The following is a 56,945-nucleotide window of genomic DNA, read 5'->3' as shown; positions in this document are numbered from 1 at the left end:
CATATCAACATACAAATATTATTCCGGATGTTTTAACCACTGCAAAAGGTTTAGGTAATGGTTTTCCAGTGGGTGCTGTAATGACTCAAGGTAAAGCTGTAGGTTTGTTAGGGCCTGGAAGCCATGGTTCGACTTATGGCGGTACGGTATTGGGCTCTCGTGTGGTTTATACCGTAATTGATACGATTCAGAAGGAAAATGCAATAGAGAATGCAGCAGTAGTGGGTAACTATATTGTTGACCAATTACGTGCCCAATTATCTGGTAAGAACGTACAAGTACGTGGTTTCGGTATGATGATTGGGATTCAACTACCTAAAGATTGTGCTGAGCTTGTTGCGATTGCTCGTGATGAATACAAGCTTATTATTAACGTTACTGCAGGTTCTGTGGTTCGTTTATTACCTCCAATTAATATGACACAAGCTCAAGCCGATATTTTGCTAGAGCGTTTAGTCGCTTTAATTACGAATTATCTTTAAGTATTAAAGGTAATAAAAATGGGCGTTAATCGCCCATTTTTATTTTTTTATTTAGCCCGAAATATATTGTTTTAATTGTTCAATCAAAACTTTTTGGTCTTCCATAGCGGCTTTAACTAAGTCACCAATTGAAATAAAACCAACCAATTTTCCATTATCCAATACAGGTAAGTGACGTAAGTGACGATCGGTCATGAGCTGTAAACATTCTTCAACTGTATTATTTAAACCTACCGTAATTACTTTTGCCGTCATAATTTCGGCAACGGTAGTGCTATAAGACGAACGCTCCATAAGTGTTACTTTTCGTGTGTAATCACGTTCAGATAATATTCCGACAACTTTTTCACCTTCGGCTACGACTAAAGCACCAATACCTTTTTCAGCCATAATCGTAATTGCTTCGAGGACAGTTGCTTCGGGTGAAATTGTAAAAATCGCTTGTTCAGATTTGTTCTTAATTACTTGTGCAACGATAGTCATTTCTTCTGTCCTGTTGTTTTATCATTTTGATTTAAATTAGCTCGATTTTTAAAAAATGCAAAGACTAACGAGTCATTCAAATATAAGTTTTATGCTTAAGCGCTCAAAAAGTACTCTAAATTTGGTAGCTTAAAACTTTAAGCTACCTGCCATTTCGGATGATTAAAAAAGAAATGATGCATTTGTTGAGTGGATAACTTCAACTTACGATGAGATGAGTTAAATAAAGCAGGGGTTACTTTCAACCGTGTTAAAGTAGGTAATAAAGATTCATGGAAGTCTTTAGGGGTAATTTTTCTTGGCTTGTAATTAGGCCAATGAGTTTTGGCATATCGATGTGCTTGAACTCCATTTAACCAAAACGGGAAAATAAAATCTTCCTGATCTGATTTTATAGCCCAGCCTTCATCAAATAGTCCCCAAAGAACCCCACAGTACATCATGGTTCTTAAAATATAAATCTTGATCATCAAGTCTTTAGAAACCGGTTGTAGATTAGTTAAACTGTTCATTTTAAATTTAAAGGTTTTCAACTTGTCTTGCTTATTATAAGAAAACCACATGACATTTCAGTTTAAACAGGTGTCAAATCGTAAACAAATATTGATGGCTCGAAATATCTATATAGATCAATGCCCAAAAAAGGTAATACTGGAGCCGCGACTGAAGTGGCCAAGTAAGTCCGTAGATAAATAGATAACTTTGGTTTTTTACAGGCATAAAAAAATGCCACCTGAGCAAGACAAAGCGGCTAAAGCTTTGGCGAAGCGCAAGATGAACATAGTTATGGTTAATTTATATTGAACTTTTTACAGGTATAAAAAAACGCCACCTAAGTGACGTTTATTTATGCTTGCATCGTGGCCAACTTCTGCCAATATTGTGCTTTCATGGAGTCACGTTCTACACGGAAACCTTGATAATATAGTTCTGCTAAGAACAGAGCAGCTTTACCGTGACCAGCACGAGCAACTTCTTCTAACTGTGCAACCGCATCTTGGAAATTCATTTGAGAGTGAATTGTGTTAACCGCAGTTGCGTATACATGTTCTAAATCATGATGAGAGATACGTTGAATCATATAAAACTCCTTATTTTAATTATGATTACTTTTTCTAAAGGCCACTGCCTTTGAACTAATGTAACTTAGAATTGTTAAACTAATATTACAAATTAATGGATTTGTCAACTATTGATCGGCATCAGTTAGTTCACTATTAGGATACATGATTAAACATTATTCACAAATAATTTTGAGTAAAATCAATATGAGAATAAAAGACAAGGAGAATAACTATGACAAATACTATCGATGGCTTTGTTTTTGATACTCCTCCTAAAGAGGAGCAAATCATAGAGCTTGCCCATTACCATCGTAAATTATTAGATGAAGCAATTTTCCATCAAGAAATTCATTTAGGGGACTATTGTCTAGCACAACGTAAACGTGTTTTTGACTATGCTCGTCAATTAGCCCCTGACCAAAAAGCTCGATTCTATAATGTATATGATGGTGAGCTTAGAAAAATTGCAGATGAAGATGAATTGCACCCGGCTGATGCAGAAGAAGGTTTAAGCATTTTTGCTATGTTACTGGTTTTAGTAATTATTGCAGCAATCTTATACTTCTCTGTAATTCGCTCTTTAATAAGCTAAAGTTTGTCATCCAGTAAGGATAAAGAATAGAGCCTTACTGGATTTTGACCTTGTGCTGAAGTGCATTGAACCCTACACTACATAAATTAGAGGTAGGTCATGCTCACATTCAAAGAAAATTTTCTTAAATTAAAGTCTGAGTTCAAGGCAGACCAATGTTTTAATCTGGTTGTGATTATTATCATTGGCTGTATTTTTATGCTGTCTTATTTAGCATTACTTCGTCCTGTCAACTCAGAACAGTATCAACGTATTGTGCAACTTTCACGGCAGGCGACATATCCTAGAACTCAAGATATGGCTGAGTTGATTATGGCTCAATCAAAAATTCATAGAGCAGAGTATTTAAAGCTAATGCATGCTTATCAGTTTGAACATGATCACATCAAGGAATATCCTGCGTTAGCACAAGAAGATACTCAATAAATACTGTCTTTATTTCAACAAGGTTTTGCTCGCTATTGGAGCAGGCAAAAACTTGAATTTATGCTAAACTTTCTGTTTTTTAACACGCTGCTTTTCAAGGAATCGGCATGCAACAACAATCGAATATGCAAAATAAATTCTTGATAGATGCTGAGATCGGGGATGACGATGTCACATTGCCTAATTTACCTGCTATCGATGTTCCTATCGTTGAGTCACCTGTTAAGCAAGAAGTAAAAGCTGAAGAAATTGTTGAAGCTACACCTTCAACTGAACCAGAGCAACCAAAGTCTGGTTTCTTTGGCCGAATGAAAGAAGGTTTGACTAAAACTCGTCGTAATTTTACCGATGGTATGGTCAATATCTTAATTGGTGGTAAAGAAATTGATGATGAGTTGCTTGAAGAAGTTGAAGAGCAATTATTAGTTGCAGATATTGGTGTTGAGGCAACAAAAACGATTATTACCAACTTAACTGAACGTACTACACGTGGCGATTTGATTTACTCACATTCGCTTTATAAAGCTTTACAAGAAGAGTTGGTTGCTTTACTTGCTCCACGTGTGAAGCCTTTACATATTGACCCAAATAAATCGCCTTATGTGATTTTAATGGTGGGTGTAAATGGCGTTGGAAAAACAACGACTATTGGTAAATTAGCTAAGCGTTTGCAAGGCGAAGGCAAGAAAGTAATGCTGGCAGCAGGTGATACATTCCGTGCAGCTGCTACTGAACAATTACAAATTTGGGGTGAGCGTAACGATATTTCCGTTGTTGCTCAAGGTCATGGCGCAGACAGCGCTTCGGTTATTTTTGATGCTTTTGAAAGTGCGCGAGCTAAAGGTATTGATGTATTGATTGCAGACACCGCAGGCCGCTTACATAACAAAAGTAACTTGATGGAAGAGCTTAAGAAAGTTAAGCGTGTTATGCAAAAAATTGATGCAACGGCACCGCATGAAATTATGTTAGTAGTAGATGCAGGTACAGGGCAAAATGCAATTAACCAAGTACAAGAATTTGATCAGGCAGTTGGTTTAACTGGTATTACTATTACTAAGTTGGACGGCACTGCAAAAGGTGGTGTGCTGTTTAATATTGCTAGCCGTACTCATGTACCAATTCGTTTTATTGGCGTGGGTGAAAAAATTGATGATTTAAGACCGTTCTCGGCGAAATCATTTGTTGCAGCATTATTTGAAACAGAAAAATAATTTGCAGCTTATCTATAAAAACCTCACGAAATAGTGAGGTTTTTTTATATTTATATCTTTTTTTATTGTTGCGAAAATAAAACGAACTGTCATATTTTTAATGCTGATTATAAGAAATGAGTTTCATAGACTATATTCATTCCCAAACAACGGCCAATGGTCAATCAAATAGGTAGGAAATAACAAAATGTCTACTTTCTTAGATAAAATTAAAAACCGTCGTACTATTTATGCAATTGGTAAAAATGTTGCATTAGATCGCACAAAAATTGAAGAAACAATTCGTGAAGCGGTTAAACATAGTCCATCAGCATTCAACTCGCAATCTTCACGTGTAGTAACCCTTTATGGTGAATCACATGCTAAATTTTGGAACTTAGTTCGTGAAGCGTTACGTAAAATTGTTCCTGCAGATGCGTTCGCTGGTACAAATGCAAAAATTGATAGCTTTGTTGCTGGTGTCGGTACAGTACTATTTTATGAAGATCAAGCTGTTGTTAAAAGCTTACAAGAGCAATTTGAATTATATGCAGATAACTTCCCAGTTTGGTCTGAACATTCAAGTGCAATTGCTCAGTTTGCGACTTGGACTGCACTTTCAGAACTTGGTTTAGGTGCGTCTTTACAACACTATAACCCAGTTGTTGACGCCGATGCTGCTGAAGCATTTGATGTACCTGCAACTTGGAAATTACGTGCTCAGTTAGTATTTGGTTCTGTTGAAGCACCAGCTGGTGAGAAAGCATTCATTAGCGATGAAGATCGTTTCAAAACATTTAACTAATTTTAGTTAATGAAAAGAGTACCACTTAGGTACTCTTTTTTTATTTGTTTAAAATTAACGATCAAAATAGATATTTATTATAATTCAACAATATATTTTAAAAGTTTTAAGTGCAGCTTCGTCAAAAGAACAAGTGTCATAAAATCGTCATAATCATATTGCATATTGCTCATGTTTTTAGAAACTATTAAATATTATAGAGACGTGAACAGATGACTTTAAGATTAAGTGTTGCTGCGATTGGTTTATTACTCAGCGGTTCAGTATTTTCAGCAGTTACAATTACAGCACCAGAGGAAATTGTAATCCTTGCGGTAAATGGTCAAGAAGTCAATTCAGGATTATTTCGTTCTTCTAAGAATAACTACAAAGTTGATGCCGGTACAACGAACCTAAGTGTGCGTTATCAAGAATACTTTGAACATCTAAATGGTGAACACGATATTGTTAAGTCTGGAGTCGTTACAATTCAAACACCATCATTAAAAGATGGTCAAACCTATAAGCTTGCAATGGTAGGTGCTCCAAAAGAATTTGAACAAGCAAAAAAATATGCTGAGCAACCAACAGTCGCTGTATATAATTCAAATAATGAACTAGTTGTTCAACAGACTGGTGCAAATAATGAAGCAAAACCTTGGTTTGCGACAGGCTTGTTAGGTAAGGTTACTGACTTCACGACTAAATCATCTAAGCAACAACCTGATGCCATATATGCAGCTGCAAAACCGACCACAGCTCAAGTTGCTGCACCTATTGCCGTAACAGTACCTTCAGCAGGTGTGGCACAAACGAATGATCAGCGTTTGGTCGAAATTTGGCAAAAATCTTCTAAAGCTGAGCGTCAAAAATTTATGGCTTGGTTAGCTGAACAATCAAATTAATCAATTGCTATTCAAAATAAAGCCGATTTAATATCGGCTTTATTTTTTAGAATATTTTAAATAGCCTAAGTATATTTATGATAAATTTAAATTTCCGTTTAGCTAAAGTGAGTGATATTCCCTCACTTGTAGATTTGATTAATCAGGCCTATAGAGCGCAACAAAGTAGAAGCTGGACAACTGAAGTTGAATTTGTAAAAGGCCAACGTATTAGTCAAGAGCAATTGAAACAGCAATTAGAATTACCTAACTCAGTATTATTGGTTGCAGAAATAAATTCTTCACAAATTGCTGCATGCATAGGCCTTACATTTCAAAACAACGCGGTTGAGATAGGAACATTCTGTACCGATCCTAATTTACAGAATATGAAAGTAGGTCGTTCGGTTCTGGAGTACGCTGAACAGTTTGCTTTGCACAAAGTACCGGAATTGGACAGTGCCATCATGTATGTTTTGAATGTGCGTTCAGAGCTAATTAGTTATTATGAGAGACGCGGATATACAAAAACAGGCAATCAAGAACCATATCCACTTGAAGCAGATGTTGGAGTTCCACTTGTACCTATTAAGCTGATTGAAATGAAAAAGGACCTCAAATGAGGTCCTTTTTGTTTAGGTTAGAAACCAGATGTAATAGCCTAAAAGCATGAGAGGCCAAGCTATCCATGGACTAAACAACCATTTCCATAACCAGAAGTGGGGTACAAAACCAACACCATAAATGAAGCCTCCAGAAATCCCCACCATGACCAGCATAAGCTGGCTATGATTGTAGTGTCCGTTTGCATCTAACATTAGTGAAGGATGAACCAGTAAAATTGCAGCAAGTGGCAATGCCAACAGAAATGAAATGGCCATTGCAAATGCTTGAGCTTTTCGTTGATTAGATGCTGTCATTGCGTTTGCCATGATTTATTCCTCATCTAAATTTTGATGGTGTTCGATATAAAGAGCGCTCAATACACCTGCAAAACATGCCATCAAAATCCCAAGAATCCATGCGAAATACCACATTTGCTTCTCCTTATTAGTACAAGCTGTGCGAGTTTGACTCGATATGTTTGTTGGTAATCACGCCCCACATTTTGTAATACGACCAAGTTGTATAGAGCAAAATGATTGGAACAAAAATACATGCAGCAACAGTCATAACACCTAAAGTACGGTGACTAGATACAGCATCCCACATTGTTAAGCTAGAGTTCGGGTTAATACTCGATGGCAATAAAAATGGGAAGAGAGCAAACCCAGCAGTTAAGATTGCACCTACAATCATTAAGCTTGTACCGGCAAAGCTTAAACCTGCTTTTGCTTTTGATGCTGTAAAGAAGGCAATAATTGCCCCTAAAATTGCGACAACTGGAGCAACCTTAGTGATTGGATAGCTAGTGTAGTTGTTCATCCAGCCTGGGTTGTTATTTGTGACGACTTGTTTAGCTAAAGGATTAAGAGCAGCATTTGGATTAATTGCTGCAGCATAGCTATAACCAGGAACTTGACCGAAGTACAACCATGCTCCAATCACAAGGAAACAAACTAAGAATACTGCTGCCATAATTTGGGTGGCTTTAGCGGAACGTTGTCTCAAAGCGCCGTCTGTGCGGAGCATAAGCCAAGCACCACCATGCGCACATAACATAGATAAACTGACAATACCGCAAACTAAGGCGAACGGATTAAGAAGAGCAAAGAAGCTACCTGAGTATTCAGAGCGTAATGTGCTATCTAAACTAAACGGAATACCTAAGAATAAATTACCGAATGCCACACCAAAAACAAGAGCTGGAACAGCACCACCGATACAAAGTCCCCAGTCCCATGAGCTACGCCATTGTGTATTTTCAAGTTTAGAACGATAGTCAAAACCTACAGGACGTAAAAATAGGGCAAATAGTACCAGTAATAAGGCCCAGTACATTCCTGAGAATGCAACTGCGTAAACCATTGGCCATGCTGCAAACAATGCGCCACCTGCGGTAATAAACCAGACCTGATTACCATCCCAGTGCGGTGCAATAGTATTGATAGCAGCACGACGTTCGTTATCAGTTTTACCAACAAAAGGCATGAGTGCCATTGAGCCCATATCAAAGCCATCGGTTAAAGCAAACCCGATGAGTAAGACTCCAACTAATACCCACCATATGATTTTTAGGAGTTCGTATTCAATCATGATAAAGCCTCCCCATTAACAGATGCTTTAGGTTCTTGCTTTTCAAAATGGTATTTACCAGTGTGAAGGGAACTTGGTCCTAAGCGAGCAAATTTAATCATTAAGTACATTTCAATAATTAAAAGGACGGTATAGAACGCTGCTAACGCGAGGATTGAGCCCCATACATCACCTGTATTTAAACTCGAAGTTGATAAGTGTGTCGGTAAAATCTCACCGATAGACCAAGGTTGACGGCCTCCTTCAGCGACATACCAGCCTGTTTGAGCTGCAATCCACGGAAGAGGTAATGCAAACAATGCGTATTTGAGTAACCAAGGTTTATTTTCAGCATTTCTTTTTGCTACAGCCCAAGTGGCTAAAATGAAAAGAAGCAACATTAAGAAACCAGATGCAACCATTGCACGGAAAGAGAAGAACAATGCAGTCACATTTGGAACAGTATCTTTGACAGCGGCTTGAATATTTTGTTCGCTTGCGTCTACGACATTTGGTGCATATTTTTTAAGAAGTAGGCCATAACCTAAATCTTTTTGGTTTTTCTCAAATGAAGCCAATAATTCTGGTGAGCGATCACCAGCACGTAGTTTTTCAAGTTCAGCATAAGCAAGCATACCGTTACGAATACGAACTTCATGCTGCTGCATGAGATCTTTAAGACCAGTAACTTCTTTAGTTGTTGAGCGAGTTGCAATTAAACCTAATGCATAAGGAATCTTAACTGCATAGTCTGTTCGCATTTCTTCATGGTTGGGGATACCAAATAATGTAAATGGCGCAGGCGCAGGGTGAGTATCCCATTCAGCTTCAATTGCAGCGAGTTTAGTTTTTTGCACATCACCTAGTTCATAACCAGATTCATCACCGAGCAAAATTACTGAAAGTGTAGAAGCAAGTCCGAAAATCGCGGCAATTGCAAATGAACGGCGAGCAAAAGGAAGATCACGTTTTTTAAGCAAGTAATAGCTTGAAATGGCGAGTACGAAAATCGCACCAGTTACATATCCGGCAGAAACAGTATGTACAAATTTTACTTGCGCAACTGGATTGAAAATAAGTGCACCGAAATCAACAAGCTCCATACGCATGGTTTCAAAGTTAAATGCTGCACCGACAGGGTTTTGCATCCAACCATTCGCAACCAAAATCCAAAGCGCTGACATATTAGAGCCAAGAGCAACTAACCAAGTTACACCTAAATGTTGTACTTTGCTCAGACGGTCCCATCCGAAAAAGAATAAACCGATAAATGTCGACTCAAGGAAGAATGCCATTAAGCCTTCAATTGCCAGTGGTGCACCAAAAATATCACCTACATAGTGTGAGTAATATGCCCAGTTTGTCCCGAATTGGAACTCCATGGTTAAGCCTGTAGTTACACCTAAAGCAAAGTTAATACCAAATAATTTTCCCCAAAACTTAGTCATATCTTTGTAAATTTCTTTACCAGATATCACGTAAGTTGTTTCCATAATGGCCAGAATAAACGCAAGGCCTAGGGTCAAAGGTACGAAAAGAAAGTGATACATTGCGGTCATCGCAAATTGGAACCGCGAAAGATCAACCACGCTTTCAGAAATCATCAACGTGTCTCCTTAATGTGGGAAGTGTTATCGCCTGCAATATGCTCAGCGACTTGATTGTCGAAATTTTTGGGGATAGTGGGAGCATCAAACCAAATATGTTTGATTGTTAAGAGAAGCACGACTTTAATTATTAGAATAATCGTAATTTCTCTAACTAATTTGGCATTAATATCTAGATTTTTAAGGCTCATAAAATAAACCTCGATACATATTAATTTCATTATTAATCAAAATATATTAAAAATAAACAATAAATATATTTTAAATAAAAACTTAATTATCTTTTTTATATAAAACAATAACTTGTATATTTAAATAATTTTAAATAAAATATCTAACTAAAATAGTATGGATTGATTATTAAATCCAACTAAAACACTTGTAAATAAGTATATTAAGTTGATTAAAATAGTATGATTAAATTTAATTCTGATTAAAATGGTTGGATATAATAAAGGTGATTTTATTTCAAACTAAAATAGTTGGATTAATTTTAATTAAAAAAATAATAGGATAGAGAGAAGTAATAAAGCCTGTAAAAAGCGATGAAAGGCTACAGAAATTAAAAATAATTAATCAGGAGCGAAAAGATCGTTTGAGAGAGAAATTTTCTTGGCAACGTAATGGCTTTTATGAACTTTAATAAGAATCACTTGAGAATATAGTTCTAACTCACCAAATTCTGGCTCAACTTGTACATAGTGTAATTGACCGAACTCATCACGGACACGCGCTTGAGCTGAAAAACCGGGTCTGGCACTACCACTGGAAATAGTCGCTAATCGCCCTAACAGATTGTAATTAGTATGGGTAAGCTTTGGTTTAATCACTTGGTCAAGACAGTGGATCATAAACACAGTAAAAAAGATTGCGATGACCAGTGCAGGAATAATTAAGTAAAATGGGGTGATAAAGTAATGCTGTATTGCAAAGAAAGAGAGTTGTAAGAAATAACCTGCAAAGCTGAAATTAATAAGTAAAAAAACGAAAATTAGAGCTTTAGAAAACTTAACATTCAGTAATGGCGAGTTAGTAAGCCAATCTGGTGCAATTTTTTTTAGTAGTTGGCTTGGACGTAACCCAATATACATACCAATGGTTTCTACCACGCTGAGCAATATCAAAGCCACAACACTTAAATGAAATGGCATAAGATAATAATTAAAGAAGAAATCAGCCATGGTAGAAACTCTAATGTTGATGATCTCAGTCTACGATATAAATACCGCCATCTGAATGTACTTTAATCTCAACTTTATTTAAAAAATCACCTAAACAAGGACCTGAAATACATTCGCCTGTTTCCACATTGAATAAAGCACCGTGAGTAGAGCATTGAATATATTCTTTGTCTTGGTCTAAAAATTGATTTTCTAAATATTCAAGTTCGGTTTGTAAATGTGGGCATAAATTCTGATAGGCATAGAATGAGCCATCACGCTGTGTAATGAAAATAGTCGTTCCTTGTAAAGTGTCAAAAGCTTTAGCTTCACGCTCAGGAACTTCTTCCGTCATACAGATCCTTTCCATTTCAAGCACATTCCTTCTGAAAATTTTCGAGAAGTTTAGCATAGTCATTAATGGCTAAACGAGGACCAAATTGAGACACAACTTCACTCGAAATTAAGATGGCTAACTGTGCAGCAGCAGTTAAGTCTTCTTGATGGTTTAATGCATAAAGGAATGCACCCGCAAAAGCATCACCAGCACCATTTGTATCTACAGCTTCGACATGACGGCCTGGAACATGGAAATGTTGAGTTGGGTTGGCAACTAGAGCACCTTTTGCACTTTGCGTAATCACAACAGTATGGTTTTTAAAACGCAATTGAGTGAGAGCATCTTCAACTGTAGCGGTATTGGTATACATTAAAGCTTCTTGCTCATTACAGAACAATAAATCTACACCATCATCCATAAGTTCTTCTAAGCCTTCACGGGCATATTGAACCATTGCTGGGTCTGATAAAGATAAAGCGATTTTAACACCGTTAGCTTTTGCAATTTCTCGAGCTTGTTTTACTGCTTTACGAGCTGTTTCACTTGTAGAAAGATAACCTTCAATATAAAGCCATTTTGCTGTTTTAAGTGGCTCAAAATCGATTTGATCTTGAGAGAGTTCAGCCGTAATACCTAAATAGGTATGCATGGTACGCTCAGAGTCTGGGCTAATAAGTACCATACAGGTACCTGTTACACCTTCACTGATTGACTTTGGCGTGGTTTGGATGCCTGCATCATTTAGACCTTGTAGGTAAATTTCACCTAATTGATCATGACCAACACGACAGCCATAAAAAGCGCTACCACCTAATGCACTAAAGGCTACAGTTGTGTTCGCAGCAGAGCCGCCACTTGCTTGGCCTTTATAATCTTGAGTTTGCTTTAAATTTTCATATAAAGCAGATTGTGTTTCACCATCAGACAACTGCATTGTGCCTTTTTGTAAGCCTTGCTGACTAAGAAAATCATCAGACACTTTAAATTCTTGGTCGATTAATGCATTACCAATTGCAAAAAGATCTACAGTTGCCATATGTGTTGTCACAGAATAAAAAATCAGATCGATAAGTTTACACCATTGCTCACATTTGCTGTAGTTTGTTGAATAAAATTCAGGTAATTCAGCGGCTAGCAGAGTTTTATTGTTTGCCTAAGCAATTGAAATATTCTTTTTAATAAATATTATCAATTAATAATGATTCTTGATAATATTTACAAACGTATAGTATTTCATTGAAACTTCGCCTGAAATTATTCATAGCGAACTTACATGAAACGTTCTATTTTATTTATTTCGTCAGTTGGGGTTATAACAGGCCAAGTATATGCTGCAGAAGCAGACTCACAGGCGGTAACCAACCTTCCAACAATTTCAGTAAAAGCTGAGAAGGAAATCAGTTTAAAACAAGAAGTGGGACAAGCATCAAGTGCAACTAAAGGACTTATGCAATTAAAAGATGTTCCTCAAATTGTAAATGTTGTACCGAAACAAATTTTAAGAGAGCAGACAGTGACATCTATGCAAGGTGCCTTGCAAAACGTTGCTGGTTTGAGCTTTAGTGTCGGTGATGGACAACGTGATCAGGTCATGATTCGTGGTTTCTCAGCAATCACAGATAATTATGTAGATGGTATTCGCGACGATGCATTGTATTTTCGTGATATGTCGAATGTTGAGCGAGTTGAAGTATTAAAAGGACCTGCCTCTGTACTTTATGGGCGTGGTTCAGCGGGTGGTTTGGTCAATAAAATTAATAAAAAACCAATGGATCAATCTTTGCGTGAAGTGAGCCTGATTGGTAGTACTACAGGTCAACGCCGTGCAGAAGTCGATGTGAATGAAAAAGTAGCAGAGAATGTTAAGGTTCGTTTAACTGGTGCAGTTGAAGACTCAGATGGTTATCGTGATCAGGCCTTTTTAAAACGTCAGGCGGTGGCTCCATCAGTACAGTGGGATATTAGCGATAAAACTAAACTTTTACTTCAGGCTGACTATTTGCATGATGATCGTTTAGCTGATCAAGGCTTCCCGACAGATCCAATTACAGGTAAACCTGTTAAGACAAATCCTAAAACTTTTTATGGTGCATTAAACGGTAAAGAAGTCGGGGATGTTGACACTGAAATCTCAAGTCAAACTATAAGTTTGGATCATGAGTTTAATGATCAACTCAAATATCATGGTGCAGTTCGCCACTATAACTACTCATTAGACCGTCAATATAGTGTTGATACGCATCCTGCTGATAAATCAAAAATTACTTTGACTCAAAATAAACGCTTGCGTAATGAAGATGGTGTGTATGTTCAGCAAGAGTTGAGCGCTTTATTTAATACAGGTTTCTTAAAGCACAATACCTTAATTGGTGCTGAATATAGTAAGCAGCATAAAGATGAGATACTTTGGCAAGGTGCTAAAACAACCACTGATTTATATGATCCTAAATTAGAGTACTGGGCACCTATTAATACCGGAACAACAGTTGCGCGTAATAACAATAGCAATACCTTTGAAAACTACGGCGTGTATCTGCAAGACTTAATGACAGTGACAGACCAGCTTAAAGTTTTAGTTGGTTTACGTTATGACAATCTATCTCAAGATCGCAATGATAAAGTGAAGTCTCAAATATTAAATAGAACTGATAACACCTATTCTCCACGAATCGGATTGGTTTATCAGCCAGTAAACAATCTTTCACTTTATACTTCTTATAACCGTTCTTTCCAACCTTTAGCTGATTCATTTGTTTTATATACAAATAGTGCTGATTTAAGTCCCACAAAAACTGAAAATTATGAGGTGGGTGCGAAGTGGGATGTAAATGATCAATTGAATGTGACATTGGCTTTGTTTGAAATGAGCCAAACTAATATTCAAAACCAAGATCCGGCTAATCCAAATCAAGCACTGTTAGCGGGTGAGCAAAAAACTAAAGGTGTTGAACTTTCATTAGCAGGTCAGTTGACTGATCAGTTGTCAGTGCTAGCTGGCTATTCTTATATGGATGGTAAGATTGAAAAGTCGACTATTGGATTTACGGGGAATCACTCAGCGCTTACACCAAACAACACTGCTAACCTGTGGTTAAAATATCAAATTAATGATCATTGGTATGCGGCTGTAGGTGGTCGTGGTGAATCATCGCGCTTTAGTGCACCAGATAACAAAAATGTTTTACCGGGTTATGCAGTTGTGAATGCGGCCTTAGGTTATCAAAGTGAACGTTATGATGTGAACTTGAACTTAAATAACTTGTTTGATCGCGATTATTTTGTTTCAGGTCATAGTGGAGCAAATGATTCAAACATGATGGGTGACCCATTAAATGCACAAGTTGCTCTTCGCTATCGTTTTTAATTAAAAAAATATCAAAAAAGCTCATCGAAATGATGAGCTTTTTTATTTGTTGTATAGGATATAGATAGTATTAAAAGGTTTTGTTCTGCTAGGATACAACTAAGCTGGCTATGTGCTTGATATCAAAGCTATGCCCATGAAAACTAATACTCAACAAAAACATAGTATTTTACTTGGCTTTTGTTCGCCAATCTCAAGCCGACTCAGGCTATAATGAGACTTATTCACTTATCCGATATGTTAGGAGATCACATGACTGTAGATGTCACTGAAACCATTTCTCAAACTGTTCACCCTGCGTTTCAGTTGCTACGTCAGCACCATGTTGAAGCATTAGATATTTTAGTGTCTGAATATAAGCATAAAGTCACAGGTGCGGTGCATTATCACTTGGCAACTGATTATGATGAAAATGTATTCCTTGTTGCGTTCAGAACACAACCGATGGACTCTAAAGGAACTGCACATATTTTAGAGCATACCGCTTTATGTGGTTCTGAAAAGTTTCCTGTACGTGACCCATTCTTTTTAATGATTCGCCGTTCATTAAATACATTTATGAACGCGTTTACAGCAGCAGATTGGACAGCATATCCATTTGCAACACAAAATAAGAAAGATTTCCAAAACTTACTCTCTGTTTATCTAGATGCTGCTTTTTCAGCAAATTTAAATCCTCTTGATTTTGCTCAAGAAGGTATTCGTATTGAACTTGAAAATGATCAGCCTGTATATAAAGGCGTAGTGTTCAATGAAATGAAAGGTGCGATGAGTGCGCCGTCTGACCAACTTTATCATCAGTTGGCTCATCATTTATTTCCTGAAACTACATATCACTACAACTCAGGTGGTGATCCAAAAGATATTCCTGACTTAACGTATGAACAGTTAGTCGAATTTTATAAAACTCATTACCATCCAAGTAATGCAGTATTTATGACCTTCGGTAACCAAACGGCGTATGAGTTACAAGAGCAATTTGAAAAACTAGCTCTACATAAGTTTGCTGCGGGCACAACTTTATATTCAAAACCAGAAAAACGTTTAACAGCACCTGTAGAAGTTACAGAAAACTATGCTGTTGATGGCGATGATTTAAAAGATAAAACTTACCATGTATTGTCTTGGTTATTACCACAAGCGAGTGATATCAAACTACGTCTAGGTATGCGTTTGGTCGAAGGTGTTTTACTTGAAAACTCAGCGTCGCCACTACGTCATTATTTAGAAACTTGTGGTTATGCTCAGTCGACTGGTCCATTAATGGGCGTAGATGACAGTAACTTTGAAATGACATTCTATTGTGGCGTTCAAGGTTCAAACCCAGAGTTTGCTGAAAGCTTCAAAGATGGTGTTTTAAATATTTTACGTGAAGTAGCTGCAAAACCAATTGATTCGGCTTTGGTTGATGCGATTTTGCATCAAATCGAGTTGCATCAACGTGAAATTAATGGTGATGGTACGCCGTATGGTTTAAGCCTAATTTTAAATGGTTTAAGTGGCGTTATTCACCATAATGACCCAATTCAGATTTGGGATGTTGACAGTGCGATTGCTCAAGTCAAAGAAGAACTTCAAGACCCAATGTGGTTATCTAACCTGATTCAAACGCATTTGTTAGATAACCCGCACCGCGTACAAATGACTTTAGTACCGGATGCAACCAAGTCAGTAAAAGAGCAAGAAGCTGAAAAAGCACGTTTAGCTGCGATTGGTGAAAAGCTCACTGAAGAAGACAAAGCAGAGATCATTGCTAAAACCAAAGCATTACAAGAACGTCAAGATACGCCAGACAATCTTGAGCTATTACCAAAAGTAGGTCTAGAAGACGTTCCGGCTGACTTGCATATTGTACAAGGTCAATTGCGTGAAATTATCTGTAATCGAATGGATACGCCGTTGAATTTGTATCATGCTGGAACGAATGGTATTTACTATCAACAAGTACTTATTCAGATTCCTGATGATGTGGTTAAATCACCATACTTCAATTTGCTCTCTATTTTAATGGGAGAGGTTGGTGCAGGTGAGTACGATTATCTTGAGCTCCAAAACTTACAAACAGCTGTAAGTGGTGGTTTGGGAATGGGTGCTTCGTTACGCAGTAAAGTTGACGATAAAGACAAAATTAGTGCTTGGTTAACTTTAACGACTAAATCTTTAACTCAGAAGTTCGATGCAATTCATTTATTAAAACTAGCATTTGAACAACTTCGTTTTGATGAAAAAGAGCGAATTATTGAGTTATTGCAACAACGTAAGACACGTTGGCAGTCTCGTTTGTCGGGCGCGGGCCATAGTTATGCGATGCAAATTGCTTCTCGTAACATGAGCGCATTAGCTCAACGCGACTATCAAAACACTGGCTTAGGTGCATTAAATTGGTTAGGTGAGCTTGTTACTAAAATTACCCAAGACGATGGCGCTTATGATGCACTTATTGCTGAATTGAAGCATATCCATACCAAATTATTGCAAGCACCTAAACAGTTCTTGTTGGTATGTGAAGAGCACCAGTCAGAGCGTTTAGTCGAAGAAATTCAAAATGTTTGGGATAAGCTAAACGTTGATACAGCAGCAACTGAGTTAACTCAAGTTGAGCAAGAAAACGATAATGAACATGAAGCTTGGTTAATTCAAACCAATGTTCAGTTCTGTGCTTCTGCATATCAAGCTGTGGACGTATCTCATCCAGATGCAGCGCCTTTAATGGTGTTAGCAGCCTACTTGCGTAATGGTTTCTTGCACAGCGCTATTCGTGAAAAAGGTGGTGCTTATGGTGGTGGTGCTAGTTATGATGGAAATGCATGTTCATTCCGTTTCTTTAGTTACCGTGACCCACGTTTAGCTGAGACGTTTAAAGACTTTGAAGCGAGCGTGCAATGGTTGTTAAATACAGAGCAACAACCTCATCAGCTTGAAGAAGCAATTCTTGGTTTGGTGGCGAGTATGGACAAACCTGGTTCACCAGCTGGTGAAGCAATTACAGCATGTTATGCACTGTTACATGCAAGAACTCCAACTTTCCGTCGTACATTACGTGAAAGATTATTGCATGTGACTTTAGAAGACTTACAACGTGTTGCGCGTCAATATTTAATTGAACAAACACCTGTAAAAGCTGTGGTTGCACCTTTTGCAAAACGTGATGAATTGCAACAATTGGGCTTTACGATTAAACAAGTTAATTAAAATAAAAATTGGAGATGAACATGGCGTTCAGACAATTTGAACGCACATCATTACAGCTAAGTATGGGAACCCTGCTTAGCTGTTTATGTGCGTCGGTGGCATATGCTGACACCTTAGCCCCTGTAAAACCTGCGACCGTAGATGCATGTGTTGCCCTCGCTTCAAATGCTGATCGCCTAGCTTGTTATGACTCTGTATTTAAGCCCTCGGCTTTACCGGCTGTTCAAGCTGCAGCAGTACCAGAGCCTGTTAAGAAAATTGATAAACCTGCTGTTCAGCCTGAAACATTTAAAGAGAAGGTTGTAGATACGGTTAGTAATATTAAAGTAATAGGGAAGGCTCCGAAAATTGAACCTACTACTTCTTTATTAGACCAACGTTGGGAGTTATCTGAAAAAAGTAAACTTGGTGTTTGGAACATTCGAGCTTATCAGCCTGTCTATTTGCTGCCTGTATTTTGGACCAGCGATAAAAATGAATTTCCAAGTAGCCCAAATCCCAATAACACCGTTAAAGAAGCTCAAGATTTGAAATCTACGGAAACTAAATTTCAAATTTCTTTAAAAACGAAAGCTTGGGAAAATATTTTCGGTAACAATGGTGATTTATGGGTGGGTTATACTCAATCATCACGTTGGCAGACATTTAACTCTGAAGAATCTCGTCCTTTCCGTGAAACGAATTATGAGCCTGAAGCAAGCTTAATGTTTAGAACAAACTATGAGTTGCTTGGTTTAGATGGTCGTTTATTAGGTGTAACTTTAAATCACCAATCAAATGGTCGTTCAGATCCGTTATCTCGTAGCTGGAACCGTGTCATCTTTAATGTGGGCTTAGAGCGCGGTAATTTTGCCGTAATGCTTCGTCCTTGGGTACGTATTAACGAAGCAAGTAAAGATGATAATAACCCTGATATTGAAGATTATATTGGTCGAGGTGATTTAACCGCTTTTTATAAGTGGAAAGACAATGACTTCTCGCTAATGCTACGTCACTCTTTAAAAGGTGGTGATGACTCTCATGGTGCGGTTCAGTTTGACTGGGCATTTCCAATCAGTGGTAAGTTGCGTGGTCACTTCCAGCTATTTAATGGATATGGTGAAAGCTTAATTGACTATAACCACCGTGCAACTTATGCAGGTTTGGGTGTTTCACTCATGAACTGGTACTAAGTTAAAACCTATAAAAAAGCCGCTTTTTACAGCGGCTTTTTTTATTAACCAATTTGAATGTTGGCCTGAGGATGTTTGAGGCGACTCTTTTTAGGTGTGGCGATCAAATATGCCAGAGTTAAAGGTCCAAGTCTTCCTGCAAACATAAGTAGGCTTAAGATAAATAGGCTACCATTGTGTAAATCTGGTGTAATACCACGAGAGAGTCCAACTGTGCATGCTGCCGATACTACTTCAAATAATAAGTTCATAAAGTCGGCTTTCGGTTCTAACAGCAAAAGTATAAAGAACCCAATAAATATGAGGATGCTGGTAATCGCGGTAACAGCTAAGGCCTTATAAGTGGTTTCGTGGGAAACAGAATGATTGAAAACCCTGATTTCATCGGTACGTCTTAAAAAGGACAGTACACTTAAAACCAATATGACAAAAGTACCTACTTTTATACCGCCAGCAGTACTTAATGAACCACCACCAATGAACATCAGTAGCATCATAAGCAAAGAGCTGCTATTGGTCATTGCTCCTGTATCAATGGTGTTAAACCCGGAAGATCGCGGAACAGTCGCTTGAAACCACGCATGTAAAGCTTGATCACCTACGCTTAGCATGCCTAATGTATGAGGGTTTTGTGCTTCCATAGCCCAAATTAAAATAAAAGCGACTAAATTAATAATGGCAATAGTCGTTAAAATCAGTTTGCTGTTTGGGCTAAGTTTTTTCCATTTTTTATTTTGTTTAATGTCCATGAGAACTAAAAAACCAAGTCCACCTATTGTATAAAGTAAACTCACCGTAAGACAGATCACATAGTTGTTTTGAAATCCCATTAAACTGTTATTAAACAATGAAAAACCGGCATTATTAAACGAAGAGATACTATAAAACATTGCATAATACAAACCACGAGCGAAGCCAAAAGCAGGCGTAAATGCGCACGTGAGAATGACTATTCCAATCAGTTCAAATAGGAGAGTGTAGGTCACAACTCCTTTAGCCACAAAAGTCACTTTTGATAAACTGGTTTGGCCAAGGCTGTCTTGGGCCATCATTTGCTGTTTAAGACCAATTTTAGGCGAAAGGCTTAGTGCGGCCAAAATGGCAAAAGTCATGAAGCCTAAACCACCGGACTGAATTAGTAATAAAATAATGACTTGCCCAAAAAGCGTAAAAGATTCATGAATATTTAAAACAGATAATCCAGTAATGGTAACTGCTGAGGTTGCCGTAAACAGTGCATCCATCCAGCTGACATGACCGTTATTGGCAATTGGAAGTTTAAGCAATAATGTGCCAAAGACAATAAAGCCTAGAAAGCCCAGTGCTAAAAGTGAAGGTGGACTTAGATTTAGTGTTTTATGTGGTTTAGGCTTAAGAGACATATTTTTGGTTCGTTTTTATAGGAAACAATTAGAGAGTTTTTTAAGTTGCTGTAAATGACCTTCCAAAATAAGAATATCATGCGTTTGTAAGGTAAAAGTCTCTTCAGTTTCAAATAAAATCTGCTGCTTTCGTTTTACAATTAATGTTTTAACTTGTGGCGCTTGCTGCATAATCCCATACAAATTAATGCCATTTAATTTCTCTGGAATATCAATTTTCACAATATAGTGATCATCATCTAAAGACATATAACGACTTACCATTGGGTAATTGAGTGCTTGTGCAACACGTACACCCATATCTTCTTCAGGATGAATGATTTTGTTGATATTAAGGTGAGACAAAATTGTGTGATGGGCCTTTGTCTTTGCTTTTACCCAAATTTTATCAATACCAAGATTTTTTAAATTCAGCACGCATAAAATACTGGCCTCAATATCTTCACCAATTGCAACAACAACCGCATCACAATTTTGAATGTTTAATTCATCTAGTACATGTTCATCTGTAGCATCAGCAATGACAGCATGAGTTAAAACGTCGGCAAGATTTTCAACATTCTTTTTGACTGTATCAATGCCAATAACATCATGATTTAATTTTGTGAGTTCTTGAGCAACTGTTGCTCCAAAACTTCCCAAGCCGATGACCGCGAACTGTGCCATAAATAACCTTTTATACTTAATTAGGGCTTTATTTTTAATGATATTTTCTTTGAGATAAAGAGAAGCAATGTAAATATAGAAAATATTGGGCTTAAATCATAAAAAAGCCGACAAATATGTCAGCTTTTTTATCAAAATCAGAGATTATTTTAAGAAACGCTTATAGCCCACATTGTCAGTAATTTCTGCATATGGATAACTAATTTGCTCTAGGGTTTCAATTAAGCCATCTGGATTTTGTTTGGCATCTGTGGCTTGTAAGCCAACCAATACACGACCTTCAGCAGCACCGTGGTTACGGTAATGGAATAAGGTAATATTGTGGGTTGGACCTAAACGAGTTAAGAAGGTGAGTAATGCGCCCGGACGTTCAGGGAATTCAACACGGAACAATCTTTCATCATCCAGATTGGCATGACCACCAATTAAGTAACGGATATGCAATTTAGCAACTTCATCATCAGATAAATCATCGACAACATAATTTTGCTGTTTAAGCTGCTCTAAAATTTCATGGCGTTCAGCATCACCACCTTTTAAGCTAATACCCACAAAAACTTGTGCTTCTTCTGTGTTATTTGCGCGGTAGTTAAACTCGGTAATATTGCGGCCTTGTAGGGCACGGCAGAAACCTAAGAATGCACCTTTTTCTTCAGAAAGTGTAACCGCGTAAATTGCTTCACGTTGTTCACCGAGTTCAGTACGCTCTGCAATGTAACGTAAGCGGTCAAAGTTCATGTTGGCACCACAAACAATCGACACCATGTTTTTACCGCTAATTTTATGCTCAGCTACATATTTTTTAATACCAGCTAACGCCATTGCACCTGATGGTTCAACAATGCTACGGTTTTCATCAAAAGTATCTTTAATTGCAGCACAGATTTCATCTGTATTTACAGTCACAATGTCTGGGTCAACAATTGGACCTGAGTTATCAGATTTGCGAAGACGAATAATATCAAACGGCAAAGCACCAATTTGTGCAACAGCAGTACCGTCTGCAAATAAGCCTACATGTGGCAAGATTACGCGTTCATTTGCTTCTAGTGCTGCTTTTAAGCAAGCAGACTCTTCATATTCAACGCCAATAATTTTCACATGGGGTGCAACTTCACCTAGGTAAGCTGCTACACCTGAAATTAGGCCACCGCCACCTACAGCAACAAACACATATTCTACATCACGCCATTGACGTAAGATTTCATTTGCAATTGTGCCTTGACCAGCAATAACAAGTTCATCGTCATAGGGTGGAATGAATACAAGACCTTCAACTTCGGCACGTTGCTGAGCGTATTTATTTGCTACATCAAAACTATCACCATGTAATACAACTTGACCACCCAAGCGTTTAACTGCTTGAACTTTAATGTCAGGAGTTGTACTTGGCATAACAATAATTGCAGGAATGCCTAAACGTTGACCGGACAATGCTACACCTTGAGCATGGTTACCCGCAGATGCACAGATTACACCACGCTCAAGTTGGTCTTTCGGTATTTGACTAATACGGTTATAAGCACCGCGTAATTTAAAAGAAAAAACAGGTTGTAAATCTTCACGCTTAAAACGAATTGTATTATTTAATTTTTGACTAATTCGTGGAGCTGCTTCGAGAGGTGTTTCAATTGCAACATCATAAACCGTTGCTTGTAAAATTTGTCGTACCACACGAGACAGCATGTTCATCTTCCCTATAACAGTTTAAAATAGGAAATTATTGTAGCAAACCCTTGTGCATTTGCGCCGTTTATTGGCGCATAAATGTCAAAAAATAGTTGAGTGATGTAATGAGCCTATATGCAACCCAAGATGAAAAGAAACAAGCTGCTGCTAAAGCTGCTTTAAAACACTTACCCAAAGGTGGCATTTTGGGGGTAGGAACTGGAAGTACTGTAAATTTTTTAATTGATTTATTACCTGAACTACAATTAGAGGCAGCTGTGGCAAGTTCGCAAGCAACAGCAGATCGTCTTAAAAAATTAGGTATTGAAGTGGTTGATATGAACCATGTAGGCAGCCTTGATGCTTATGTTGACGGTGCAGATGAGATTGATCGTCACATGCATATGATTAAAGGCGGCGGCGCAGCATTAACTCGTGAAAAAATTGTAGCTTCAATTGCTAAAAAATTTGTATGTATCGTTGATGATTCGAAATGGGTTGATCAACTTGGTCGTGATTTCCCATTACCAGTAGAAGTAATTCCAATGGCGCGCTCTGCTGTAGCTCGTAAATTGGTCAGCTTAGGTGGTGACCCGGTTTATCGTGAAGGTGTGGTAACAGATAACGGAAACGTTATTTTAGATGTATTTAATTTGAACATCTTAAATGCAATTGATTTGGAAAAAACCATCAATAATATCCCGGGTGTTGTTACTAACGGTATTTTTGCGTTAAACCCTGCAACAATTGCAATTGTTGCGACAAATAATGGTATTGAAGAGCGTACAGCACAGTAATGTCTGTGGAAATGCCAGAAATTAAAATTGTTCGTCACGTAAGGGCAAGAAAATTGCGCTTACGTGTTGAGCCTGCGTCTATACGGCTGACTGTTCCGTTATTTTGTAGTAAGAAACAAATTCAGCAGTTTTTGGCGCAGTCTGAACAATGGCTGATCGAGACGTGGAGTAAACAGCAACACGTTCAGTCTACGTCATTTGAGATTCCTTCAGAAATTTCTTTTTTCAATAGAGAACAACCTTTTCAAGTTGTGGTGCAAAAACAACATCGCATTTTTCAATTTGATTGGGAAAATAATTATTTATTTATTAAAGACCAACAACCTTACCAAGCTTTACAAAATGCCGTGATTGCTTATGCCAAACAAGAGTTGCCACTTCTTTTGTCAGAGCTTAGCCAAAAAACACGGTTAAGTTATGCCGAATGTGCAATTCGACGTCCTAAAACACGTTGGGGAAGTTGTAGTAGTCAGCATAATATTATGTTACATGCAGGACTGGTTCTTATGCCAGCTCAAATTACCCGTTATGTTTGTATTCATGAATTAGCACATACCAAACACTTCGATCATAGCCCTACATTTTGGGCCGAAGTTGCAAAGTTCGACCCTCACTATATGCAGCATCGCAGACAATTAAAAGGTAATCCATTGCCTGCGTGGTGGTATGTCACAGCTTAGTTAAAGCTACATTCTAATTGTATTGTCTGTAATACATCCGGTGCTTTGCGGCTATCAAGGCCTGCTTGAGCACTAACAATTTTGTTCGCTTTAATATGTAGCTGTATAAAATTATATTGCTGTGTTGAATTGTTGGGTTCAGATGAGCTTGAGTTAAGTAAGTAGCTATAACTTGCAGCGTCTGTTTGCAGTAAGTTATCTGTACTATCTGCGCTTAAGGCAGAACGATAACTTTGTGAACCTTGAATTAACTCAATTTGGCCATTTGCACGGAAATTAAGTTGGCAGCCCGATGCGTTGTTTTCATGGTGACCGACTAAATAGTCTGTGGCTGGGAGTTTAGGGTCAGCTATATTGATGCTGGTTAAACCTTGTTTACACGGGTAAGCTGAACCATTACAAGTCGCCGTAGTACCACTAAAACCAACAGCACGTCGGTAATCACCCGCACCATCTATACGGAAAAAATCAGTCGTATTTCCAGAAGGCACAACTCCAGAATAGAGTTTTTTCTGCAAAAGAACATATCCTGGTTGATCTAAACTGGACTGACTTTGTGCATCTGCTAGTTGCAATGTGGCAGCTTTTAAATTGGTAGCAAAATAATCGCGAGACGCTTTTTGATTGGTTGCTATGTCCAAAAGCGTATTTTTTACAGGGTCAATATTATCTGGCGATGGACTAAAAATAGGTGTCATGGTCGTATTGTCACCATTAAGTTTTTTGCCGTCTAAATATCCATCTTTTAAATCGGTTGCAAGACTATTTGTAAGTTCTTGATATGCATTGGTACTACCATGAATCGTATTCCAATATTGTAAATATCCAAAGCTCAGATAGCTATCTACATAACTACTTGGTTGTTTTGTTGAATACTGTAATAAATTTAGCACAGTCAGTGGGCTAGCTGGGCTTAAGCTTGGAATGGCAGCATCTTTAAACGCGCTAATAAGGGCGTTGTAAACATCTTGAGAAGCCAAATCAACATGTGATTGTTCAATACGGGTTGGATCTATCGTTTCTTGTGGGAGTTGTCCTGATCGGATTACAGCACGCTGATAAATTGCTTCTGAACTTGGACTAATCAGTTGAGTTTTATTACTTATTGAACTTGGGGTAATAAAAGCGTGATAGACACCAGAAAGATTCTCATATTTAGAATTAATTGGATCAAATACTTGAGATGAAGCTTGAGTTGTGACTTCTACTCGATAAAGCCGATTCAACTTGGTACTTGGAAGTTTAATATTATAACTTGTTAAACTGGCAACTTGGGTATCGATCAAAATAGTATTGTCGGTATTGTCATAGACTTTGAGTTGAACATTGCGCATTTCGACAGGGGTTTTAAGCGTAAAATTTGTCATAACTTCAGGAGTTGGCACAGTTGGTGTTGGGGTACTAGATGAACCTCCGCTACTACTGCCACCACCACATCCAACAAGGGCTACGCTTAAAATTAAAGTACTAAGGCCGAGATAAGTGCACAACTTTGTTTGTTTTGATTGATCAAGCATCCTAGCTCTCCAAAATGAATCTGGTATTTATTTACTGATATTTGTTTGGTTCTGACAGACCAGCAAGTGCTATGTAATTAACGTTAAAAAATAAAAAAATTAAAATTACCAAGCATGAAATGGTTTTGTAAGCCTGGACATCCTGTCATACTACCGCAAGTATAGATTCAATATTTGAGGTAATGCACGTGATTTCTGTCGGAATTGTTGGTGGAACTGGTTATACAGGCGTTGAACTATTACGTATTTTATTACGACATCCAAAAGCGCAGGTTCGGGTTCTGACTTCACGTACAGAAGCAGGCAAACCAGTTGCTGATATGTTCCCAAACTTACGCGGGCATACAGATCTTCAATTTTCAGATTTAAACATTGATGCATTAAAAGAATGTGATGTTGTATTCTTTGCGACCCCACATGGTGTTGCGATGCAGCATGCAAAAGATTTGATCGAAGCAGGGACCAAAGTTATTGATTTGGCAGCGGACTTTCGCCTGCAAAATCTTGAACAGTTTGAAAAATGGTATGGCATGGAACATGCGTGCCCAGATGTACTAAAAGATTCTGTTTATGGTTTAACTGAGTTAAATCGTGAAAAAATTAAACAGGCTCAAGTCATTGGTAATCCAGGTTGTTACCCAACAACTGTTCAATTAGGTTTAGCTCCACTTTTAAAATCTGCACAAGCATTGATTGAAACCAAAAATATTATTATTGATGCAAAATCAGGAGTTTCTGGTGCTGGCCGTAAAGCAAGCTTAGGCATGATTTACAGTGAAAATGCCGATAACTTTAAAGCGTATGGTGTTGCAGGTCACCGTCACCATCCAGAGATTGTCGAAGCATTAGAAAATATTGCTGGGCAAAAAGGTGGCTTTGAAGGGCTCTTATTTGTACCGCATTTGGTACCAATGATTCGCGGTATGTTGAGTACAATTTATGTGGACTTGACTGAGGCAGGTAAGCAAGCAGACTTACAAGCTTTGTATGAAAACTTCTATGCAAATGAAAAATTTGTAGATGTCATGCCTGCGAATAGTTCACCTGAAACACGCAGTGTGCGTGGAGCAAATGAATTACGTATTGCTTTATATAAACCACAACCAAATAAACTCATTATTTTGGCGGCTCAAGATAATCTTGTAAAAGGTGCATCTGGTCAAGCTGTACAAAATATGAACCTTATGTTTGGCTTTAATGAAGACGAAGGCTTACAAGGGATTGGTTTATTACCATAAAAAACTCTTTTTTGCTTCACACACATTTAAATTTCGATTTAAATGTGTGTCTTGACTCTGATCTTAAACACTGAGATGACGATGCAAAACTCGGAACAGACGACTTCTGTAGAAAGTTCGTTGCAAAAGAAAAAATTTTTAAACACCAATAAGCCTTTGTTTATTGGTGCTGCTATTTTAATGAGTGGTTGTTTTGCGCTCGGCTATACAATTGGGCACCGTCAAGGTTTAACTGTTGTAGGTTACGATGCAGATGCAGAGCAATTGGTTGAAGTAGTGCAAAAACAAAAAACAGCGTTAGATGCAGTCAACAAAAGCTTGAATGCTGCTGTACAAGAGCGTGATGTTGCTGTTACAAATGCGAATGACTTGTTTACAGCACTTAATCAAGCCAATGCTGATAAAACACAACAACAAGGTATGAGTAATATCTACCGTGAAATTTTAAGACAACGTGGTGGATTAAGCTTAACCATTCAGGATTTGGCAATTAAACCATTACCAGAAAATGCTTATGAATATCAGCTTGATCTGGTGCAAGTTAGCCCGAGCAAACGCCGTGCTTCAGGTTCAGTTGAAATAAGACTGATTAAAGATACTGAAGTCTTGGTTGTGCCACTTGAAGATAAGAACTTTAACTTCACTGATTTTGAGCGTTTGACTGGCCGTTGGACAATGCCTAAGGGCTTTACACCTCAATATATTGAAGTGCGTTTAACAGGTGGTTCTGAGACACCAGTGATTAAACGTTTTAGTTGGCAGCGTGGCAAACCTGTCGAAACACCTTCTGCTTTTGTTGCAGAAATTCCTCAAGCTGAAGCAAATTCACAATAGTAACATCATATGCGAACAAATAAGCGTCAAACAAATTTAAAAGATATTAAGGCTTCTTTTCAGCAGTCTGGCTATGTCGATTGGCACTTCAATCCACGCTTAAGTGATTCGCAAAACGAAGATCATGACGGAGAGGTTGTTGTTCAAACAGCACCTCCCGAACTCAAGCGTCCTCCCTTATATGCAGTAGTATTATTGAACGACGATTACACGCCAATGGACTTTGTAATTGAAATTTTACAACAATACTTTGCAATGAATCTTGACCAAGCAACTCAAGTAATGCTAACAGTACACTATGAAGGTAAAGGTACTGCCGGGGTATATCCAAGAGACATCGCGGAAACCAAGGCAAACCTTGTTAATAATTACGCTCGATCGCAAGGTCATCCATTACTTTGCCAGATTGAGCCTAAAGCATAAGGGGGTCACATGCTCAGTCGTCAATTAGAAGTATCATTACGTTTGGCTGTTAGCATGGCTCGTCAAAAGAGACATGAGTTTCTTACAGTTGAACACTTACTATTAGCCTTACTCGATAACGATTCGGCTGTGAATGCGTTAAAGGCATGCGGAGCTGATATTGTTTCTTTACGTAAAGAATTAGAAGAATATGTAGAACAACATACTCCTAAGCTTGGCGAAAATAGCGAGCAAGCTCCACATCCAACAGAAAGTTTTGACCGCATTTTGCAACGTGCAATTTTCCACGTGCAATCAAGTGGTGGTGATCGTACTGTCGAAGGTGCGGATGTTTTGGTCGCAATGTACTCAGAGCGTGATTCTTTTGCTGTTTATTTACTTAAACGTCATCAAATTAATCGTTTAACTTTGACTCAATACTTGTCTCATGGGACACGTAAAGACGAAGTTCAGGTTGAAGAAGAAGTTGAAGACATTGAGGGTGAAAGCAACTCAGGCAATGCTGGGCCATTGGAACTTTATACGCTCAATTTAAATGTTGAAGCGCAAAAAGGAAAAACAGACCCACTCATTGGTCGTGAAAAAGAAATTGAGCGTACAGCACAAATTCTTTGCCGCCGTCGTAAAAACAACCCGTTGTTAGTCGGTGATCCAGGTGTAGGTAAAACTTCAATTGCAGAAGGCCTTGCTTGGCTCATTGTAAATGGTAAAGCACCAAAACCACTGAGCAATGCAGAAGTCTATAGTCTCGACATTGGTGCATTGGTTGCGGGTACAAAATACCGTGGTGATTTTGAAAAACGTTTAAAACAATTGCTGAATGCTTTGAAGAAAAATCCAAACGCGATTTTATTCATTGATGAAATTCATATGATCATTGGCGCTGGCTCAAGTATGGGTAGCACTATGGATGCATCGAATCTCATTAAACCAGCTTTGGCAAATGGTACTTTACGTTGCATCGGTTCAACGACTTTCCAAGAATATCGTCAGGTATTTGAAAAGGATCATGCGTTATCTCGTCGTTTCCAAAAAATTGACGTAAATGAACCAAGCATTTCTGAAACTATTGATATTTTACGTGGCTTGAAAACTAAGTTTGAAGATTTCCACCACGTACAGTATGACGACAAAGCTTTGGTTTCTGCGGTTGAGCTTTCTGCGAAATTTATTAATGATCGTTTCTTGCCAGATAAAGCAATTGATGTCATTGATGAAGCAGGTGCACAGCGCCGCTTAAAAGCAGAAAGTGAAGACAGCTTAATTACTGTTGAAAATATTGAAGACATCGTTTCTAAAATTGCGCGTATTCCGCCTAAGACTGTGTCTAAAGATGATAAATCGGTACTTGAAAATCTTGAGCGTGACCTAAAACGTGTTGTATTTGGTCAAGATGAAGCAATCACTGCATTGGCTTCTGCAATCAAGTTGTCACGTGCTGGTTTGAAATCGCCAGATAAGCCTGTTGGTAGCTTTGTATTTGCTGGTCCAACGGGTGTTGGTAAAACTGAAGTCACTAAGCAATTAGCGAAATTGTTAGGTGTTGAGCTTGTTCGTTTCGATATGTCTGAATATATGGAACGTCATGCTGTTTCTCGCTTAATTGGTGCTCCTCCGGGTTATGTAGGCTATGACCAAGGCGGTTTGCTCACAGACGCGATCCATAAAAATCCGCATTGTGTTTTATTGCTGGATGAAATTGAGAAAGCACATCCTGATGTGTTTAATCTGTTGTTGCAAATTATGGATCATGGTGCGTTGACTGACAATAATGGCCGTAAGTCAGACTTCAGAAATGTCATTATTGTGTTAACTACAAACATTGGTGCAGAAAGTATTTCTCGTGCAAGCATTGGATTTACCGAGCAAGACCATAGCTCGGACAACCAAGAAGCAATGAAACGTGCATTCTCACCAGAGTTCCGTAACCGTTTAGACAGTGTTATTCAGTTTAAAGCTTTACCAACCACAGTGATTGAATCTGTAGTTGATAAGTTCTTAACAGAATTACAAGCACAGCTAGATGAAAAACGTGTAGTTCTAGATGTAGATCAAAGTGCACGTGACTGGTTAGCAACCAACGGTTATGACCGTTTAATGGGTGCTCGTCCAATGCAACGTCTCATTCAAGAACACTTGAAGAAACCATTAGCTGAAATGATTCTATTTGGTGAACTTGCAGATCATGGCGGTAATGTGGCGGTATCAGTGAAGAAAGAAGATGGCAAAGCAGTTGGCCTAAAACTTGAAGTTTTTGAAGATCACCACACGGCAGAACCAGCTTAATTTATGTTAATTGATAGTCTTTCTATAACCCGAATACTCAGTGTGTTCGGGTTATTTATTATTACTGCAATCGCTGAGATTTTAGGGTGTTATTTTCCTTATCTTATTCTAAAAGAAGGGAAGTCCGCTTGGTTGTGGTTGCCGACAGTCTTAAGTTTAGCTGTCTTTGTTTGGTTACTTACATTACATCCAGCAGCCTCGGGGCGAATTTATGCGGCCTATGGTGGTATTTATATTTTTACTGCGCTGATGTGGCTTCGTTTTGTAGATCAGGTTGCTTTAACGAGATGGGATATTTTAGGCGGCTTTATTGTGCTTTGTGGTGCAAGTTTGATTATTTTACAGCCGCAAGGATTAATTCGTTAATTATGAAAGTGGTCAGTTAAGTTTTAAGTGAAAAAATAAGAAATATTTTCGCAAAAAATACTTGTCAAACTCATCAACAATGCGTATTTTAGATTTAAGGAACATTTTTTAATATTTGAGATAAAGATGTTAAATCAATCTGTGAATTCTAACGCTTACTTTTATTTCTGGCAATTTAGATAGTTGCCTGAGCGTATTCGGGCACGAAAGTTGCCCATCACAGTTAATACCTGATCGGCAACCCCGATCAGGTTTTTTTATGCTTTATCTTTTTCAAATCGAGGAATTCAAAATGAACAACATGACTTATTCATACTTTAGCAACTTTTATTGGTTTTACTTTTGCCTACCTTTGCCAACGAATAGATCCAAAACGCTCAAATAAATGATCGGACTGATTCGGTTTCAGTCCAAAGGAAAAGACCAATGAATGCTTTAAATACTCTACTAACTCAAAGTAATACAAAAGAAACACCAGTTAGTTTGCCTGTCCAGTTAAAAGCTAAATATCCGCTTGTGCAGACCCTCGCACGTCAAATTGCAGAACACCGTCAAATTATTCAAAATATTCTTGCTGGTAAAGATCAGCGCTTAATGGTTATTACAGGACCATGTTCAATTCATGACCCGGTTGCGGTTCTTGAATACGCAGAAAAACTGCAAAAATTACAAGAAAAAGTAAAAGATCAAATATTCATTGTAATGCGAGCTTATATTGAAAAGCCGCGTACAACTGTAGGTTGGAAGGGTTATATGTATGATCCAAATCTTGATGGATCATCCAATCTACAATTAGGTTTAGAAAAATCACGTGAGCTTTATTTACAAATTATTGAAAAGGGTTTGCCAATTGCGAGTGAAATTCTAAGCCCAATGGCAACGGGTTATTTTGATGATTTATTGGCTTGGGGCGCAATTGGTGCTCGTACCAGCGAGTCTCAAATTCACCGTGAAATATCAAGTCACATGCCATACAGCATTGGTTTCAAGAATGGTACAGATGGCTCAATTCAAATTGCTTTAGATGCTATTCAGTCGGCACAAAATGAGCATCAGTTTCTAGGTATGAATCAGCAAGGTTTACCTTCTGTCATTCAGAGTGCTGGTAACCCATTGCCTCACTTAATTTTGCGTGGAGCGAATCATGGCCCTAATTATGATTTAGCTTCAATTCAGGCAATACGTGAAAAACATAAACAAAATCTTCCTGCCTTAGTCATTGACTGTAGTCATGGCAACAGTGGTAAAGACCCTTTGCGTCAGCCAGAGGTTTTGCAGCAAATCGTTGCTGAACGCTTAAAAACTCAGGTGAAGGGTATCATGATTGAAAGTCATTTAGTTGATGGTAATCAGAAGATTTCATGTGAAATGACTTATGGACAGTCAGTGACAGATGGTTGTTTAGGATGGAATAAAACTGAACAACTTTTGTTAAATGTTGCTGAGCAATTAAAAGCAAATGAGTTAGCTCATTCTGCTTAATGAATTGTAGATTAAAAAAAGGATCTGTTTTAGCAGATCCTTTTTTTATTTTAAGAAGCTTGTTTAAGCTCAGACAAGAACGTCGTGATTTCATGAACGAACTTTTTCGGTTCGGTTAATAATGGGGTGTGGCCTGATCGTTCGAAATAAATTGCTTTTGCATGTTCAACGCTGTGTGCAATAAGTGTTTGACCAGTTTCTGGGTAAAGTGTCGAATTACGTCCGATAAAGAAAGTTGTTGGGCACTGTAGTTGCTGAAGCGCTTCACGATAATCTTCATTGTGGAAAAGATAATTTTCGACATACCAAAATAAATAATCTAAACGTTGAATCGGTAATAAATACTTCTGTAAAAATGGTTGTTTTAATGCAGTTTTAAAAACAAAAGGACTAAATGGATTGCTACTTTGCAATTCAATAAAATCTACCCATAAACGTACTAGTTCTTGGCGGTCTGGAAGCGCTAATTCATAAAGATATTTAGCATTTTTGTGCTTTAATAATAATTGATAAATATCATTGAGTAGTTGTTTGAATTGGGCATGTAAAGGGCCGAATAAACCATATTGCCATGTTGAATCTACAGATATTTTTGGTGTCTGATCTATGTGTAAATACGCTTTTAACTGCTGTACGAGATGGGCATGTTTCATGCCATGCATTGCAGTAGTGGCACCCATTGAGTAACCCATTAAAATAAAGTTCTCAAGTTTTAGTTGCTCAATTAAATGAGCAACATCTTGCCAGTGACTTGATATGGCATCTTGGTCGGGAATTGCACAGTTTTTTGAACCGCCAAAACCACGCCAGTCAGGAATAATGAACTCATATTCTTTGCGATTTGCATAGATAAACGGTAGCCATTGCCAACTCTGCATACCTAAGCCAGATAATATTAATACTGGTTCACCACGACCAACACGGCGTACAAATAAACTTTCCTGATCGGGCATGGTGTAATAAGGCATGGTTATTCTCCAGATACGTTATCTTGAGCAAAAAGTTTTAATTGAGGAATGACTTGTTCTAACCATTTAATCCACTCAGTTTCCATAGTAATACCGAGTTCTAAAATCATTTTGTGGATATATAACACTCGATCATTCAAGTCATCGCTATCTTTAAAATCTTTATCGTAAATACTTTGGTAAAGCTTGAGCTTTTCTTGGTGTAAACCAAGATGTCGTAACAGTTCGGGTAATATTTGATTATTGCTCAATTGCGCCTCAGCACGCAATCTTACCATTAAGTCGTCTCTAAGCTGTGCAGGTTCACTTTGCTGTGTCATCCATGAAGCGAGTTCTATACGCCCAAGCTGTTCGACCTGATAAGTTTTTTTTCGGCCACTATCCATCTCATTTTCTAATGTGGAGACCCAGCCTTTTTTAAGCATGTTGTTGAGTTCACGATAAATTTGCTGATGTGTGGCATTCCAGAAAAAGCCCATAGAACGGTCAAAACGGCGGGCAAGTTCAAAGCCTGTACTTGGTCGTTCTAATAAGCTGGTCAGTAAAACATGAGGAAGTGACATGGCAATCCGTTTGTAAGCAAAAGTAAAGTGTGACTCATAAGATTATGCAACATGTTGCATAAAAGTCAAAATTTGATTATAAATTTGTGCAACAAGTTGCATTAAGCAAGCAGATTAGCAAGCCAAGGAGTTGTTATGTCGTTATATCCACATTTATTAAAACCATTAGACTTAGGTTTTACGACATTAAAAAATCGCGTATTGATGGGGTCTATGCACGTTGGGCTAGAAGAGGCACCCGGTGGTTATGAGCGCATGGCGGCTTTTTATGCGGAACGTGCTAAAGGGGATGTGGGATTAATCGTAACAGGGGGTATTGCGCCCAATGAAGCAGGTTTAACCTTTGCTCATGCTTCTAAGTTGGATAGCACAGAAGAAGCCGAAAAACATAAAGTCATTACCGAAGCTGTCCATGCCGCTGGCGGGAAGATTGCATTACAAATATTACATACAGGCCGATATTCTTATCAGCCGGAGATTGTCGCACCTTCGGCAATTCAAGCACCAATTAACCCAATTAAACCTAAAGCAATGACTTCTGCTGAGGTTCAACAAACCATTGATGACTTTGCAAACTGTGCGAAGCTTGCTCAATATGCCGGCTATGACGGCGTTGAAATTATGGGCTCTGAAGGTTATTTAATTAACGAATTTATTGCAGCCAGAACAAACCATCGTGACGATGAATGGGGTGGTAGCTATGAAAAACGCATTCGTTTTCCTATTGAGATCGTAAAACGCACACGTGAAATAGTTGGTGAAAACTTTATTATTATTTACCGATTATCAATGCTTGATTTGGTTGAAGGTGGTTCTACTTTAGAAGAAGTGATTCAACTTGCTAAAGCGATTGAAAAAGCTGGTGCTACGATCATTAATACGGGTATTGGCTGGCATGAAGCTCGTATTCCAACAATTGCCACCAAAGTACCAAGAGCTGCATTTACTTGGGTCACTGAAAAATTAAAAGGCGAAGTTTCAGTTCCATTAATTACCTCAAACCGTATTAATACACCTGAAATGGCTGAGCATGTATTAGCATCGGGTCATGCTGATATGGTTTCAATGGCACGTCCAATGCTTGCAGACCCCGAGTTTGTTTTAAAAGCCAGTGAAGGCCGTAGTGATGAAATCAATACGTGCATTGGTTGTAACCAAGCTTGTCTCGACCACATTTTCTCTATGAAAATCGCAACATGTCTAGTTAACCCTCGTGCATGTTATGAAACTGAACTGATTTTTAAAGAAACTCAAAATCAGAAGAATATCGCTGTCATTGGTGCAGGGCCAGCCGGTCTCAGTTTTGCTGTATATGCAGCTGATCGCGGACATCAAGTTAAAATCTTTGAAGCAAGCCATCAAATTGGTGGTCAGTTTAATATCGCTAAAACTGTACCAGGTAAAGAAGAGTTCTACGAAACGCTACGTTATTTTAATCGTCAAATTGAATTACGCCCAAACATTGAGCTCGTATTAAATCATAAAGCAACTTATGAAGAATTAAGTCAATCAGGCTTCGATGAGATTGTAGTTGCAACGGGCGTAACGCCTCGTCAATTGCAATTTGAAGGTATTGATCATCCAAAAGTGTTGAGCTACTTACAAGTACTTAAAGAGCGTGTACCGGTAGGTCAGCGTGTTGCCATTATTGGTGCAGGGGGTATTGGTTTTGATACAGCTGAGTACCTAACCCATGAAGGTGAAAGTGGCAGTTTAAATCCTGAAAAGTTCTATGAAGAATGGGGGATTGATACTCACTATGAGCATGTTGGTGGTTTAAAGCAGCCGAAAGTTGAAGCTTCTGAACGAGAAATCTATTTGTTACAGCGTAAAGCTTCTTCAGTTGGTGCGGGACTAGGTAAAACGACTGGTTGGATTCACCGTACAGGGCTTAAGAACAGAAATGTGAAAATGTTGGCAGGTGTACAGTACGACAAAGTCGATGATCAAGGTCTTCATATTACTGTTGATGGAAAACCAACAGTACTTGAGGTTGATCATGTTGTGATTTGTGCGGGTCAAGAATCATTTACTGCTATGTATGACCAATTAAAAGCAGATGGCAAAAATGTTCATTTGATTGGTGGTGCTAAAGAAGCAGGCGAGTTGGATGCTAAACGTGCAATTCGTCAAGGCGCTGAACTAGCAGCGGTTCTTTAATGAGTGGAGTGAGCATTGTCTTGAATAAGAGAATGCTCACTACTAAAACCAATTTGAAGGAAAAGAAAAATGACACTTGAAACAACGAAACAGTCATTAGAAAAATGGCACGACATGATTCAATCAAACGACTTATCGAACTTAAATGATTTGCTGGCAGATGAAGTCGTTTTCCGTTCACCAGTTGCTTATAAACCGTATGAAGGGAGACAGGTTGTTTTCTTTATTCTCACCAATGTAATTCAGGTATTCGAGAACTTTACATATCATCGTGAGTTTTACACTGAAGATGGCCAAAATGTGGTGCTCGAGTTTAGTGCGAATGTAGGTGATAAATCATTGAAAGGAATTGATATGATCCGTTTCAATGAGCACGGTAAAATTATTGATTTTGAAGTAATGATTCGCCCAATGAGTGGTTTGGCTGCATTGGCTGAGCAAATGGGTATAAGAATTGCTCAATTCAAACCGCAATAATTTTGTTAAATAGCCTAAGAGTCTTGAGGTATATAAAATGTGGTTAAAACTTTCAACATTGCTTTTATTGCCCGTATTATTTGTACAAGGCAGTAAAGTTCGAAAGAACACGCCACGTTTAGCAGAAGCCAAAGGTGAACGAGAAGGTAGCATTGGTCAAGGCAAGCCTTTATCTCTGCTTATTTTAGGAGATTCTGCTGCAGCAGGTGTGGGTGTAGAAACACAAAAAGATGCCTTGTCTGGTGCAATTATCCAAGAGCTGCAGAATGAATTTTCTCTACAATGGAAACTTCATGCTAAAACGGGTGATACGACTCGACAAGTTTTTCATGCTTTGCAGCATCTAGAAGAGCAGAAGTATGATGTGATTGTGACATCTATTGGTGTAAATGACGTCACAAAGCTGACCTCGGCTAAATCATGGATTAAACAACAGAAGCAATTATTTGATTATATTCAGAAACGATTTCAGCCAAAGCTGATTATTGTTTCTGGCGTGCCTCCAATGCAACATTTCCCAGCTTTACCTAATCCATTGGCTTGGTTGTTTGGGCAATATGCAGAGCAAATGAATCAAAAATTACAACAATGGTTGGCGCCACAGAGCCAATTTGAGTTTCTTCAATACGATATTGAAACTTTTCAAGCCATGAATTTGCCAATGGCAAGTGATGGTTTTCATCCAAGTAAGGAAGTTTACGCAATTTGGGGAAGGCAGGTTGCTGCTTTGGTGCGGCAATCATTTAACTCATAGTCATAGGTAGTCATTGGATATGGGCATATCTGTTTTTAATAAAATTAAAGATTTCGGTTCAGAGCTGTTCGATTTAGTGGTAGGTGCTGAGCATCCAAAAGTTTATTATGATCCTCAAGGACAAATTAAAGATGTGTTGGATAAGCTCCCTCAACTTAAACAGAAATACCGTCCTACGCCTTGGTTGACGAACAGCCATGTCCATTTACTCTATTTTGATCTTATTAGAAAACAGACAATAAAGCTGGAATATGACCGAATTGATCAACTCACTATGAATGACGGAGGTATTACCGCAATTGCTTGGTATGGTTACAATTTACCAGCAGATACACCAACGGTTGTAATTATGCATACCATTACAGGTACGCCTGAAAGTATGCGTGAGTTGGTACGTGATTTAAATCAATATACAGGCTGGCGAATTGCACTGTGTCTACGCCGTGGGCACGCTGGTTTGCCAATGCCTGTGCCGCAAATTTCTCTTTTCGGATCTACGAGTGATCTAAAAGAACAGCTTAATCATATTCAAAGTCTATTTCCGGCATCGGACTTATATGCGGTAGGTTCATCAGCAGGTACAGGTCTGCTTGTTCGCTATTTGGGTGAACAAGGCGAAGATACACCTTTTAAAGCTGCTTTTGCGATGTGCCCGGGTTATAACACTGAAATTGGTTTTAAAAATGTTCATCCTTTTTATAGTAAAATGATGACTAAAAAGCTCTTTAAGTATTTTATTTATCCGTATCAAAATACGTGGAGCAAAATAGCATCTTTAGAAAAAGTCTTATCGACAACCAATTTAGAAGAATTTGAAAAAGAATACTTCGAAATGGCTGGTTTTCAAGATTACGAGACTTACTGTAAATCTATTAACCCGATTTATGTTTTTGAGAATATTAAAATTCCATTAATGATTCTGAACGCGGAAGATGACCCTGTTTGTTCTATTAAAAATTTAGAACCTTACAAAGAGCCAATTCAACAAATGAGTACTGTGGCTGTAGTGACAACTAAAAAAGGAAGTCATTGCGCATTTTATGAAGGGTGGCGTAGTACGTCATGGGCCGCACGTCTCATGTCTGATTATTTTTTAATTGAACGTAATAAATAGACAATCATCAAATGCATAAATAAAGCCCAAAGTCTGGGCTTTATTTTTTACCTCTTAAGATAAGAGTGGAGTTTTATCATTTATACCAATTTTTATTTTAATGGCAGCAACTAAAGCTTTTTCATCTGTTTGGTTAGGATGGAAATCAAAACGATAATATTCAAGAAATTTAGGAATCAAAACTTTATATTGTTTGCTAGCAAAGCTAAAAAAGTTGCGCCAAGTTTTGAAATTGGTCAGTTGCTTATCTCGTTTCATTAAAACAATTTGGTAAACGGTTGAAAAAGCAGTGATCAGAATTAAGCTAAAAGTAAAAACTGAAATACGTGGAATATAAGCGCCTAATCCGTTGCCATATAAATGTTGATATAAGTCGAATGCAACAGCTTTATGCTCGGTTTCTTCTACACTGTGCCATAACCATAAGTTACGAATATTTGTATCAGTCATAAGCTCATTTACCGATTGCATCATGCTGACTACGAGTACTGCTGTGTAATGTTCCAAGCCTACTGTTACAAGCAAATTCCATTTTTTACTAAAAACTTTCTCAATAGCTTTAAGAACAATGCCTGTCGCTTTTTCTAATGACTCTGGATTTAAACCATATTGCTGCGCACTGACATGGAAAGCATGATGTTCTTTAGAATGCATTGCTTCTTGACCAATAAATGCACCTATTTCTCTGTCTAAAATTTTATTTTCTTTAGCTTTAGCACGTAATGCACGCACAGATCTAACAAAATACGATTCTCCTTCGGGAAACAAAGTAGAAAGACCTGTGAAATAGTGGGTGAGTGAAGGCTCATCATTGCACCAATAACGTGGAATATTTTCAAAATTGTAGTCCATGCGACGCACAGGAAAAGAGGCCGGTATACGGTTTAAAGCTGTATTCATTTTCTTGCTCCAATCTTCTTTTAATTTAAGTTCTAAAAAGGAACTTGATATAAAAAGTATAAGCAGACAAGATTGGAGTCAATGATTTTTGAATGATTGAAAATAGATTGTCCTAAAATGATAGGCAGGGGAGCTTTAAAGATAAAAAAGAAAGGGATTAAATTTATTTATACTACGAATATTATATAAATGCCCAAATCAAAAAATTAATTTGGGCATTATTAAACAGAAGCTTAGTTTTTAAGTGCTGGTGTTGCAGCAGCAATTGCAGCAGCAACTGCGTCATCTTCTGTCTTTGCAGGCTCAGTTGCCTTAGCAGGTTTTGACTGAGCTTTTTCAGGTTTTGGTTCTGCTTTAGGCTCAGATTTTTTTTCAGGTTTTGGTTCTACTTTAGGTGTCTCAGATTTAGGTTGTTCAGCAACTTCTGTCTGTGAAGATTCAGCAGAATGCGCAGGACGAGTTTCGCGACGAATTTCAGTTGTAGTATTGGTTGTTTCTTCACGCTGAACTTCAACTTGTGGTTGCGCTGGAATTTGAGCTTCTTGGTGAGTGTCTACACTCTCTAAAGATTCAAATTTTGCAGGCTTCGCTGGTTGAGGTTCTGAAACAGCAGTTTCAACCTTGTCTTGCTCTTCTTCTTTCGGTGTCTCTTTTTTAACGCATGCGGTTAACAATAGTCCAGCCGCAATTGCAGCACAGATTAAAAGTTTTTTATTTGCCATTGCCCAAAACAACATTTAATTGAGGAGTTGGCATTATAACAGTAAATAGCAATGAAAAAATCATGTCAGATTGAGCTAATTTTTTGTTAAAAATGCTGATAGAATAACCAGTTGTTTATTGTTCTTTGAATTGATGCGGTTTGACTTTGCTTTATAGGGGCAGAGTACAGTAAAATTGCCAAACATTGTAGGCCGATTTCGGCTTGATTGTACGAGAAACTTAATGACCCATTTTATTTTTGTCACTGGTGGTGTGGTTTCATCGCTAGGTAAAGGTATTTCTGCTGCTTCTGTTGCTGCACTTTTGGAAGCTCGTGGCTTAAAAGTCACAATGGTTAAAATGGATCCTTATATTAATGTCGATCCAGGGACAATGAGCCCATTCCAGCATGGTGAAGTTTTTGTTACCGAAGATGGTGCAGAAACCGATCTGGATCTGGGTTATTACGAACGTTTCTTACGTCGCGCGAAAATGACCAAACTAAACAACTTTACGAGTGGTCGTGTATATCAAGACGTTTTAAATAAAGAACGTCGTGGTGATTACTTAGGTGGTACAGTTCAGGTTATTCCTCATATTACCGACAATATTAAAGAACGTGTTCTTCGCGCAGGTGAAGGCTATGATGTTGCTATCGTAGAGATTGGTGGCACCGTAGGTGATATCGAATCATTACCGTTCATGGAGTCGGTTCGTCAGTTAATGGTTGAGCTTGGTCATAAACGTACCATGCTTATGCATTTAACTTTGTTGCCATATATTAAGTCAGCAGCAGAGTTAAAAACTAAGCCAACTCAGCACTCTGTAAAAGAGTTACTTTCAATTGGTATTCAGCCAGATATTCTGATCTGCCGTACAGAATATGATGTTGATGTTGATACTAAACGCAAAATTGCATTGTTCACTAACGTAGAAGCACGCGCTGTAGTGGTATGTAAAGATGCGAAAACGATTTATCAAATTCCACGTACATTCTATGAACAAAACGTTGATGACTTGATCTGTGAGCGTTTTGGATTTAATGATCTTCCAGAAGCAAATCTAGAAGATTGGGACAATGTAGTTGAAGCATTATTGAACCCTGAATACACTTTACGTGTCGCTATGGTTGGTAAATATGTTGAATTACCAGATGCTTATAAGTCTGTAAACGAAGCATTGTTGCACGCAGGTATTAAAAATCGCGTAAAAGTACAAATTGATTATGTCAATGCTGAAGAGCTTGAAAGCCAAGACGTATCTATTTTAAGTACAGCTGACGCAATTTTAGTTCCAGGTGGTTTTGGTGAACGTGGTACTGAAGGCAAAATGAAAGCTATTCAATACGCACGTGAAAATCGCATTCCTTTCTTAGGAATCTGTTTAGGTATGCAATTGGCTGTTATTGAATATGCTCGCCATGTTGCAGGTATGCCAGAAGCTTCTTCTACAGAATTTAACCGCTCTACAAAATATCCACTCATTGGTTTAATTACTGAATGGTTAGATGAGCGTGGTGAATTACAACAACGTAGTCTTGAGTCTGACTTGGGCGGAACAATGCGTTTAGGTGCACAAAAATCTGAATTGGTTGAAGGCACAAAAACACGTGAAGTCTACGGAAAAGCTGAGATCACTGAACGTCATCGTCACCGTTATGAAATGAATAATCGTTTCATTGAGGCGATTGAACAAGCGGGCATGAAGATTTCAGGTTATTCTTCAGCACAACATTTAGTTGAAACTGTAGAAATTCCTGATCATCCTTGGTTTATTGCTGTACAATTCCACCCGGAATTTACAAGTTCACCACGTGATGGACATCCTTTATTTGCTAGTTTTATTGACGCTGCGAAAACACAGCATCAAAAAAGTAAGTAATGCGATTTTAAATAAACTGGGAAAGTTTAAATGTCACAATTAAAACCACAAGAAGTTGTACGTTTAGGCGATATACAAATGGCAAATCATTTGCCATTTGTATTATTTGGCGGAATGAACGTACTTGAGTCAAAAGATTTAGCTTTTGAAATTGCTGAAACTTATATTGATATTTGTAAACGCCTAGATATTCCTTATGTATTTAAGGCGAGCTTTGATAAAGCAAACCGTTCTAGTTTGCATTCATTCCGTGGTCCTGGACTCGAAAAAGGTATTGAATGGTTAGGCGACATTAAAAAACATTTTAATGTGCCAATTATTACTGACGTTCATGAACCATATCAGGCAGCACCAGTTGCCGAAGTCGCTGATATTATCCAGCTTCCAGCTTTCTTAAGTCGTCAAACTGATCTTGTTGAAGCAATGGCGAAAACACAAGCTATTATCAACATTAAAAAAGCACAGTTCTTGGCTCCTCATGAAATGCGCCATATTTTGCATAAATGTTTAGAAGCTGGAAATGACAAACTTATTCTTTGTGAGCGTGGCTCAGCATTTGGCTATAACAATTTAGTTGTAGATATGCTTGGCTTTGACATCATGAAAGAAATGAATGTACCTGTATTCTTTGACGTGACTCATGCTTTACAAACTCCAGGTGGTCGTTCTGACTCAGCTGGTGGTCGTCGTGCTCAAATTACAACTTTAGCGCGCGCAGGTATGGCAACAGGTTTAGCGGGATTATTCCTAGAGTCTCATCCAGATCCAGACAAAGCAAAATGTGATGGTCCATCTGCATTGCGCCTGTCGCAGCTTGAGCCATTCTTGGCACAACTAAAAGAATTGGATACTTTAGTTAAAGGATTCAAAAAGTTAGATACTCATTGATGCAGGAACTTGCATCGCGTTATTCATTCAACAGAGGAATTGTTCATGAGCCAAATCGTTGACATTCGTGCACGTGAAATTTTGGACTCTCGTGGTAACCCAACCATCGAAGCAGACGTCATCTTAGAATCTGGGGTGGTTGGTCGTGCATGTGCACCATCTGGTGCTTCAACTGGTTCTCGTGAAGCTTTAGAACTTCGTGACGGTGACAAATCACGTTACTTAGGTAAAGGCGTTCGTACAGCAGTTAACAACGTAAATACGTTGATTCGTGATGCTTTGTTGGGTAAATCAGTTTTTGAGCAAAAAGACATTGATAACACAATGATCGCGCTTGATGGCACTGAAAACAAAGAAAAATTAGGTGCTAACGCAACTTTGGCTGTGTCATTGGCTGCTGCACGCGCTGCTGCTGAAGAAAAGAAACTCCCTCTTTTCCAATATATCGCAGATCTTCGTGGTCAAACAATTTTGACTATGCCTGTTCCAATGATGAACATCTTGAACGGCGGTGAGCATGCAGATAACACTGTTGATATTCAAGAGTTCATGATTGAGCCTGTAGGTTTCACTTCATTTGCTGAAGCTTTACGTGCTGGTGCTGAAGTATTCCATTCTTTAAAATCAGTTTTAAAGAAACAAGGTTTGAACACTGCTGTAGGTGATGAAGGTGGTTTTGCTCCTAACCTTCGTTCAAACGAAGAAGCAATTACTGTAATTCTTCAAGCAATTGAGCAAACTGGTTATAAAGCTGGTTCAGACATGATGCTTGCACTTGACTGTGCATCTTCAGAATTCTATAAAAACGGTCAATACGTTTTAGAAGGCGAAGGCAACCGTGCATTTACAAGCCATCAGTTTGCAGACTACTTAGCTGGTCTTGTAAATCAATATCCAATTATCTCGATTGAAGATGGTCTTGACGAGTCTGATTGGGAAGGTTGGAGCTACTTAACTTCAATTCTTGGTGACAAAATCCAATTAGTTGGTGACGATTTATTCGTAACTAATCCTAAGATTTTACAACGCGGTATTGATGAGAAAGTGGGTAACTCAATTCTGATCAAATATAACCAGATCGGTACATTGACTGAAACTTTAGATGCAATCTACCTTGCTAAAGCAAATGGTTACTCAACTGTTATTTCTCACCGTTCTGGTGAAACAGAAGATTCAACTATTGCTGATTTAGCAGTAGGTACAGCAGCAGGTCAAATCAAGACTGGTTCACTTTGCCGTTCTGACCGTGTTGCTAAATATAACCAATTGCTTCGTATTGAAGAAATGACTAAAGCGGCTTACCGCGGTAAAGCTGAGTTCAAAGGTTTAAACTAATCTTTTGAATAATGCTTTGCTTATTTAAATATTGATGAAAAATTAATATTTAAAATAAAAGTGCTATTTCTACTTCTTAGAAATAGCACTTTTTTATTTATCCTAAACGCCGAGTTTTTAAAGATTCAGCCCAACTATGATGATGACAACGAGAACATTCTTGATCGAGTTTATTTAAAACCTTAGTCTCGCCACATTTCATACAAGAATAAAAAGTATTAATTTTAAGTACATCAGCTTTGCGATAGGCATCTGGAAATAAAGGGAGTCCCCATTTAACATCTTCATCCTCATAATAAAGTAAGCTCAAAATGCCATCGGATTCAAGCAGCGCTGTTCTGACTTGACCTAAGTGCTCTACGTTTTGTTGGCGCATTTCTGAGAAAAATTCGTCATGAGAATATGTCTGTTTTTGGAAGTCCTTATAGACGAGAAGGCCATCTTTGACGACGCAAAGAGCTCTTCCTTCTAACAAGTTTTCAATTTTTTTGTGCTTTACCATACCCCATGTAACAAAACGATATAATGAAAGAATAACTATAAAAGCTACGAATGCGTGGGCAATGGGTAAATCTTTAGTAAACATAGGATCGCCAGCAGCAGACCCTAAACATAAAATGATAGCCAATTCGAATAAGGAGAGTTGCCGAATACCGCGTTTACCAGATAGTCTTAAAAAACTAATAATGATAATGAACATGACAGTACAGCGAATTAATATTTCTAAAACAAAGGGCCACGTTGTGTCACCTATAAAAATATTAGAAAAATCCATCTTTTTTTCTCGCTTATTTAAAATATGTATCAAAAATACATTTAAAATTGTTATCAAAATAAAAATGAAAAAAATATACTTTTTAAGTAGTTATTGGTTAAAAGTATGAGGAATATGTGTTTTTATAAAAGCATTATTCATCTAAGCTCATAGGTATTTAATTATTTTTGAAAAAATTTAAATGCCGAAAGCAGAAGAGAGCTATAGTACGATTTTAAAACCTAGACTATTGTAGACACTTAAGAATAATTATTTTGGTTAGGCCTATGATCTATGTAGCACTTGCTGTTATTGGGGTTCTATCAGGACTGATTAGTGGGGTAGTAGGGACTGGGTCATCTATTATTTTATTGCCTATTCTTTCTTATATTTTTGGGGCGAAACTTGCGGTACCTATTATGGCGATTGCTGCAATCATGGGGAATATTTCACGTGTAGTGATGTGGCGTAAAGAACTTAATATTAAAGCATTTCTTTTATTTACTAGTTTAGGCATACCAGCAACGATATTAGGGGCCAATACCTTATGGGTCATGTCACCTGTATTGTCTAACTTATGTATAGGTATATTTTTCTTCTGTTTAATACCGATTAGGCATTATGCCAAACGCCATAGTTTTAAATTTAGTTCATGGCAAATGATTATTGCAGGTGGTGTGCTTGGCTATATTACAGGTGTTGTTTTCTCGACAGGCCCCTTATTACTCCCAGTTTTTAATGGTTTCGGTTTAACGAAGGGAGCCCTCTTGGCGACAGAGGCAGCTGCTTCATTTGGTATTTACGTAACGAAAAGCTTAACTTTTGGTGCATTAGGTGTTTTACAACAAAATATTTTAATTGCGGGAGTTGCTGTTGGTTTTTCTCTAATTATTGGTAACTATATTGGCAAAACTTTTGTAATAAAGATGTCTGAGAAAACTTTTAATTTATTGCTGGATTGTATGTTAGTGGTTGCTGGTTTTTCTATGATATTTGCAGTTTTTAATCATTCTTAAGAGTAACTTTTATATCCATAGATTGATTTATAAACAGTTGTGTTTATAAACATTATTTTCCTTTCCAATTGAGTTTAATTTTGACAAAATGAAACATGTCACAATGGTCAATTTAAAGTAATATGACCATTCATAGTTTTGCAGGAATTTTGCAGGTATTTTGCATGTCGCTTGTAAATTGTCATACAATACAAAAACTTAATAAAAGTTTTTAATTAAAGCTCTTAATGCTATGTTAGAAGTATTTCGATCCACTTCAAGCAAACTTATATTGCTACTGGTTATTGTTTTAGTAGCTATATTGCAATATCAGTTCTGGTTAGGTGAGGGTGGTTATTTTCCTCATCAAGCGCTTATGCAACAAATCCAACAACAAGCCGAAGTAAATGATGAGCTTAAAGAGCGAAACCGCATTTTGGCAGCTGAGGTTTTTGACCTAAAAAATGGTACAGAAGCAATAGAAGAGCATGCTCGTCTTGATCTTGGTTTAGTTAAGCCTCATGAAACATTTGTGCAAATGAGTACAATTAGTACCAATTATAAGCCTATTTATATTGACCCGAACGCTAAAGTAGATTTGGAAACTAATGAGACACCTCCATCCCCAGACATCCCAGATTAAATTATGGGCGGTTATCCCTGCTGCTGGTTCGGGAAGTCGGTTTTCCAAAACTGAATTAAAGCAATATCAATACATTCAAGAAGCTACTGTTTTAGAGCATACAGTTAAACGTTTAACTCAACTTCCACTAAGTGGCTATGTCTTAGCAATTGGTGCACAGGATAATTTTGCCTCGACTTTAGCTTTTCAGGATAAACATAAAGCCCATTTTTGTAGTGGTGGTGCTGAACGTGTGCACTCAGTATTAAATGCTTTGAGTTATCTATTGCAGATTGCGGATGAAAATGATTGGGTATTGGTACATGATGCTGCAAGGCCTTGTGTGACTTTTGAATGCCTTAACGCTCTCGTTAAAACTGCAGTTGAAACAAATCAAAGTGCAATTTTGGCAATTCCTGTGCGCGATACGCTAAAACAAGTAAATAAAGAACAGCAAATTGACAAAACTGTGAGTCGAGAGTTGTTGTGGCAGGCTCAAACTCCTCAAATTGCTAAAATTGGAACCCTTAAAAAAGCAATAGAAACAGCCCTAAAAAATAATTTGACTATTACTGATGAGGCGAGTGCACTTGAGTCTATGGGAGAAAGTGTACAGGTGGTCATGGGTCGTTCTGATAATATAAAAATTACTTACCCCGATGATTTAGAACTTGCTCGCTTGATTTTACAATCACAAACTTAAGATTTTTTATGTACAGAATAGGTGGTAATTTTTACCTTTAGAATAGCCTAAGCAGGTGTGGTTTTTCTACATATCTATCCAAAATAATTAGTATTTTTTTACAACTTGAATTTGTAAGATTGAATAAGTGATTTCTTAGATAATGTTCGATAGTCGAACAAAAAAATCCTAAATCGAACAAAACTATATATAGCTTACTAGATCAAAATACGAAAATTATCAAAAATGTTTAAAAGGGAAATCTAAGGGAAACACTCGGGATTGAGTGAAATATTTATCTATTCTTCTCGCCTCAGTGTGCCTAACTCTCTTACCTCTCTCTTCTTCAATGAGCACAATGGAGTTGTCTAATGATTGACAAAAGTAAGTCCTCACTAAGCGAGGTTCTATCGCAAATTAAAGATGGTGCAACCATTCTGATTGGTGGTTTTGGTACCGCAGGACAACCCGCTGAACTCATTGACGGTCTTATTGAACTCGGTGTTAAAGGTTTAACCATTGTGAGCAATAACGCCGGTAATGGCGATTATGGTCTGGCGAAACTGCTTAAAGCCGGTTCTGTTAAAAAAGTGATTTGCTCTTTCCCACGTCAGTCAGACTCTTATGTGTTTGATGAGCTGTACCGTGCCGGAAAGGTTGAACTTGAAGTGGTACCGCAAGGTAATCTGGCGTGTCGTATTCAGGCAGCCGGTATGGGGCTAGGTGCTGTGTTTACACCAACAGGCTTTGGAACACTTTTAGCTGAAGGTAAAGAAACCCGTGAGATTGATGGGAAAGATTATGTGCTTGAGTATCCGATTAAAGCTGACTTTGCCTTGATTAAAGCTTACAAGGGCGACCGTTGGGGCAATCTGGTTTACCGTAAATCTGCACGTAACTTTGGCCCGATCATGGCCATGGCTGCTGATGTCACTATTGCTCAGGTTTCTGAAGTTGTGGAGCTAGGTGGTTTAGACCCAGAGCACATCATCACCCCAGGTATCTTTGTACAGCACGTTGTACAAGTAGCGCCAGCACAGTAAGCAATAAGGAGAAATAACATGAGCTACCAGAAACTCAGCCGTGACCAGATTGCAAAACGTGTGGCGCAAGATATTCCAGATGGCGCCTATGTGAACTTGGGTATTGGCTTACCAACCAAGATTGCAAGCTACTTACCTGATGATAAAGATATTTTTCTTCATTCTGAAAATGGCCTATTGGCTTTTGGCCCACCGCCAGCTGCAGGTGAAGAAGACCCTGAACTGATTAATGCGGGTAAAGAGTTTGTGACTATGCTTGAAGGCGGCAGCTTTTTCCACCATGGCGACTCATTTGCGATGATGCGTGGTGGTCACCTTGATATTGCTGTACTTGGTGCATTTCAGGTTGCTGCGAATGGTGACTTGGCGAACTGGCACACGGGGGCACCGGATGCAATTCCTGCGGTAGGTGGTGCGATGGATTTGGCGGTTGGTGCTAAAAAGGTATTTATCACCACAGACCATGTGACCAAGCAAGGTGAACCAAAGATTGTTGCTGAGCTGAGCTATCCGGTTACGGGTAAACACTGCGTAGACCGTATTTACACCGATCTTTGTGTGATTGATGTGACCAAAGATGGTTTAAAGGTGATTGAGAAAGTAGAAGGTCTTAGCTTTGATGAGTTACAGGCTTTAACAGGTGCAACTTTGATTGATGCCACTCAAGGGTAAGGAAGTAAGGAAATGACATTAAAAAACGCTTATATCATCGATGCCATCCGTACTCCATTCGGTCGTTATGCCGGTGGCCTTGCTCCTGTTCGTGCCGATGACCTTGGCGCTGTACCGATCAAAGCCTTAATCCAGCGTAACCCGAATGTAGATTGGGAACAGGTCGATGATGTGATTTATGGCTGTGCCAACCAAGCTGGTGAAGACAACCGTAATGTCAGTCGTATGTCAGCACTGCTTGCAGGTTTACCGTATCAAGTGCCGGCAACCACCATTAACCGTTTGTGCGGTTCTTCACTCGATGCGATTGCCATTGCTGCCCGTGCCATTAAAGCAGGTGAAGCAAACTTGGTGATTGCCGGTGGTGTGGAAAGCATGAGCCGTGCACCTTATGTGATGGGTAAGTCAGATAGTGCTTTTGGCCGTAGCCAGAAGATTGAAGACACCACTATGGGTTGGCGCTTCATTAACCCTAAACTTAAAGAATTGTATGGTGTAGACACCATGCCCCAGACTGCCGAAAACGTCGCTGAACAGTTCAACGTGAATCGTGCAGATCAGGACCAGTTTGCCTTGGTGAGCCAACAACGCACCGCAAGCGCGCAAGCCAAAGGCTTTTTTTCTAAAGAAATCGTAGCAGTTGAAATCCCTCAGCGTAAGGGTGATGCTGTGGTGATTGATACCGATGAGCATCCACGTGCATCGACCACACTTGAAGCTTTAAGCAAACTTAAGCCTGTGGTTAAAGCAGATGGTTCTGTGACTGCGGGTAATGCTTCAGGCATTAACGATGGTGCAGCCGCGTTACTTATTGCTTCTGATGAAGCAGTTCAAGCTTATAACCTCAAACCACGTGCCAAAATCATTGCTTCAACAGCAGTGGGTGTAGAACCACGCATTATGGGCTTTGCTCCGGCACCAGCCATAAAAAAACTACTTAAACAAGCTAATCTGACTTTAGATCAGATGGATGTGATTGAGCTGAATGAAGCCTTTGCTGCACAGGCTTTAGCCGTGACTCGTGATTTAGGTTTGCCAGATGATTCTGACAAGGTAAATCCAAACGGCGGTGCAATTGCTTTAGGCCATCCACTGGGTGCGTCAGGTGCACGTTTAGTCACTACAGCATTAAACCAGCTTGAGCAAACAGGTGGTCGTTACGCTTTGTGTTCAATGTGTATTGGTGTAGGCCAAGGCATCGCATTGATTATTGAGAGAGTCTAATCATGAGCCAGTTATATGCCAGCTTGTTTTATCAAAAAGACGTCACGGACATCTTTAGTGACTCATCTTTAATCACATATATGATTCAGGTTGAAGTTGCGTTAGCTCAAGCACAGGCAAAAGTTGGTGTGATTCCTCAAAATGCGGCTAATACCATTGCCCAAGTAGCTGAGCAGGCAATAGAAAAGTTTGACTTTTCCGCTTTGGCTGTAGCCACAGGCTTAGCTGGAAATATCGCAATTCCATTTGTAAAGCAGCTTACGGCAATTGTTAAAGATGTAGATGAAGATGCTTCACGTTATGTGCATTGGGGCGCAACAAGTCAGGATATTTTAGACACAGCTTGTATTTTGCAATGCCGCGATGCGTTAAATATTGTGGAAGCACAACTTCAACAGTGCTACACCGCTGCATTACAACAAGCTAAGCAATATCGCTATCAAGTCATGATTGGACGTACATGGTTACAGCAAGCTTTGCCAATTACTTTAGGCCATAAACTCGCTCGTTGGGCTTCTGCATTTAAACGTGATTTAGATCGTATCCAAGCTATGAAATCACGTGTATTTACTGCTCAGTTAGGTGGTGCTGTGGGTTCATTAGCTTCTTTGCAAGATCAAGGTTCGCTTGTAGTCAGTGCATTTGCTCAGCAACTGAATCTGACTGTACCGACAAGCACATGGCATGGTGAGCGTGATCGCATTGTAGAAATCGCAAGTGTGCTCGGCATCATTGTCGGGAATACGGGCAAGATGGCACGTGATTGGTCTCTTATGATGCAAACCGAAATTGCAGAATTGTTTGAACCAACTGCAAAGGGTCGTGGTGGTTCATCAACCATGCCGCATAAGCGTAATCCAGTGGCAGCAGCTTCAGTACTTGCAGCAGCAAATCGTGTACCAGCACTTATGTCTAGCATCTATCAAAGCATGGTGCAGGAACATGAACGTAGCTTAGGTGCATGGCATGCAGAATGGTTGGCAGTTCCAGAAATCTTTCAGCTTTGTGCGGGTGCTTTAAGTCGCACTGGTGAAGTTTTAGAAGGTTTCGAAGTTAATGCTGAGCATATGCAACGTAACCTTGAATGCACTAACGGGCTGATTATGGCAGAAGCTGTGATGATGGCGCTTGCTCCAAAAATTGGACGTTTAAATGCTCATCATGTTGTTGAAGCAGCTTGTAAAACAGCCGTGGCTCAAAAGCAGCATTTATCTGAGGTTGTTAGTCAGTTAGATGAAGTAAAAGAACATTTTAGTCAAAAAGAAATTTTGGAAATATTTAAAGCAGAAAACTATTTGGGCAACATTCAAGCTCAAATTGATGCTGTTCTGCAAGAAGCACAAGGAGGAGACATAAAGTGAAACAGCTTATAACCAATCGACAAGGGAAACAGCTCGCTGTATATACCGACGGATTAAAAGATGCTCCAGCACTTGTGTTATCTAACTCCTTAGGAACAGATCATGGAATGTGGCAGCCGCAAGTAGATGAGCTTAAAAGTCATTTTAATGTCATTACATACGACACACGTGGTCATGGCGAAAGTGATGTGATCGCTGAATCATCTTTACAAAATTTAGGTGAAGATGTTGCTGATATTTTAGATGCCTTAGATATTGAAAAAGCTCATTTTTGTGGCATTTCAATGGGCGGAATTACAGGGCTTTGGTTAGCTATCCATTACCCAGAGCGCTTTCTAAGTATTACTGTCGCAAATTCGGCGGCAAAAATTGGACAGGCTGAGGCGTGGTTGAGTCGCGCAGAATCAGTAGAACAAAATGGACTGGCTGAATTGGTTAAAACCACGCACACACGTTGGTTTAGCGAAAAATTCGACTATCAACATAATGTGGTTGCACAAACGACGATTCAAAGTCTGGCAAACACACCAGCACAAGGTTATGCCAATGCGTGTCGTGCTTTAGCACATGCTGATTTAAGAGATGAAATTACGCAAATCCAAGTTCCAGTATTGCTCATTGCAGGAACGGCAGATCCAGTGACAACAGTAGTAGATGCTGAGTTTATGCAGAATGCTATTAAGAACAGTCAAATTGCTAAATTGGAAGCATCTCATCTTTCTAATATTGAGCAACCACAAAGATTTACTCAGGAATTGACTAGGTTTATTCAGCAAATCTAATAGCTTAGTAGTTTAAAAGGAATTGGCCTTAAGGAGGCAAATATGGCGTCTCAGGATTACGCTGCACCAAATAAAAGTATCGATGCTCAAGCATTAATTAATGATGCTCCACTCAGTAAGTATCAATGGATGATTGCAATCATCTGTTTCTTAATTATTTTTACTGATGGTATCGATACTGCTGCAATGGGTTTTATTGCTCCAGCTTTGGCTCAAGATTGGGGAATTGATCGCTCTCAGTTAGGGCCAGTGATGAGCGCAGCACTTGGTGGAATGATTATTGGAGCTTTGGTTTCTGGCCCAACAGCGGACCGCTTTGGCCGAAAAGTTGTTTTGGCTGTTGCAATGCTTGTGTTCGGTGGTTTTACCTTGGCATCTGCTTATGCAACTAACTTAGATAGTCTAGTTGTTTTACGCTTTTTGACAGGTATTGGGCTCGGTGCTGCTATGCCGAACGCTACTACATTGTTTTCGGAATACTGCCCAACACGCATTCGTTCATTACTCGTGACATGTATGTTTTGTGGCTACAACTTAGGTATGGCAACAGGCGGCTTTATTAGTAGCTGGCTCATCCCGACTTATGGTTGGCACAGTCTATTTTTATTGGGTGGCTGGTCACCTTTGATCTTAATGATTTTAGTGATTTTTGTTCTACCTGAGTCTTACCGCTTTCTAATTGTTAAAGGTAAGAACCGAGAAAAAGTACGCAAAATCTTAAATCATATTGCACCAGCTCAGATTCAAAATGCGACTGCATTTCATGTACCTGAAGAGAAAACTGAAACAGCTCAAAAGAAAAATGTCTTTGGAATTATGTTTTCTAAACCATATGCGAAAGGAACACTTTTACTTTGGTTGACCTATTTCATGGGCTTAGTGGTTGTTTACTTGCTCACAAGCTGGTTACCAACACTCATGCGTGAAACGGGTGCTTCAATGGAGCGTGCTGCATTTATTGGTGGATTGTTCCAGTTTGGTGGTGTGGTCAGTGCATTGTTCATTGGTTGGGCGATGGACAAATTTAACCCGAACCGAGTCATTGCCATTTTCTACTTTGCCGCAGGTCTATTTGCTATTGCTGTTGGTCAAAGCTTAGGAAACTCAACATTACTTGCTGTATTGGTTCTTTGTGCAGGTATCGCGATTAATGGTGCGCAATCTTCAATGCCTGCTTTAAGTGCTCGTTTTTATCCAACGCAATGCCGTGCAACAGGTGTGTCTTGGATGACAGGTATTGGACGTTTCGGCGCGGTATTTGGTGCTTGGATTGGGGCTGTGTTACTCGGCAATGATTGGTCGTTTACTGCCATTCTCAGTTTATTACTAATTCCAGCGACTGCTGCGGCTGTTGCTGTATTTGTTAAATCAATTGTTGCGCATACCGATGCAACTTAATAGAGGTCTATCACAATGAATGATGAACAACGCTATAAACAAGGCATTGAGGTGCGGACTGAAGTTTTGGGTGAAAAGCATGTTGGTCGGTCTTTGCAGAACTTAAATGACTTTAACCAAGATTTTCAAAATTTTATTAGCCGTTACGCATGGGGTGAGGTGTGGTCTCGTCCGGGCCTTCCACGTCATACACGTAGTTTAGTCACTATCGCAATTTTATTGGCGCTAGGTCGTGAAGATGAACTACGCATGCATTTACGTGCTTGCTTTAACAATGGCGTAACTAAAGAAGATTTAAAAGAGCTGATCTTACACAGTTCACTCTATGCAGGTTTACCTGCTGCAAATGCTGCAATGCATATGGCTGAAGAAGTCTTTAAAGAGTTGGGGATAGAAGTCAACCCAATTGCAGCGAAAGAACAGGATTAAGGAGATAAAGATGTCACAACATAGCTGGGGTGCTTACGCCCAACGTAATACAGATGATCATCCACCAGCGTATACGCCAGGTTATAAAACAAGTGTATTGCGTTCGCCAAAAAATGCATTGATCTCTATTAATGAGACTTTAACTGAAGTTACTGCACCGCATTTTTCTTCGAATCTGTTTGGTCCAAAAGATAACGATTTGATTTTGAACTATGCCAAAGATGGTTTACCAATTGGTGAGCGTGTCATCGTTCATGGTTATGTCCGTGACCAGTTTGGTCGTCCTGTAAAAAATGCACTTCTAGAAGTATGGCAAGCCAATGCTTCTGGTCGTTACCGTCACCCAAACGACAAGTTTATTGGTGCAATGGATCCTAACTTTGGTGGTTGTGGTCGTACCTTAACTGATGAAAACGGTTTTTATATTTTCCGTACCATTAAACCGGGTCCGTACCCATGGCGTAACCGTATTAATGAATGGCGTCCTGCACATATTCATTTCTCATTAATTGCTGATGGTTGGGCGCAGCGCCTGATTTCGCAGTTTTATTTTGAAGGCGATACGCTTATCGATACTTGCCCGATCTTAAAAACGATTCCTTCTGAAGATCAACGTCGTGCATTGATTGCACTAGAAGATAAAAACAACTTTATCGAAGCTGATAGCCGTTGTTACCGTTTTGACATCACTTTACGTGGTCGTCGAGCGACTTACTTCGAAAATGATTTGACTTAATCGGGAGCACGAGCATGAATAACTGGAATTTTCAGGAATTAAAAGAAACTCCATCTCAAACAGGTGGTCCTTACGTTCACATTGGTTTGTTGCCACAACAAGCAAATATTGAAGTGTTTGAAAACAACTTTAATAACCAGTTAGTACAAGACCAAACCAAAGGCGAGCGTATTCGTCTTGAAGGTCAGGTATTTGACGGATTAGGTTTACCGCTGCGCGACGTGCTGATTGAAATTTGGCAAGCCGATGCAAATGGTATTTACCCAAGTCAGGCAGATACGCGTGAGCAAAAAGCTGATCCTGCATTTCAGGGTTGGGGTCGTACTGGTGCTGACTTTGAAACAGGTATCTGGAGCTTTAATACAATTAAGCCAGGTGCTACAGCCGGTCGCAAAGGTTCAACTCAAGCACCGCATATTGCATTAGTCATTTTCGCTCGCGGTATTAACTTAGGTCTTCATACACGTGTTTATTTTGAAGATGAAGCTGAGGCAAATGGCAATGACCCAATTTTAAATAGCATTGAGTGGGCACCGCGTCGCCAAACGCTTATTGCAAAACGTTTTGAAGAAAATGGTGAAATTGTTTACCGCTTTGATATTCGTATTCAAGGCGATAACGAAACAGTATTTTTTGATATTTAAGAAACACCTAAGGCTACACATGATTGTCCATGGATGCGTGTAGCCTTTTTAAAGGATGGTATGACAGAGATGAAAATGAAGACATTATTAAGCTTAAGTTTGCTTGCACTCCCATTTTTTACAGCACAGGTAAATGCTGAACCTGTTGCTTTAGCTACTCAAACACAACCTGCGACTACAGCAGTTAAAACAATTGTTCCAATTACAGCAAAAACCAAAGAACAAGCTTTAGCGCAAGCTCAAGTGATTGCAAATACAGCAGATGCTGATTTAGCAGAATTCCGTATCGACTTACTCAGTTTTGCAAGTGATACAAAACAAGTGATTGCATTGGGGCATGAATTAAAAAAGATTCTAGGTAATAAGCCATTAATTGCCACAATTCGTACTAAAAACGAAGGTGGTCAGCTTGAAATTACCGATGCTGACTATGGTAAGACCTATCAGGCTTATTTAAAAAATCCATTCATGGATTGGTTAGATGTTGAAATGTTCCGTGATCAAAAAGTAGTTTCAGAGATTGTTCAAAAAGCACATCAAAAGAAAGTGCTGATTGTGATGTCTAATCATGACTTCCAAAAAACGCCTAACCAAGATGAAATTGAAAAACGCCTGTTAAAACAAGATCAAATGGGGGCAGATATTCTAAAAATTGCCGTAATGCCAAAATCCAAACAAGACGTTTTCACTTTAATGAACGCAACTTTAAAAGTAAGTCAGCAAACCACTAAACCATTATTAACCATGTCGATGGGACAACTTGGTACGATTTCTCGTGTTGCGACTGCCAACATGGGCGGAAGTTATAGCTTTGGCATGATTGGGCAGGCTTCTGCACCAGGACAAATTGATGTGACTAAGCTCAAACAGATTTTAAAAACCGTTCAACCAACAAACCCATAAATCATAAGGATATGATGAAATGAATACATTACGTTTAACTACTCTTGCATTAGGTTTGATGGTTTCAGGAATAACTGTGGCCCAAACTTATGTTGTTGACCGTTATCAAGACGATAGCAATAAAGGTTCTTTACGCTGGGCAATTGAACAAGCCAATGCAAATTCAAGTGAAGCGAGCGAGATTTTGATTCAGGCGGTAGGCAAAGCACCTTATGCGATTAAATTAAATAGCGCACTTCCTGAAATTAAAGCTCCTGTCAAAATTATTGGTACCCAGTGGGATAAAACGGGTGAATACATCGCAATTGATGGTTCAAATTACATTAAAGGCGAAGGGGCAAAAGCTTGCCCTGGTGCAAACCCTGAACAATACGGAACAAATGTCCGTACCATGACTTTACCGGGATTGGTACTACGTGACGTCAATAATGTCACTTTAAAAGGTTTAGACATTCATCGTTTCTGTATTGGTGTTTTGGTTAACCGTTCAAGCAATAACCTTATTCAACATAACCGGATTAGTAATAACTATGGCGGTGCTGGCGTGATGCTTACTGGTGATGACGGGCAAGGTAACCCAACAGCAACCACGACCAATAACAACAAAGTTTTAGACAATATCTTCCAAGACAATGGTGATGGTTTAGAACTGACCCGTGGCGCTGCGTTTAACTTAATTGCAAATAACCATTTTGTTTCAA

The 56,945-nt window shown here is 38.7% G+C and carries 59 protein-coding genes (2 of these 59 cut by a window edge); 39 read left to right on the top strand and 20 right to left on the bottom strand.

Features of this window, described 5'->3' with window-relative positions; genetic code table 11:
- Window positions 1-482 carry the final stretch of an aspartate aminotransferase family protein gene (locus tag ACH8JV_RS09510; protein ID WP_396520913.1) on the top strand. Its footprint begins 727 nt before the window's first position, so 482 of the gene's 1,209 nt are visible here — the last part of the coding sequence; its start codon lies off the left edge, out of view; it ends in the stop codon at window positions 480-482.
- 51 nt (window positions 483-533) lie between these two features.
- Here ACH8JV_RS09510 and ACH8JV_RS09505 read toward each other — a convergent pair whose 3' ends face one another.
- The 3 genes from ACH8JV_RS09505 to ACH8JV_RS09495 form a co-directional block, all read right to left on the bottom strand.
- Complete coding sequence (locus ACH8JV_RS09505; protein WP_002132959.1) at window positions 534-965, bottom strand: CBS domain-containing protein; 432 nt, start codon at window positions 963-965, stop codon at window positions 534-536.
- 137 nt (window positions 966-1,102) lie between these two features.
- Window positions 1,103-1,477, bottom strand: a complete 375-nt coding sequence (locus ACH8JV_RS09500; RefSeq protein ID WP_263613862.1) for a DUF2750 domain-containing protein — start codon at window positions 1,475-1,477, stop codon at window positions 1,103-1,105.
- 335 nt (window positions 1,478-1,812) lie between these two features.
- A complete protein-coding gene (locus tag ACH8JV_RS09495; RefSeq protein ID WP_002050673.1) occupies window positions 1,813-2,046 on the bottom strand; it encodes a hypothetical protein in 234 nt (77 codons plus the stop codon).
- 215 nt (window positions 2,047-2,261) lie between these two features.
- Between ACH8JV_RS09495 and ACH8JV_RS09490 the strand changes: the two genes are divergently transcribed.
- The 6 genes from ACH8JV_RS09490 to ACH8JV_RS09465 all read left to right on the top strand — a co-directional run bounded on the left by ACH8JV_RS09490 (window position 2,262) and on the right by ACH8JV_RS09465 (window position 6,531).
- Window positions 2,262-2,621 carry a hypothetical protein gene (locus tag ACH8JV_RS09490; RefSeq protein ID WP_151789053.1) on the top strand — a complete coding sequence of 120 codons (360 nt, stop codon included), beginning with the start codon at window positions 2,262-2,264 and terminating at the stop codon, window positions 2,619-2,621.
- 99 nt (window positions 2,622-2,720) lie between these two features.
- On the top strand, window positions 2,721-3,047 hold the full coding sequence (locus tag ACH8JV_RS09485; RefSeq protein ID WP_002046830.1) for a hypothetical protein: 327 nt from the start codon (window positions 2,721-2,723) through the stop codon (window positions 3,045-3,047).
- 107 nt (window positions 3,048-3,154) lie between these two features.
- Window positions 3,155-4,261 carry a signal recognition particle-docking protein FtsY gene (gene ftsY, locus ACH8JV_RS09480; protein WP_396520911.1) on the top strand — a complete coding sequence of 369 codons (1,107 nt, stop codon included), beginning with the start codon at window positions 3,155-3,157 and terminating at the stop codon, window positions 4,259-4,261.
- 187 nt (window positions 4,262-4,448) lie between these two features.
- Window positions 4,449-5,045, top strand: a complete 597-nt coding sequence (locus ACH8JV_RS09475) for a nitroreductase family protein (RefSeq protein ID WP_002046928.1) — start codon at window positions 4,449-4,451, stop codon at window positions 5,043-5,045.
- 212 nt (window positions 5,046-5,257) lie between these two features.
- Entirely contained in the window at window positions 5,258-5,929 is a 672-nt protein-coding gene (locus ACH8JV_RS09470; protein WP_343568032.1) for a DUF2057 domain-containing protein, read from the top strand.
- A gap of 77 nt (window positions 5,930-6,006) precedes the next feature.
- Window positions 6,007-6,531, top strand: a complete 525-nt coding sequence (locus ACH8JV_RS09465) for a GNAT family N-acetyltransferase (protein WP_263613860.1) — start codon at window positions 6,007-6,009, stop codon at window positions 6,529-6,531.
- A gap of 12 nt (window positions 6,532-6,543) precedes the next feature.
- Here ACH8JV_RS09465 and ACH8JV_RS09460 read toward each other — a convergent pair whose 3' ends face one another.
- From ACH8JV_RS09460 to ACH8JV_RS09425, 8 genes are all read right to left on the bottom strand, one after another.
- A complete protein-coding gene (locus ACH8JV_RS09460; protein ID WP_263614983.1) occupies window positions 6,544-6,843 on the bottom strand; it encodes a cyd operon YbgE family protein in 300 nt (99 codons plus the stop codon).
- The gene (gene cydX, locus ACH8JV_RS09455; RefSeq protein ID WP_000270276.1) at window positions 6,844-6,945 is read right to left on the bottom strand and encodes a cytochrome bd-I oxidase subunit CydX; all 102 of its coding nucleotides are present in this window, start codon (window positions 6,943-6,945) and stop codon (window positions 6,844-6,846) included.
- Between the two features lie 13 nt (window positions 6,946-6,958).
- Window positions 6,959-8,104: a cytochrome d ubiquinol oxidase subunit II gene (gene cydB, locus ACH8JV_RS09450; RefSeq protein ID WP_396520908.1), complete on the bottom strand. Its 1,146-nt coding sequence runs from the start codon at window positions 8,102-8,104 to the stop codon at window positions 6,959-6,961.
- On the bottom strand, window positions 8,101-9,687 hold the full coding sequence (locus ACH8JV_RS09445; protein ID WP_396520906.1) for a cytochrome ubiquinol oxidase subunit I: 1,587 nt from the start codon (window positions 9,685-9,687) through the stop codon (window positions 8,101-8,103). The genes cydB and ACH8JV_RS09445 overlap by 4 nt, the downstream gene beginning before the upstream one ends.
- Entirely contained in the window at window positions 9,687-9,881 is a 195-nt protein-coding gene (gene cydP, locus ACH8JV_RS09440) for a cytochrome oxidase putative small subunit CydP (protein WP_004701293.1), read from the bottom strand. Before cydP ends, ACH8JV_RS09445 begins: the two co-directional genes overlap by 1 nt.
- Before the next feature lie 381 nt (window positions 9,882-10,262).
- On the bottom strand, window positions 10,263-10,871 hold the full coding sequence (locus ACH8JV_RS09435) for an OB-fold-containig protein (RefSeq protein ID WP_086377691.1): 609 nt from the start codon (window positions 10,869-10,871) through the stop codon (window positions 10,263-10,265).
- A gap of 25 nt (window positions 10,872-10,896) precedes the next feature.
- Window positions 10,897-11,205 (bottom strand): Rieske (2Fe-2S) protein, encoded by a 309-nt coding sequence (locus ACH8JV_RS09430; protein ID WP_396520904.1) that lies wholly within the window; start codon window positions 11,203-11,205, stop codon window positions 10,897-10,899.
- 16 nt (window positions 11,206-11,221) lie between these two features.
- Window positions 11,222-12,226 (bottom strand): adenosine kinase, encoded by a 1,005-nt coding sequence (locus ACH8JV_RS09425; RefSeq protein WP_263613857.1) that lies wholly within the window; start codon window positions 12,224-12,226, stop codon window positions 11,222-11,224.
- 237 nt (window positions 12,227-12,463) lie between these two features.
- Here ACH8JV_RS09425 and ACH8JV_RS09420 point away from each other — a divergent pair, with 237 nt between their 5' ends.
- The 3 genes from ACH8JV_RS09420 to ACH8JV_RS09410 all read left to right on the top strand — a co-directional run bounded on the left by ACH8JV_RS09420 (window position 12,464) and on the right by ACH8JV_RS09410 (window position 18,918).
- Window positions 12,464-14,554 (top strand): TonB-dependent receptor, encoded by a 2,091-nt coding sequence (locus ACH8JV_RS09420; RefSeq protein WP_396520902.1) that lies wholly within the window; start codon window positions 12,464-12,466, stop codon window positions 14,552-14,554.
- A gap of 252 nt (window positions 14,555-14,806) precedes the next feature.
- Entirely contained in the window at window positions 14,807-17,746 is a 2,940-nt protein-coding gene (locus ACH8JV_RS09415; protein ID WP_396520900.1) for an insulinase family protein, read from the top strand.
- Window positions 17,747-17,766: 20 nt separating this feature from the next.
- Complete coding sequence (locus ACH8JV_RS09410) at window positions 17,767-18,918, top strand: phospholipase A (protein ID WP_263613854.1); 1,152 nt, start codon at window positions 17,767-17,769, stop codon at window positions 18,916-18,918.
- Window positions 18,919-18,962: 44 nt separating this feature from the next.
- Here ACH8JV_RS09410 and ACH8JV_RS09405 read toward each other — a convergent pair whose 3' ends face one another.
- The 3 genes from ACH8JV_RS09405 to ilvA all read right to left on the bottom strand — a co-directional run bounded on the left by ACH8JV_RS09405 (window position 18,963) and on the right by ilvA (window position 22,658).
- Window positions 18,963-20,300, bottom strand: a complete 1,338-nt coding sequence (locus ACH8JV_RS09405; protein WP_263613853.1) for a TrkH family potassium uptake protein — start codon at window positions 20,298-20,300, stop codon at window positions 18,963-18,965.
- 15 nt (window positions 20,301-20,315) lie between these two features.
- Window positions 20,316-20,966 (bottom strand): potassium channel family protein, encoded by a 651-nt coding sequence (locus ACH8JV_RS09400; protein WP_396520898.1) that lies wholly within the window; start codon window positions 20,964-20,966, stop codon window positions 20,316-20,318.
- A 144-nt stretch (window positions 20,967-21,110) separates the two neighbouring features.
- Window positions 21,111-22,658 (bottom strand): threonine ammonia-lyase, biosynthetic, encoded by a 1,548-nt coding sequence (gene ilvA, locus ACH8JV_RS09395; protein WP_171063662.1) that lies wholly within the window; start codon window positions 22,656-22,658, stop codon window positions 21,111-21,113.
- Window positions 22,659-22,759: 101 nt separating this feature from the next.
- On the opposite strand from ilvA, the gene rpiA reads away from it, so the two are divergent.
- Together rpiA and ACH8JV_RS09385 are read left to right on the top strand one after the other, a co-directional pair.
- Complete coding sequence (gene rpiA / locus ACH8JV_RS09390; RefSeq protein ID WP_000061060.1) at window positions 22,760-23,431, top strand: ribose-5-phosphate isomerase RpiA; 672 nt, start codon at window positions 22,760-22,762, stop codon at window positions 23,429-23,431.
- On the top strand, window positions 23,431-24,111 hold the full coding sequence (locus tag ACH8JV_RS09385) for a SprT family zinc-dependent metalloprotease (RefSeq protein ID WP_396520896.1): 681 nt from the start codon (window positions 23,431-23,433) through the stop codon (window positions 24,109-24,111). Before rpiA ends, ACH8JV_RS09385 begins: the two co-directional genes overlap by 1 nt.
- On the opposite strand, the gene ACH8JV_RS09380 is transcribed toward ACH8JV_RS09385, so the two are convergent.
- Window positions 24,108-25,628 carry a hypothetical protein gene (locus tag ACH8JV_RS09380; protein ID WP_396520894.1) on the bottom strand — a complete coding sequence of 507 codons (1,521 nt, stop codon included), beginning with the start codon at window positions 25,626-25,628 and terminating at the stop codon, window positions 24,108-24,110. The two genes, ACH8JV_RS09385 and ACH8JV_RS09380, sit on opposite strands and share 4 nt — an antisense overlap.
- 182 nt (window positions 25,629-25,810) lie before the next feature.
- Between ACH8JV_RS09380 and argC the strand changes: the two genes are divergently transcribed.
- From argC to ACH8JV_RS09350, 6 genes are all read left to right on the top strand, one after another.
- Window positions 25,811-26,866, top strand: coding sequence for an N-acetyl-gamma-glutamyl-phosphate reductase (gene argC, locus ACH8JV_RS09375; RefSeq protein ID WP_396520892.1), 1,056 nt, complete (start codon window positions 25,811-25,813; stop codon window positions 26,864-26,866).
- 75 nt (window positions 26,867-26,941) lie between these two features.
- Window positions 26,942-27,700 carry a DUF6776 family protein gene (locus ACH8JV_RS09370; RefSeq protein ID WP_263614982.1) on the top strand — a complete coding sequence of 253 codons (759 nt, stop codon included), beginning with the start codon at window positions 26,942-26,944 and terminating at the stop codon, window positions 27,698-27,700.
- A 9-nt stretch (window positions 27,701-27,709) separates the two neighbouring features.
- Window positions 27,710-28,123 carry an ATP-dependent Clp protease adapter ClpS gene (gene clpS / locus ACH8JV_RS09365; protein ID WP_001260033.1) on the top strand — a complete coding sequence of 138 codons (414 nt, stop codon included), beginning with the start codon at window positions 27,710-27,712 and terminating at the stop codon, window positions 28,121-28,123.
- Window positions 28,124-28,132: 9 nt separating this feature from the next.
- Window positions 28,133-30,409: an ATP-dependent Clp protease ATP-binding subunit ClpA gene (clpA, locus tag ACH8JV_RS09360; RefSeq protein ID WP_263613848.1), complete on the top strand. Its 2,277-nt coding sequence runs from the start codon at window positions 28,133-28,135 to the stop codon at window positions 30,407-30,409.
- A 3-nt stretch (window positions 30,410-30,412) separates the two neighbouring features.
- Entirely contained in the window at window positions 30,413-30,775 is a 363-nt protein-coding gene (locus ACH8JV_RS09355) for a YnfA family protein (protein ID WP_107972808.1), read from the top strand.
- Window positions 30,776-31,201: 426 nt separating this feature from the next.
- A complete protein-coding gene (locus ACH8JV_RS09350) occupies window positions 31,202-32,257 on the top strand; it encodes a 3-deoxy-7-phosphoheptulonate synthase (RefSeq protein ID WP_396520890.1) in 1,056 nt (351 codons plus the stop codon).
- A 50-nt stretch (window positions 32,258-32,307) separates the two neighbouring features.
- On the opposite strand, the gene ACH8JV_RS09345 is transcribed toward ACH8JV_RS09350, so the two are convergent.
- The gene (locus ACH8JV_RS09345; protein ID WP_396520888.1) at window positions 32,308-33,225 is read right to left on the bottom strand and encodes an alpha/beta fold hydrolase; all 918 of its coding nucleotides are present in this window, start codon (window positions 33,223-33,225) and stop codon (window positions 32,308-32,310) included.
- Window positions 33,226-33,227: 2 nt separating this feature from the next.
- Window positions 33,228-33,788 carry a PadR family transcriptional regulator gene (locus ACH8JV_RS09340; RefSeq protein WP_000056573.1) on the bottom strand — a complete coding sequence of 187 codons (561 nt, stop codon included), beginning with the start codon at window positions 33,786-33,788 and terminating at the stop codon, window positions 33,228-33,230.
- A gap of 135 nt (window positions 33,789-33,923) precedes the next feature.
- On the opposite strand from ACH8JV_RS09340, the gene ACH8JV_RS09335 reads away from it, so the two are divergent.
- The 4 genes from ACH8JV_RS09335 (at window position 33,924) to ACH8JV_RS09320 (ending at window position 38,293) form a co-directional block, all read left to right on the top strand.
- Window positions 33,924-35,948 (top strand): FAD-dependent oxidoreductase, encoded by a 2,025-nt coding sequence (locus ACH8JV_RS09335; protein ID WP_396520886.1) that lies wholly within the window; start codon window positions 33,924-33,926, stop codon window positions 35,946-35,948.
- Window positions 35,949-36,017: 69 nt separating this feature from the next.
- Window positions 36,018-36,425, top strand: a complete 408-nt coding sequence (locus ACH8JV_RS09330; RefSeq protein WP_396520884.1) for a nuclear transport factor 2 family protein — start codon at window positions 36,018-36,020, stop codon at window positions 36,423-36,425.
- 37 nt (window positions 36,426-36,462) lie between these two features.
- Window positions 36,463-37,179, top strand: coding sequence for an SGNH/GDSL hydrolase family protein (locus ACH8JV_RS09325; RefSeq protein ID WP_396520882.1), 717 nt, complete (start codon window positions 36,463-36,465; stop codon window positions 37,177-37,179).
- 19 nt (window positions 37,180-37,198) lie between these two features.
- A complete protein-coding gene (locus ACH8JV_RS09320) occupies window positions 37,199-38,293 on the top strand; it encodes a YheT family hydrolase (RefSeq protein WP_396520880.1) in 1,095 nt (364 codons plus the stop codon).
- A 54-nt stretch (window positions 38,294-38,347) separates the two neighbouring features.
- Here the strand turns inward: ACH8JV_RS09320 and ACH8JV_RS09315 are convergent, their stop codons facing one another.
- Both ACH8JV_RS09315 and ACH8JV_RS09310 read right to left on the bottom strand, forming a co-directional pair.
- Window positions 38,348-39,193: a metal-dependent hydrolase gene (locus tag ACH8JV_RS09315; RefSeq protein WP_396520878.1), complete on the bottom strand. Its 846-nt coding sequence runs from the start codon at window positions 39,191-39,193 to the stop codon at window positions 38,348-38,350.
- A 233-nt stretch (window positions 39,194-39,426) separates the two neighbouring features.
- Entirely contained in the window at window positions 39,427-39,915 is a 489-nt protein-coding gene (locus ACH8JV_RS09310; protein ID WP_396520876.1) for an internalin, read from the bottom strand.
- A gap of 223 nt (window positions 39,916-40,138) precedes the next feature.
- Here ACH8JV_RS09310 and ACH8JV_RS09305 point away from each other — a divergent pair, with 223 nt between their 5' ends.
- From ACH8JV_RS09305 to eno, 3 genes are read left to right on the top strand one after another with little or no spacing between them, the layout of a single operon-like run.
- Window positions 40,139-41,776: a CTP synthase gene (locus ACH8JV_RS09305; RefSeq protein WP_263613838.1), complete on the top strand. Its 1,638-nt coding sequence runs from the start codon at window positions 40,139-40,141 to the stop codon at window positions 41,774-41,776.
- 30 nt (window positions 41,777-41,806) lie between these two features.
- Window positions 41,807-42,664, top strand: a complete 858-nt coding sequence (kdsA, locus tag ACH8JV_RS09300; protein WP_000080538.1) for a 3-deoxy-8-phosphooctulonate synthase — start codon at window positions 41,807-41,809, stop codon at window positions 42,662-42,664.
- Between the two features lie 45 nt (window positions 42,665-42,709).
- Window positions 42,710-43,999 carry a phosphopyruvate hydratase gene (gene eno / locus ACH8JV_RS09295; protein ID WP_004701335.1) on the top strand — a complete coding sequence of 430 codons (1,290 nt, stop codon included), beginning with the start codon at window positions 42,710-42,712 and terminating at the stop codon, window positions 43,997-43,999.
- 97 nt (window positions 44,000-44,096) lie between these two features.
- Here the strand turns inward: eno and ACH8JV_RS09290 are convergent, their stop codons facing one another.
- The gene (locus ACH8JV_RS09290) at window positions 44,097-44,774 is read right to left on the bottom strand and encodes a DUF421 domain-containing protein (protein WP_396520874.1); all 678 of its coding nucleotides are present in this window, start codon (window positions 44,772-44,774) and stop codon (window positions 44,097-44,099) included.
- A 266-nt stretch (window positions 44,775-45,040) separates the two neighbouring features.
- Here ACH8JV_RS09290 and ACH8JV_RS09285 point away from each other — a divergent pair, with 266 nt between their 5' ends.
- The 14 genes from ACH8JV_RS09285 to ACH8JV_RS09220 all read left to right on the top strand — a co-directional run.
- Window positions 45,041-45,769 carry a sulfite exporter TauE/SafE family protein gene (locus ACH8JV_RS09285; RefSeq protein ID WP_396520872.1) on the top strand — a complete coding sequence of 243 codons (729 nt, stop codon included), beginning with the start codon at window positions 45,041-45,043 and terminating at the stop codon, window positions 45,767-45,769.
- 232 nt (window positions 45,770-46,001) lie between these two features.
- Window positions 46,002-46,391: a cell division protein FtsB gene (gene ftsB, locus ACH8JV_RS09280; RefSeq protein WP_004701341.1), complete on the top strand. Its 390-nt coding sequence runs from the start codon at window positions 46,002-46,004 to the stop codon at window positions 46,389-46,391.
- On the top strand, window positions 46,357-47,073 hold the full coding sequence (ispD, locus tag ACH8JV_RS09275; protein ID WP_396520870.1) for a 2-C-methyl-D-erythritol 4-phosphate cytidylyltransferase: 717 nt from the start codon (window positions 46,357-46,359) through the stop codon (window positions 47,071-47,073). The genes ftsB and ispD overlap by 35 nt, the downstream gene beginning before the upstream one ends.
- Window positions 47,074-47,423: 350 nt before the next feature.
- Window positions 47,424-48,095, top strand: coding sequence for a 3-oxoacid CoA-transferase subunit A (locus ACH8JV_RS09270; protein WP_005069060.1), 672 nt, complete (start codon window positions 47,424-47,426; stop codon window positions 48,093-48,095).
- An 18-nt stretch (window positions 48,096-48,113) separates the two neighbouring features.
- The gene (locus ACH8JV_RS09265; protein WP_005305953.1) at window positions 48,114-48,767 is read left to right on the top strand and encodes a 3-oxoacid CoA-transferase subunit B; all 654 of its coding nucleotides are present in this window, start codon (window positions 48,114-48,116) and stop codon (window positions 48,765-48,767) included.
- A 12-nt stretch (window positions 48,768-48,779) separates the two neighbouring features.
- Window positions 48,780-49,991 carry a 3-oxoadipyl-CoA thiolase gene (gene pcaF, locus ACH8JV_RS09260; protein ID WP_396520867.1) on the top strand — a complete coding sequence of 404 codons (1,212 nt, stop codon included), beginning with the start codon at window positions 48,780-48,782 and terminating at the stop codon, window positions 49,989-49,991.
- A 2-nt stretch (window positions 49,992-49,993) separates the two neighbouring features.
- Window positions 49,994-51,352: a 3-carboxy-cis,cis-muconate cycloisomerase gene (gene pcaB / locus ACH8JV_RS09255; protein WP_396520865.1), complete on the top strand. Its 1,359-nt coding sequence runs from the start codon at window positions 49,994-49,996 to the stop codon at window positions 51,350-51,352.
- Complete coding sequence (gene pcaD / locus ACH8JV_RS09250) at window positions 51,349-52,134, top strand: 3-oxoadipate enol-lactonase (protein WP_396520863.1); 786 nt, start codon at window positions 51,349-51,351, stop codon at window positions 52,132-52,134. The genes pcaB and pcaD overlap by 4 nt, the downstream gene beginning before the upstream one ends.
- Window positions 52,135-52,176: 42 nt before the next feature.
- Window positions 52,177-53,532: an MFS transporter gene (locus ACH8JV_RS09245; RefSeq protein WP_396520861.1), complete on the top strand. Its 1,356-nt coding sequence runs from the start codon at window positions 52,177-52,179 to the stop codon at window positions 53,530-53,532.
- Between the two features lie 15 nt (window positions 53,533-53,547).
- Entirely contained in the window at window positions 53,548-53,961 is a 414-nt protein-coding gene (pcaC, locus tag ACH8JV_RS09240) for a 4-carboxymuconolactone decarboxylase (RefSeq protein ID WP_000997505.1), read from the top strand.
- Between the two features lie 10 nt (window positions 53,962-53,971).
- Entirely contained in the window at window positions 53,972-54,697 is a 726-nt protein-coding gene (gene pcaH / locus ACH8JV_RS09235; protein WP_000077912.1) for a protocatechuate 3,4-dioxygenase subunit beta, read from the top strand.
- A 14-nt stretch (window positions 54,698-54,711) separates the two neighbouring features.
- A complete protein-coding gene (gene pcaG / locus ACH8JV_RS09230; RefSeq protein WP_060466640.1) occupies window positions 54,712-55,341 on the top strand; it encodes a protocatechuate 3,4-dioxygenase subunit alpha in 630 nt (209 codons plus the stop codon).
- A 75-nt stretch (window positions 55,342-55,416) separates the two neighbouring features.
- Complete coding sequence (aroD, locus tag ACH8JV_RS09225; RefSeq protein ID WP_396520858.1) at window positions 55,417-56,244, top strand: type I 3-dehydroquinate dehydratase; 828 nt, start codon at window positions 55,417-55,419, stop codon at window positions 56,242-56,244.
- 19 nt (window positions 56,245-56,263) lie between these two features.
- On the top strand, window positions 56,264-56,945 hold the 5' portion of the coding sequence (locus tag ACH8JV_RS09220) for a NosD domain-containing protein (RefSeq protein WP_396520856.1). It continues 770 nt past the right edge of the window; 682 of the gene's 1,452 nt are visible here — the first part of the coding sequence; it begins with the start codon at window positions 56,264-56,266; the stop codon falls past the right edge of the window.

The organism is Acinetobacter sp. ABJ_C5_2 (assembly GCF_044538485.1).
Lineage (GTDB): Bacteria > Pseudomonadota > Gammaproteobacteria > Pseudomonadales > Moraxellaceae > Acinetobacter > Acinetobacter nosocomialis_A.
Note: the sequence above shows the minus strand (reverse complement) of the source record. Positions and strands in the feature narration are given on the sequence as shown.

What these genes read in the sequence shown, in the direction of transcription:
- argC (WP_396520892.1), top strand. Translation starts at nt 25,811, where the DNA reads ATGCACGTGATTTCTGTCGGAATTGTTGGTGGAACTGGTTATACAGGC.
- pcaG (WP_060466640.1), top strand. Translation starts at nt 54,712, where the DNA reads ATGAATAACTGGAATTTTCAGGAATTAAAAGAAACTCCATCTCAAACA.
- ACH8JV_RS09505 (WP_002132959.1), bottom strand. Translation starts at nt 965, where the DNA reads ATGACTATCGTTGCACAAGTAATTAAGAACAAATCTGAACAAGCGATT.
- ACH8JV_RS09430 (WP_396520904.1), bottom strand. Translation starts at nt 11,205, where the DNA reads ATGACGGAAGAAGTTCCTGAGCGTGAAGCTAAAGCTTTTGACACTTTA.
- eno (WP_004701335.1), top strand. Translation starts at nt 42,710, where the DNA reads ATGAGCCAAATCGTTGACATTCGTGCACGTGAAATTTTGGACTCTCGT.
- rpiA (WP_000061060.1), top strand. Translation starts at nt 22,760, where the DNA reads ATGAGCCTATATGCAACCCAAGATGAAAAGAAACAAGCTGCTGCTAAA.
- ACH8JV_RS09340 (WP_000056573.1), bottom strand. Translation starts at nt 33,788, where the DNA reads ATGTCACTTCCTCATGTTTTACTGACCAGCTTATTAGAACGACCAAGT.
- ACH8JV_RS09290 (WP_396520874.1), bottom strand. Translation starts at nt 44,774, where the DNA reads ATGGATTTTTCTAATATTTTTATAGGTGACACAACGTGGCCCTTTGTT.
- cydX (WP_000270276.1), bottom strand. Translation starts at nt 6,945, where the DNA reads ATGTGGTATTTCGCATGGATTCTTGGGATTTTGATGGCATGTTTTGCA.
- ilvA (WP_171063662.1), bottom strand. Translation starts at nt 22,658, where the DNA reads ATGAACATGCTGTCTCGTGTGGTACGACAAATTTTACAAGCAACGGTT.
- pcaB (WP_396520865.1), top strand. Translation starts at nt 49,994, where the DNA reads ATGAGCCAGTTATATGCCAGCTTGTTTTATCAAAAAGACGTCACGGAC.
- ACH8JV_RS09485 (WP_002046830.1), top strand. Translation starts at nt 2,721, where the DNA reads ATGCTCACATTCAAAGAAAATTTTCTTAAATTAAAGTCTGAGTTCAAG.
- ACH8JV_RS09435 (WP_086377691.1), bottom strand. Translation starts at nt 10,871, where the DNA reads ATGGCTGATTTCTTCTTTAATTATTATCTTATGCCATTTCATTTAAGT.
- ACH8JV_RS09345 (WP_396520888.1), bottom strand. Translation starts at nt 33,225, where the DNA reads ATGCCTTATTACACCATGCCCGATCAGGAAAGTTTATTTGTACGCCGT.
- ACH8JV_RS09380 (WP_396520894.1), bottom strand. Translation starts at nt 25,628, where the DNA reads ATGCTTGATCAATCAAAACAAACAAAGTTGTGCACTTATCTCGGCCTT.
- ACH8JV_RS09405 (WP_263613853.1), bottom strand. Translation starts at nt 20,300, where the DNA reads ATGTCTCTTAAGCCTAAACCACATAAAACACTAAATCTAAGTCCACCT.
- ACH8JV_RS09370 (WP_263614982.1), top strand. Translation starts at nt 26,942, where the DNA reads ATGACGATGCAAAACTCGGAACAGACGACTTCTGTAGAAAGTTCGTTG.
- pcaH (WP_000077912.1), top strand. Translation starts at nt 53,972, where the DNA reads ATGTCACAACATAGCTGGGGTGCTTACGCCCAACGTAATACAGATGAT.
- pcaF (WP_396520867.1), top strand. Translation starts at nt 48,780, where the DNA reads ATGACATTAAAAAACGCTTATATCATCGATGCCATCCGTACTCCATTC.
- ftsB (WP_004701341.1), top strand. Translation starts at nt 46,002, where the DNA reads ATGTTAGAAGTATTTCGATCCACTTCAAGCAAACTTATATTGCTACTG.
- pcaC (WP_000997505.1), top strand. Translation starts at nt 53,548, where the DNA reads ATGAATGATGAACAACGCTATAAACAAGGCATTGAGGTGCGGACTGAA.
- ACH8JV_RS09400 (WP_396520898.1), bottom strand. Translation starts at nt 20,966, where the DNA reads ATGGCACAGTTCGCGGTCATCGGCTTGGGAAGTTTTGGAGCAACAGTT.
- aroD (WP_396520858.1), top strand. Translation starts at nt 55,417, where the DNA reads ATGAAGACATTATTAAGCTTAAGTTTGCTTGCACTCCCATTTTTTACA.
- ACH8JV_RS09330 (WP_396520884.1), top strand. Translation starts at nt 36,018, where the DNA reads ATGACACTTGAAACAACGAAACAGTCATTAGAAAAATGGCACGACATG.
- ACH8JV_RS09410 (WP_263613854.1), top strand. Translation starts at nt 17,767, where the DNA reads ATGGCGTTCAGACAATTTGAACGCACATCATTACAGCTAAGTATGGGA.
- ACH8JV_RS09325 (WP_396520882.1), top strand. Translation starts at nt 36,463, where the DNA reads ATGTGGTTAAAACTTTCAACATTGCTTTTATTGCCCGTATTATTTGTA.
- ACH8JV_RS09470 (WP_343568032.1), top strand. Translation starts at nt 5,258, where the DNA reads ATGACTTTAAGATTAAGTGTTGCTGCGATTGGTTTATTACTCAGCGGT.
- ACH8JV_RS09320 (WP_396520880.1), top strand. Translation starts at nt 37,199, where the DNA reads ATGGGCATATCTGTTTTTAATAAAATTAAAGATTTCGGTTCAGAGCTG.
- ACH8JV_RS09495 (WP_002050673.1), bottom strand. Translation starts at nt 2,046, where the DNA reads ATGATTCAACGTATCTCTCATCATGATTTAGAACATGTATACGCAACT.
- cydB (WP_396520908.1), bottom strand. Translation starts at nt 8,104, where the DNA reads ATGATTGAATACGAACTCCTAAAAATCATATGGTGGGTATTAGTTGGA.
- ACH8JV_RS09310 (WP_396520876.1), bottom strand. Translation starts at nt 39,915, where the DNA reads ATGGCAAATAAAAAACTTTTAATCTGTGCTGCAATTGCGGCTGGACTA.
- clpS (WP_001260033.1), top strand. Translation starts at nt 27,710, where the DNA reads ATGCGAACAAATAAGCGTCAAACAAATTTAAAAGATATTAAGGCTTCT.
- ACH8JV_RS09285 (WP_396520872.1), top strand. Translation starts at nt 45,041, where the DNA reads ATGATCTATGTAGCACTTGCTGTTATTGGGGTTCTATCAGGACTGATT.
- ACH8JV_RS09265 (WP_005305953.1), top strand. Translation starts at nt 48,114, where the DNA reads ATGAGCTACCAGAAACTCAGCCGTGACCAGATTGCAAAACGTGTGGCG.
- ACH8JV_RS09500 (WP_263613862.1), bottom strand. Translation starts at nt 1,477, where the DNA reads ATGAACAGTTTAACTAATCTACAACCGGTTTCTAAAGACTTGATGATC.
- cydP (WP_004701293.1), bottom strand. Translation starts at nt 9,881, where the DNA reads ATGAGCCTTAAAAATCTAGATATTAATGCCAAATTAGTTAGAGAAATT.
- ACH8JV_RS09415 (WP_396520900.1), top strand. Translation starts at nt 14,807, where the DNA reads ATGACTGTAGATGTCACTGAAACCATTTCTCAAACTGTTCACCCTGCG.
- ACH8JV_RS09305 (WP_263613838.1), top strand. Translation starts at nt 40,139, where the DNA reads ATGACCCATTTTATTTTTGTCACTGGTGGTGTGGTTTCATCGCTAGGT.
- ftsY (WP_396520911.1), top strand. Translation starts at nt 3,155, where the DNA reads ATGCAACAACAATCGAATATGCAAAATAAATTCTTGATAGATGCTGAG.
- ACH8JV_RS09315 (WP_396520878.1), bottom strand. Translation starts at nt 39,193, where the DNA reads ATGAATACAGCTTTAAACCGTATACCGGCCTCTTTTCCTGTGCGTCGC.
- ACH8JV_RS09245 (WP_396520861.1), top strand. Translation starts at nt 52,177, where the DNA reads ATGGCGTCTCAGGATTACGCTGCACCAAATAAAAGTATCGATGCTCAA.
- ACH8JV_RS09490 (WP_151789053.1), top strand. Translation starts at nt 2,262, where the DNA reads ATGACAAATACTATCGATGGCTTTGTTTTTGATACTCCTCCTAAAGAG.
- ispD (WP_396520870.1), top strand. Translation starts at nt 46,357, where the DNA reads ATGAGACACCTCCATCCCCAGACATCCCAGATTAAATTATGGGCGGTT.
- ACH8JV_RS09355 (WP_107972808.1), top strand. Translation starts at nt 30,413, where the DNA reads ATGTTAATTGATAGTCTTTCTATAACCCGAATACTCAGTGTGTTCGGG.
- ACH8JV_RS09270 (WP_005069060.1), top strand. Translation starts at nt 47,424, where the DNA reads ATGATTGACAAAAGTAAGTCCTCACTAAGCGAGGTTCTATCGCAAATT.
- kdsA (WP_000080538.1), top strand. Translation starts at nt 41,807, where the DNA reads ATGTCACAATTAAAACCACAAGAAGTTGTACGTTTAGGCGATATACAA.
- ACH8JV_RS09350 (WP_396520890.1), top strand. Translation starts at nt 31,202, where the DNA reads ATGAATGCTTTAAATACTCTACTAACTCAAAGTAATACAAAAGAAACA.
- ACH8JV_RS09465 (WP_263613860.1), top strand. Translation starts at nt 6,007, where the DNA reads ATGATAAATTTAAATTTCCGTTTAGCTAAAGTGAGTGATATTCCCTCA.
- ACH8JV_RS09445 (WP_396520906.1), bottom strand. Translation starts at nt 9,687, where the DNA reads ATGATTTCTGAAAGCGTGGTTGATCTTTCGCGGTTCCAATTTGCGATG.
- ACH8JV_RS09420 (WP_396520902.1), top strand. Translation starts at nt 12,464, where the DNA reads ATGAAACGTTCTATTTTATTTATTTCGTCAGTTGGGGTTATAACAGGC.
- ACH8JV_RS09335 (WP_396520886.1), top strand. Translation starts at nt 33,924, where the DNA reads ATGTCGTTATATCCACATTTATTAAAACCATTAGACTTAGGTTTTACG.
- ACH8JV_RS09425 (WP_263613857.1), bottom strand. Translation starts at nt 12,226, where the DNA reads ATGGCAACTGTAGATCTTTTTGCAATTGGTAATGCATTAATCGACCAA.
- clpA (WP_263613848.1), top strand. Translation starts at nt 28,133, where the DNA reads ATGCTCAGTCGTCAATTAGAAGTATCATTACGTTTGGCTGTTAGCATG.
- ACH8JV_RS09385 (WP_396520896.1), top strand. Translation starts at nt 23,431, where the DNA reads ATGTCTGTGGAAATGCCAGAAATTAAAATTGTTCGTCACGTAAGGGCA.
- ACH8JV_RS09475 (WP_002046928.1), top strand. Translation starts at nt 4,449, where the DNA reads ATGTCTACTTTCTTAGATAAAATTAAAAACCGTCGTACTATTTATGCA.